Source organism: Pseudomonas sp. ICMP 10191 (assembly GCF_001467335.1).
Classification (GTDB): Bacteria; Pseudomonadota; Gammaproteobacteria; order Pseudomonadales; family Pseudomonadaceae; genus Aquipseudomonas; species Aquipseudomonas cerasi.
Map to the genome: position 1 here is coordinate 57,672 of NZ_LKGW01000046.1, position 56,362 is coordinate 114,033.

Consider the following 56,362-nt stretch of genomic DNA (forward strand, 5'->3'; position numbering starts at 1 on the left):
CCGGTGCCGGACGTCTATCTGGATCGCTCAATGGCGGCAGATCGCTTTCAGGTCGAGCTGGAGGACGTACCGGTCTGCGAAGGTGAATTCAGTGCCACGTCGCTGCTGCTACAGGATGATCCGCTGCATGCACAACTTATCTCCGTGGAGCCCTTCGAAGCCCCTTCGCCGATCAGTTCGCGTCCCGGTCGTTGGGTAGATCGCGAGCATGCCGATCAGTTGCAGGAGGCGGGCATCGGCTTTCTGTTCGCCGACGAAATCCTGCGCGCCACGCTGGAGCGCACCTTGCGTCGCTATGCTGCAGATTTCCTGGGTATTCAGGAAACCCGCGTGATGCTGGAGCAGCTTGAAGGCAAGTACGCAGAACTGGTCAAGGAGGCGTTACGCATCCTGCCGCTGCAACGTATTGCCGAAGTATTGCGGTTGCTGGTTGCCGAAGGTGTGTCAATACGCAACCGCCGTGGATTGCTGGAGGCGATGGTGGAGTGGGGCGGTCGCGAAGCCGATGCCGGGCGTCTGACTGAACATCTGCGCGCAGCGCTGGCGCGTCAGGTCAGCCACCAGTATGCCGATCGCAACCGGGTGATCAGCGCATTTGTGCTGGCCCCTGCCCTCGAAGAAAAATTGCGTACCGCGTTGGGCCGCCAGGACAGAAATCGTGACGCGCTGCCCGATGACATTGGACGGACCGTGCTTGGACAATTGCGGCGCCTGTGCGCTGTGCTGCCCGAAGATGAGTCGACGGTATTGCTGGTACACCCCGAGCTGCGTCGCGGCCTGCGCCGCATCATCCTGCGTGGCGAGCTGCAGTTGCCTGTGCTGTCGTATCGCGAGCTGGCCAGCGAATACAACCTTCAAGCGGTCGGCACTGTCAGCCTGACCGATATCACTGCGCGCCCGGCCCCCAAGGCTGACGCGGCCACCTCTCTGGCGACTGCCTCATGATCCGTTCCGCTTCTGTAATTCGTCTGTTGTTTCTGGCGCTCAGTGCCTTGCTCATCGCTGGCGGTGCGAACGCCGAAACCATCGCCAAAGGCGCCAAGGGCACCGTTGATCTGGCGATTGGCGAAGGCCGGGTTCTGCATTTCTCGGCACCGGTGGACTCGGTCATGGTCGCAGAGCCAGGCATTGCCGACCTGCAGGTGGTATCGCCCGGTGTGATTTACGTGTTCGGCAAAACAGCCGGGCAGACCAGCCTGATCGCGCTGGACAGCGAGGGTCGGGAAACCGCGACCCTGAGCCTCGCCGTGAGCAGCGGCACGGCAGCGGTGAGCCGCCCGCTTAAGGCGCTGCACCCGCAGAGTCAGGCGCGCATCAATGCCAGCGGCAGCCGTGTGATCGCCAGCGGCGCCGTCCAGGATGTCGGTGAAGCGACCGACCTGAATGCCTTGCTGAGCACCGAGGGCCAGAACTTTCAGTCGACGGTCAACAGCGCCACTTACGCAGGCTCGGCACAGGTCAACATCCGTGTACGTTTCGCTGAAGTTTCACGCTCCGAACTGCTGCGCTATGGGGTGAACTGGAATGCGCTGTTCAATAACGGCACCTTTTCGTTTGGCCTGCTGACCGGTGGCAGCCTGGCTGCCGATGCCGCAAGCGGCGCGTCAAACGTCATCAGCGCCGGGCTCACCTCGGGTAACGTCAACATCGATGCGATGCTTGAGGCGTTGCAAAACAATGGCGTGCTTGAGGTGCTGGCAGAGCCGAACATCACGGCGATGACCGGGCAGACGGCGAGCTTTCTGGCGGGGGGTGAAGTGGCTGTACCGGTGCCCGTCAACCGTGAGGTGGTCGGTATCGAATACAAGCCTTACGGCGTCTCGCTATTGTTCAGCCCGACGCTGCTGCCCAACGGCCGTATTGCCCTGCAAGTACGTCCTGAAGTCAGCAGCCTGATGAGCACCACCACGCTGGACGTCAATGGCTACCAGGTGCCTTCGTTCCGTGTGCGACGTGCCGACACCCGCGTGGAAGTCGGCAGCGGCCAGACATTCGCCATTGCCGGGCTGTTCCAGCGCGAGAGCAGTCAGGACATGGATAAGGTACCGATGCTTGGCGACATGCCGATTCTTGGCAGTCTGTTTCGCTCCAAACGCTTTCAGCGCAACGAGACCGAACTGGTGATTCTGATCACCCCTTATCTGGTCGAACCGGTCAAGGAGCGTGTGGCCGCCACCCCGTTGGACAAGCAGCGCGCAGCCAGCACCGCAGCGGCCGGACCGCGCAGTGGCGGCGCGTTCGGCTTTTACATGAACTGACAGGAACCGGCCATGAACCTCATTTCAAGCATGCCACGCCTGCCGATTCTGATGACGCTATGCCTGCTGGCAGGCTGCAAGACTCACCTTGACCCGGTCAGCTATTCGCCGGGTTACACGGCGGTGACCCGCGCCGATGGTCGCGTGGAACTGGTGCCGGATGCCTGCATGCAGCCCGCTGCGCAGGACGACATTGGCGTAGGGGAAGATTTTCAGCCGCTGCTGCCGCCGGGCTGCGCCAGCAATCTGATTCTGTTGCAGATGGTCGAGCAGCGCTCGGACGTGGTGCAGGGCCGTAGCACCGGCCCGGTGATGGCAGCCCCGGTGGGGCGGGCCGCGCAGGTGTACATCGATGGCTATGACCGCGAAGAACTGCGCCGCCGTCAGGCGGAGCAGCAGGCCAACACCGACACTCGGGAGGCGCGATGATTTCAGCGAGCGTCGACCAGACCCAATTCGCGTGCCTGTTCGGCACGGTCGGGTATTGCCTTGATACGTCGAGCCTCGGCGATCAGTTTGCTGCGTTCGGCCTTGGGAATGTCGTCGAAGGTCATGCTTTTGAGGTCTTTCTCTTTACCGGCGAGCACCATCACCAGCAATTGATTGCGCTGGTGGCGGGGTTGCGCCAGCGGCGACTGGCTAACGCGGTCAATGGTTTCCAGGGCCTTTTTATTGTCGTCACCCAGCACATAGGCAAGGGCCAGGTTGCAGCGGGTGTCCAGATCGTTCGGTGCCAGACGAAGGCTGGTATTGAAGGCGTTCTGGGACTTGTCGGCCTCACCGCTGAGAATGTAGGCGATGCCCAGTCGGTTCCACGCCTGCGGCTGCTGCAGGGCAGTCGCGGCCTGATTGAGTACGGTGACGGCGCGTTGCAGCTTGCCCTGACGCAACTGCGCGGTGCCCAGGCCCAACAAGGCGTCAGGGTCATCGGCCTTGAGCTCCAGCGCACGTTGATAGGCGCGCTCCGCGCCGCGCGTGTCGTTGCTGGCAAGCAGTGCGGCACCGAGTTTACGCCACGATTCGACGCCGGCTTCAGGCTGTTGCGTGGCGCGCTGGTAGAACGACGCAGCCGTCGTCGAGTCGCCGCGTTTTTCCAGGTCGGCTGCCAGTTGCATGAAGCGCTCGTAACTGGCATCGGTCTTGGGCTGGGTCGTGCACGCCGTCAGGGTCAGGCAGCCGAGCAACAACAACGTGGAGATGGAACGAGGTGGCATGGACAGGGCTCTTGTGAAAGGGGACGGGGCGAGGCAATTCAGCCGTCGACGGCCTTCGCGGGCGAGCGCCAGTTTATAGCCCCGGCGCTGAATTGCGACCGTTTTTTGAGCATGGTTTTTCGCGTCGCTGCGGGCCAGCGTTCGAGGCAGCGCCGCAACCGGCAGGGAGGGCGCCATGCCGTTGTTCAAGGCTGAGTGGCGCATCGCGCTACGGCTGTTGGTGATTCTGCTGTGCTCACTGCCCGGTGCGTTGAACGCGGCGTCGGAGCGCGAACCCGAGTGGTTCGCCGAGCCTTATGCCTATGTGTTGGTCGACCAAGATATTCGCGGTGCACTCACCGAGTTCGCGCAGAACCTCGACCTGATCGTGGTGTTCTCCGACAAGGTGCGCGGCAACGCCCGCGGTACGGTACGCGGCGAAACGGCTGGAGAGTTTCTTGGCCGCCTGTGCGATGCCAATCAGTTGAGCTGGTACTTCGACGGTAACGTTCTGCACATCGCGGGTGCTGATGAGGTCGGTACGCGGGTTTTCGACCTGCAGGGCACCCGGCTGCAAGAGTTGCAGGACTATCTGGCCCGCTTGCAGGTCTCCGGCCAGCCGATGTCCAGTCGCGTCAGCCCGGATAACGACAGTCTGTTCGTGTCCGGACCGCCAGCTTATCTGGCGCAGATTCAGCAGCATGTGGATCGTCAACCTGTCGCCGAGGCCGCACCCGTGGTGCGCGAACGCGGTGTGCGGGTGTTTCGAGGCGGTGTCGTCACTCAAGTCGCCACCGACCGTCAGTAACCCCAAAAGGAGCACTACCCATGTCCGTCAACTCCGTAGATAGCAATGTCGACGTCAATGTTTCCAGTCAGGAATCGCGTTTCAACGCCGCCGTCGAGAACGCCGAACAGGCCTCCAGCGACAGTGAGTTCAACGACGCGCTGATCACTCAGGCCGTCACCATCGGTGGGCAGTTCATCATCATGCCGCGAGCTCAGGAAATGCTGAACGAAGCCCAGTCCGATGACGACTCCGAATAGGGTACGACCATGTCTGTGAATCTAGCTGCGTCACCGGCGGCGGCTGCCTTGCCGTCGCNGCCGCAGGCTTCGCAGAACCTCTTCGAACACATGGCCGAGACGTCCAAAGGGATGCCGCAGGGCGCCAGCCCGCATCAGATCGGCACCAACCTGATGGAGCGGCTGGACGGCTTTATCGACCGCTCTCGGCAGTTCTCCCAGCGTGCCGACGCCTTGACCCAGGGCAGCGCGCCGCAGGCGGCCAGTCAGCCGCCAACAACTGCCGCGAGCGCTGCTCAGACGACCGGCAAAGTCGGTGGGCCGCAGGTCGATCAGATCGTGCAGTCGTTGGGGCGGATGTTCGACTACTCCATCGAAACCCAGATGGTGGTGCGCGGGGCGACCCAGATATCCGGCTCCGCCAACACCCTTCTCAAAGGTCAATGAATCATGTCCAAACGCTGCCGTGTCCTGCGCCTGCTGATCGTGGCCGCGCTTGCCAGCCTGTTGCAGGCCTGCGACATCGATCTCTACACCAACCTTGGCGAGCGAGAAGCCAATGCCATGCTGGCTGTGTTGCTGCGCGACGGCATACCGGCGTCGCGCAAGGTGCAGGACAACGGCCAGCTCAAGGTCATGGTCGACGAAAAGCGCTTCGCCGAGGCCATGGCAGCACTGGACGATGCAGGCTTGCCGGGGCAGAGCTTCTCCAACATGGGCGAGGTGTTCAAGGGCAATGGCCTGGTGTCCTCGCCAGTACAGGAGCGCGCCCAGATGGTCTATGCGCTCAGTGAAGAGTTGTCACACACGGTTTCGCAGATCGACGGCATTCTGTCCGCGCGGGTGCATGTGGTGCTGCCGGACAATGACCTGCTCAAGCGGGTGATTTCACCGTCCTCGGCCTCGGTGCTGGTGCGCTACGACCCGCGCACCGACATCAACGTGCTGATACCGCAGATCAAGACCCTGGTCGCCAATGGTATTTCCGGGCTGGGCTACGACGGTGTGTCGGTGACGGCCATCAAGGCAGCGCTCCCCGACAAGGCCGGCGCGCAGCCGCAACTGGCGAGCTTTTTCGGGCTGTGGATGCTGGAGGATGATGTTCCGGCGGCGCGCTGGCTGTTCGGCAGCCTGTTGCTGATTGCGCTGGTGCTTGCCGGATTGCTGAGTCGTCAGTTCTGGCAACGTCGCCGGGTCGAGGGCACCTATGTCTTGAGCGATGCACCATGAATGCTGCGCTGACCGAGCAGTGGCAGGCACTCGTCGAGCGGCCTTTGACGTTTGTCCGCGAACGCTGGCTGGCCGAATGCCTGCAACGCGATGTCGATCCTGCCACGCTGGCTTCACTGCGCGATTCGTCGCGCTTTGCTACACGCTTCGAGCAGCTGTTGAATGCGCATTTCAAGCTGCAACCACTGCCGCAACTGGAACAGCCAGCGCAGAGTGACCTGGCTGTTCTGTTGTTGACCGACGAAGATTTTGCACGTTTGCCGCGCTTGTGTGGCGCGGTCTGGCATGCCGCCACGCTGAGTCGGGAAATTCGTGGTGACGTGGTCAGCGAGTACCGTCAATTGCTGGGTGACGATGCTTTTTCACTGGCACTCGCTCAGCGCCAACTGGCCGGGGCCGCCAACCTGCTGCGCACACCGGTCGAACTCGTCCAGGCCATCGATCGCGATGGTGCGCGCTGCGTGGCCGCCTGGCTCGAGGCCCAACCCATCGAACTGCAAGCCTGGCTGCGCCTGCGTCTGGACATTGCGCAAAATCAGCCTCAGCCAGGCGATGAACGACAGGTGGCCGTGGTGCGAACCGTTGCCCGCCTGCTGACCGGGAGCGACGACCATGAGTGATCTGCCGACCCGACCCGCTTCACGGATCGTGCGCGCTGCCGAAGCGGCCCGCTGGATCGACGGCTACGCGTTCGTCGAGGCCGCTCATCAGGAGGCGCGGTCGGTTCGCGAAAACAGTGCGCAATGGCTGGAGCAGGCCCGCGCTGAAGGTTTCGAGCGCGCCCGTCAGGACGGCGCCGAGCAGGTCGCGGCGTTGCTGGCAAAGACCAGCGCCGAGGTCGAGCGTTACCTGGCGGGGCTGGAAAGCTCGCTGGCTGAACTGGCGCTGGGGATTGCCCGCCAGGTGCTGGGCGAACTGGATGACCACGAACGCCTGCTGCGCTGCACCGCAGAGGCACTGTCGGCGTTTCGTCAGGATCAGGCGCTGACGCTGTATGTGCCGCGTGCCGACGTCGAAGCGTTGCGTCGACGGCTGGCCCACGAGGCGCCGCCGGCACTGAAGTCGCTGAGTGTCGTCGGTGACGATCAGCTGGCAGCCGGTCAAGCGCGGCTGGGTAGCCCGGCGGGCTCCGTTGAACTCGGGCTGGACGCGCAACTGGACAACCTGCGGCGTGCGCTGTTGCCGTTGGCAGAAGGGGATGCTTCTTGAATGAGGCCCTGATCAGGCTGCTGCCCGGTCTTCAGCGGCGCTTGCAGCTCGCCCAGCCCAGACCGATGCGCGGCACCTTGCGCAGCATTCGCGGCGTGTTGTTGCGCGCCAGTGTGGCCGGGGTACGGATTGGCGAGCTGTGCATGTTGCGCGACCCTGGAAACGGACGAGAGCTGTCGGCCGAAGTGATCGGGTTCGATGAGGATGACGCGATTCTGTCGCCGATCGGCTCCATGGAAGGGTTGTCGACCCGTACCCAGATCATCGCTACCGGCCAGGCGCTGGGCGTGCAGGTCGGCGACGCCTTGCTGGGCCGGGTCATCAGCCCGATGGGCGAGTTTCTCGACGGTCCTGCACCGGTGGTTGCCAGCGGTTTGCAGCGTTACCCCTTGCATGCCGAGCCACCCGCGCCGTTCAGTCGTCAGCGCATCGTCAAGCCACTTTCGCTTGGGGTACGTGCCATCGACAGCCTGTTGACCCTGGCGCAGGGACAACGCATGGGTATTTTTGGCGAGCCAGGGGTGGGCAAGTCCTCACTGCTGGCCAGTATCGTGCGTAACAGCAATGTCGATGTGATTGTCATCGGCCTGATCGGCGAGCGCGGACGTGAAGTGCGTGAACTGTTGGAGGGGCAGCTGGATGCCACGGCGCGGGCGCGCACGGTTGCCGTGGTTGCCACCTCGGATCGGCCTGCCGCCGAGCGGGTCAGGGCGGCCTACGTGGCGACCACCCAGGCTGAATATCATCGTGACCAGGGCCGCAGCGTGCTGCTGCTGATGGACAGCCTGACCCGATTTGCCCGTGCTCAGCGTGAGCTCGGTCTGGCGGTGGGTGAGCCGCCGACCCGGCGCGGTTATCCGCCGTCATTTTTCTCGGCGTTGCCGCGTCTGCTGGAGCGCGCCGGCCCTGGACCATCAGGCAGCATTACGGCGCTGTATACCGTGCTGACCGAAGGTGATGCGAGCATGGACCCGGTGGCTGAGGAAACCCGTTCCATTCTCGACGGCCACATCGTGCTGAGCGCCGATCTGGCACAGCGTGATCATTTTCCGGCAATCGACGTACTGCGCAGTCGAAGCCGCCTGATGGACCACATCGCGACAACAGAACACCGGCAACTGGCATCGCGGATGCGCGAGCTCATCGCCCGGCGCGAGGAGATCGAGCTGTTGATTCAGGTGGGTGAATACGCGGCCGGCAGCGACCCGCTGGCCGATGAGGCGATTGCCCGGCACGCAGACATTGAGGCCTTTCTGCGTCAGCCCGCCACCGAGCATGACAGTCTGGAACTGACCTTGATGCAGATGCGCAAGGTGCTGGCATGAATTGGAACGTTGGTTGCTCACCCCTTGCACATCTCGCTGTGATGACTGATCGCATGCATGTTCTCTTTCGATGCCGAACGGCATTTGCCATGGGAAAGATTTATGAAAACGGCTGACTTGCACAGCTTGCAGGCCCTGCGCGTGCTGCGTGAGCAGCGCGCCACAGCGCGTCTTGCTGCACAACGTGAACGCTGCCGTGAGGCCAACAGCGAGCTCGATCAGGCCCGTGAAGCCTTGCGTCTGCACCGGGAAAAGCTCGTTCGGGAAGCCGAGCAGGCATATGGCCGGTTCAGTGAGGGGCTTTCGGTCAGCGCCTGGCGAGCGACCCAGGAGCGCTTGCAGCAACTGGATGATGAACGTGTGGCGTTGCAGGCCGATGCTGATGCCGTGGCCCTGACGCTTGAGACCGAAGAGCAGGCCCGCGAGCGCCTCAGGCACGTTCACAGGGAGCAGCAACAGAAAACCAAAGCCTGGCAAAGCCTGGTGGAGCAGCGCGTGCGAAGTGATGCACGTCTGGCCGAACAGCGTGACGAAGCCGATCAGCCAGCAGCGCCTGGCAGTGCCGCTGCAACTGCTGTGACATCTGCCCAGATATCAGGAACCGAGCCATGACGATGTATGCCGGCCCGATTGCTGCCGATCCGTCGTGCCGCGAGGTGCTCAAGGCGCGATTGGCGCAGTTCGACAGTGAGGCACTGTACCTGCACAACCGGCTGCACCGCGCCCTGAAGCCTTGGCCGGTGCTGCTGGGCGGGCAAGCGGTGCAGGTGCTTTGGGCCAGCGCGAGTGGCGAGTGCCGGCAGCCGGTGCGTGTGGCCATCGCGCTCGGCGAGCATCGGATCGAACTGATTATCCCGCTGCGGCTGCTTGAGCTCTCGGGGTTGGGCTGGCAGCCCGGTGCAGCAATCGAAACCGACGCTGACGCATTGCTGCTGGAACAGGCCTGGTTGAGATTGATGGAGCCGCTGGAAGGGCTGTTGGGCGAATCTCTGCGCGTAGTGCCATGCACGCCCGACCAACCGCATAAGGGCCTGCAGGTCGCCGTCGAGGTGCGCGCCGGCGATCAGCCGGCTCAGGCGTTGAAAATCCATTTCGACGCCGCCAGCGCCCAGCGGGTGAGCGCGCTGCTTGAGCAGCACTGCGCGGTCACGCGTGACCCGCTGCAAGGCTTGCGTCTGGCGTTGAGCATCGAAGCCGGGCAGGCGCCATTGACTCACGCCGAACTGCGCAGCCTGTTACCGGGCGATGTAGTGATGCTCGACACCCTGGCCGATGCGCAGGTGCTGCTGCGGCTGGGGCGTCACTGCCAGACCGTCGTCAGACGCCAGGGCGACACGCTGGTCTGGCAAGGCGCGTTGCGTCCCGGCAGCCCTGCATTTTCTCCGTATCCCTTTGACAGGAATGACCCGATGAGTGAAATGAGCACCGATGCCGATCTGGATGCCTCGCTGGACGATTTGCCGCTGACCCTGATCTGCCAGTTGGGCAGCATGGAGCTGACCCTTGCGCAGCTGCGCGAAATGGCCCCTGGCAGCGTTCTGCCCTTTACCAGCCAGGCGCATGACGAAGTGGACCTGATGGTCAACGGTCGCCGTATCGGTCGTGGTGAACTGGTGATCATCGGCGACGGTCTGGGCGTGCGCCTGCTTGGCTTCAGCGGCTCATGAACGGTTACCAGCCGAATTTGATCGAGATCATTCTGGTCGTTGCCACCATCGGACTGATTCCCCTGGCCGTGGTGACCCTGACCGGTTTCATGAAAATATCCGTGGTGCTGTTCCTGATCCGCAACGCACTGGGCGTACAGCAGACACCACCGAACCTGGTGCTTTACGGCATCGCGCTGATCCTGTCGGTCTACGTCACCACGCCGCTGATCGGCGACATGTATCGGCAGGTGCAGGGCCGCGATCTGAGTCTGCAGAACGTTCAGCAGCTCGAGGAATTGGGCAGCGCCTTGCGGCCGCCCTTGCAGGCACATCTGTCGAAGTTCGCCAACGAAAGCGAGCGCGGGTTTTTCGTGCAGGCGACCGAAACCATCTGGTCACCCGAGGCACGTGCCGACCTGCGCGATGATGATCTGGTGGTGCTGATCCCGGCATTCGTCAGCTCCGAACTGACTCGGGCCTTTGAAATCGGCTTTTTACTGTACATCCCGTTTCTGGTCGTTGATCTGCTGGTGTCCAACGTCTTGATGGCCATGGGTATGTCGATGGTTTCGCCCACATTGATTTCAATTCCGCTGAAGATATTCCTGTTCGTGGCCCTCAGTGGCTGGTCACGCCTGATGCACGGGCTGATTTTAAGCTACGGGGGCTGAAGTCATGGGCCAGGACGTATTTCTGTCGCTGATGAATCAGGCGCTGATGACTGTGCTGCTGCTGTCCGCACCTGCGCTGATCGTGGCGATTGTGGTGGGGTTGGGCGTGGGACTGCTGCAGGCGCTGACCCAGATTCAGGACCAGACCTTGCCGCAAGTGGTCAAACTGGTAGGCGTGCTGCTGGTCATCGTATTCGTCGGGCCGTTGCTGGCGGGGCAGGTGGCCGAGCTGGGTAATCAGGTGCTGGACAATTTTCCGCTGTGGACGCGTTGAACAGCCATGGGCGCTGATCTGACCAACGCGTTCATCGAAGTTGCCTACCCGGTGATCAGTTCGACATCGCTGGCTGCGTCGCGGGCCATGGGTGTGGTGATCATCACGCCGGCATTCAACCGTTTGGGCCTGACCGGCATGATTCGGGGTTGTGTGGCGGTCGCCATCTCGGTGCCGATGATCCTTCCCGTTTTCTCCGCGTTCACCTCCATGCCCGAGCACAGCGGATTCTTTCTGGCTGGATTGATGATCAAGGAATTGCTGATCGGGTTGCTGATCGGGCTGTTGTTCGGCATCCCGTTCTGGGCCGCCGAAGTGGCAGGTGAGCTGATCGACCTGCAGCGTGGATCGACCATGGAACAACTGGTCGACCCGCTTGGACAGGGGGAGGCGAGCGTGATGGCGACCTTGCTCACCGTTATGCTGATCACGCTGTTTTTCATGTCCGGCGGCTTCATCCTGATGGTGGACGGCTATTACCACAGCTATCAACTCTGGCCGGTGACCGAATTTACACCGCTGTTCAGCAGCGCGGCGTTGACGTCGATTCTGGCGATTCTCGATCAGGTGATGCGCATCGGTGTGTTGATGGTCGCGCCGCTGCTGATCGCCATGCTGATCACGGATCTGATGCTGGCCTATCTGTCACGCATGGCCCCCAGTCTGCATATTTTTGACCTGTCATTACCGGTCAAGAATCTGTTTTTCTCAGTGTTGATGGTGGTCTACATCGGCTTTCTGATCCCGGTGATGATCGATCAACTGGCACAGTTCCGAGGCACCATCGAGGTGCTCAAGGCGCTCGCGGTCGAGGGCGGCTGATGGGCGAATCCAGCGAGGAGAAAAGCCAGCCGGCCACGGACAAGAAGCTGCGCGATGCGCGCAAGAAGGGTCAGGTCGCAAAAAGCCAGGACCTGGTCTCCGGCATGGTCATTCTGTTGTGTACGTTGTGTATTTCGGTGCTGCTGCCCAAGGCGCGTGCGCAGGTCGAGGCCTTGATTGATCTCGCGGCATTGATTTACATCGAGCCCTTCAACGATGTCTGGCCGCGGCTGCTCGATCATGCCGAGCAGATCGTCATCGGCATTACCTTGCCAGTGGTGGCGGTAACGGTCGCGGCGGTGATTCTGACCAACATCGTGACGATGCGTGGGGTGGTGTTTTCGGTGGAGCCCATTCAGCCGGACATCAAACGCATCAACCCTGCCGAGGGATTCAAACGCATTTTTGCGATGCGCAACCTGATTGAGTTTCTCAAGGGGCTGGTCAAGGTGGTACTGCTGGGGCTGGCGTTCTATGTGGTCGGTCGTCAGGCCCTGCAAGCGCTGATGGAGTCGTCGCGCTGTGGTGAGGGCTGCATTGAATCGACGTTTTATCTGGTCCTCAAACCGCTGGTGTTCACCGTGCTGGCGGCGTTTCTGCTGGTTGGTGCAGTGGATGTGCTGATGCAGCGCTGGCTGTTTGGTCGAGAAATGAAAATGAGCCACAGCGAGCAGAAACGCGAACGCAAGGACGTCGACGGCGACCCGATGATCAAACGCGAACGTCAGCGCCAACGGCGCGAAATGCAGGCCCTGGCGACCAAGCTCGGGTTGGCGCGGGCTTCATTGATGATTGGCGATGCTGGCGGCTGGGTGGTGGGCGTGCGTTATGTTCGCGGCGAAACGCCAGTGCCGATAGTGGTCTGTCGCGCCGCACAGCACGAGTCCGCCGCATTGCTGGCCGACGCCGCGCCACTGGGCATTGCTCTGTGGCCCGACGGAAGTCTTGCCGAGTCGATTGCAAAGCGAAGCGTGGCGGGCGACCCGGTGCCGGAAAACACCTTCCAGGCGGTAGCCGATGCATTGGTGGCCCAGCGGCTGATCTGACGTCAGCCACCTCGCACGTGTCTGGCGCGCTGCACGGTGACAGCGCTGTCGCTCCTCACGCCTAGGTGAACATGTTCTGGACATTCTGTGCCCGGCTTGAAACTAAAGGCCAACGCTGACCACCGGGGCAAGCCTTGTGTATTCAGTGCACCATCGGACTGTAGCGGGTTGCCGGTGTGCCGCGCACCACCTTCAGACGGTTGAGGTCGGTGTTGATGCGCCATGCCCAGAAATGCGTACCGTCCTCACGTGCCGTGTCCAGTGCCTGAGCAAGCATCATGCGTACATCCTCAAGCGAGTAGTCATGCGGCTGGTCGAGCATCAGTTGGGCCTTGACCCGCATGATCTCCGGCAAATACCAGCGGTCATGATTTTCTACCGCGCCGATATGAAGCTCATCGAGAATTTCCAGTGCCAGAGGTTCGAGTCTGAGTGCCGCCAGACCTGATGCGTACTCGGTGTGCAGCATCGCATGCAGCGGCGTTTCCACATGGTTGCGCAACTGCTGCAGGGCTTCTCCCAATAGCGGCACACCCGTTGCCGCATCGCCTTCGCGAATCGCCAGAATGCTTTCATAGCAACTGGTCAGCTGGCGCCAGACATGCAGGGGCTGACGTTCGCTGCTCTGCTTGAGCAGCTTGAGGAAATGCCGCGTCTTGTGCAGCGTACCGGCAATCAGCGTCGCCGGGATCGCACTGATCGCCAGGGTGTACCACAAGGTTGCAGGATGACTCAGTGCAATAGCCTGTTGCACATTGGTTTCCAGGGCGACCATCGCCTGGCCGGTATTGCCGATCAGCAACTGAACCTGGGCCCGCAGCGACTGCGCTGCAATACGCTGGTCGAAGTGCATGTCGATAATGTGCGAGGACGGCGAGCGCGGGGCGCCAAGTGCTTCTTCGATGGCCTGACGCGCCGTCTTCATATCGCCCATATAGAACGCGCTGGTGGCGCGCATGCGTCTGCCCAGCAACTGGCAGTCAGCAATGCGGTAATCCTTGCCCAGTGCCAGAAATTGCGAGGCGACCTGCGTACCCTGCAGATGCTTGTTGCTGCAGGTGTGGTCGTTCCACTTGCCCCACAGCGCCCGCAGGCGGTATTCGGAGTCGTCCAGCGCTTCGGCATCTTCACTGACCTGCTGCCAGACTTCGCGCATTTTCTGTCCCGCGCCGTAGGTCAGCATCAGAATGCTGCCGGACATGGTCAGCAGACGCATGCGCTGCCGACGATCCATGTGTGCCTCTTCCACCTGCCGGGGCAGGCCGTGGTTTACCCAGTCCTGATATTCGCGCACCAGCGACAGCCGCAGCCACAATGGCGAACTGCACAGCGTCAGTTCGACCCCCAGCTGGCGGTCGCCCTCGGCCGAGAACGCCCAGGTGAGGGCCGCTCGAATGGTGTCGATCTCTATACCGTAACGCTGGGTCCAGAGCTCCTGGGGCATTTGTTCGAGATCCTGTTTGCCTTGTTCCAGAAGGGTCAGTGCCCATTGAGCGTGAGCGCGGCACAGGCGTGGTACATCATCGAACTGCACCAGTTTTTCGTGGGCGTAGAGACGTGTCGTTTCCAGCAGCCTGAAGCGCTTGCCCTGGCTGTGATCGAAGGCGCCGAGCAGCGATTTTTCCAGCAGGCTTTCGAGCATCGGCAATGTCATCCGCACGTCCGGCAAACCGATGTTGACGATCGCCATGACCCCGTCAATGGTGAATGAACCGTTGAATATCGACAGCTGGCGCAGCAACGCCTGCTCGTGCCCGGTGAGCATTCCGTAGGTCCAGTCCAGCGTGGCACTCAGCGAGCGCTGGCGTGGCAAGGCGGTGCGAAGGCCGGTCATCTGCAGTCGAAAACTGCCGTCCAGCAGGCCGACCAGGTCATGAATACCGAAGGTCCTGGCGCGTGCAGCAGCCAGTTCGATGGCCAGTGGATTACCGTCGAGTTTGCGGCAGATGGCGGCGACCGTTCCGGCGTCACCGTCATTGAAGGCAAACTCGGGGTCCTGCTCTCTGGCACGGGTCACGAAGAGCGCCACCCCGGAATAGCCCATGGCCTGCGCGGCAGTGAGCACTTCGTGCTCATCAGGCACTTGCAGCGGGCCGAGTTCATGCACCCATTCGCCCTGCGCACGCAGCGGTTCGCGACTGGTCACCACGATGCAGCATAGCGGTGCATTGGCCAGCAACGCTTCGACGGCAGCGGCGGTTTCGTCGAGCACATGCTCGCAGTTATCGAGCACCAGCAATTGCGGGCGACCGACCAGCGATGGCGGTATGTCGTGCAGCGGTTGTTCGTTTTCGGCGCTAAGCCCCAGTGCGGAGGCGATTCTGCCCAATATCGGTTGCGTGCCGTTGACCGGCGTCAGGTCGACGAACGCGGTGCTGAGGCCCGATTGCGCGGCCAGACTGTCAGCCAGTGCCTGCGCAACGGTCGTTTTGCCGACGCCGCCCGGACCGCTCAGGGTCAACAGACGCCGGGAGAGTGTCAGTTCCGACAGTTGCTCTATCAGTTCGTCACGCCCAAGCACCTGACGGTTGATTGCCGGCACGCTTACGCTGGCGAGTGTGTCCGCTGGCGCAGGTTCGTGGCGGACCGCCTGCTGCACACTGACCGGCGCGACGAATCGGTAGCCACGGCCCGGCACAGTGACAATGTAATTCTCGTCGGCATCCAGCGCCCTGCGCAGGGCAACGATTTGCGCACGCAGGTTGCATTCTTCGACCACCGCTCTGGGCCATGCCAGTGCCAGCAGTTCGGCTTTCTCCAGCAGTTCGCCTGGCCGAGTGGCAAAAGCGACCAGCAATGCCATTGCGCGGCTGCCCAGTGGCACCGGCTGTGAATCCTTGAGCAGCAAATATTCGCGTGGAAGCAGGGTGAACGGGCCAAAGTGAATGGCCTCGTTGCTGCGCGACGCCTCACCTGTTTCCTGAATGGCCATTTCATTCTGGCCGCTTGCTTCGAAATCCATGCTTAGACCTGTGTCAGAAGTAATAACTGCGCCGCCGCACCGTGCAGGAGCATGAAGGTCCCGATCTGTGTCCGTGTGGTGATGAGTGTTCCATTTATCTGCCAGCGTCCGTTGACCTCCGGCAGATCAGTTGTAACTGAGCGGACACTCCGTGTTACCGGGTGTGCACCAATGCCTGACCGCATGCCTGATTTAACGCGTTGACTGTCCGGAAAGCGGAAAGTCTAGTGACATGAGATGACTGTTATGAGATCGATGCACAAATCGCGCCCACGTTAATTGACATCAGTTAGCCGCCACTCCGTTTACCGTTGGTCGACTTGTAACGATTTTTTGTCAACACGCCATTTGCCCGAACGGTCGTTTAGATGACGGTTGCAGAACTAATGCGACCGGTATGTCCACTTGCAGAGAACCTCATGAATCGAACCGTCAATGCTGCAGAGTTGCATATCGACTTTGACAAGGACCGGGAAAAAGCCTTGTTCAAGTGGCTCATTGCAAGTTTTCTGATGGGCAAGCGAATTCAGTCGGCCATCGCCTGTGAGGCGTACCGGGTCATCATCGAAAAGCATGACCGCGACACGCCACGCAAACTGGGCCAATGCACCCATCGCGAGTTGGTCAGCATGCTCGGCGAAGCGCATTACGTGCGCTATGACGAGTCCACGGCCGATAGACTGCTGGCGCTGTGTGCCGGGCTCAACGCTGACTACGCGGGCACGATCGGCAATCTCCACGAGGCGAGCGAAGACCGCGCAGACTTCGAGAAACGTCTGGCAGCCTTCAACGGCATTGGCCCCAAGACTGTGGAGATATTCATGCGTGAAGCCGGCAAGGTGCTGTATTGAACACCCCGTTATCATTGCGTACAGGCTGTGCGGGCTGGAGTCTGGGGCGCGAGCACTGTGCTGAATTTTCCGCTGCCGGAACTCATTTGCAACGTTATTCGTCACGCTTCAACACCGTTGAAATCAATAGTTCGTTCTACAGGACACACCGTCCGCAGACTTACAGGCGCTGGGCACAGTCGGTGCCTGACGATTTTCGCTTTTCGGTAAAGATCCCCAAACTGATTACTCATGATCAACGGTTGCAGGATACTGAAGTGTTACTGGATGTGTTTCTTTCCCAGTGCAGTGAGCTGGGTGAAAAACTGGGTTGCCTGCTTATTCAACTACCGCCTTCTCTTGACTATATTCCGGATGTCGCAGAACGCTTTTTTAAAGCGCTGCGCAGTCGTTACAGCGGCACACTTGTTCTTGAGCCGCGTCATGAATCCTGGTGCCAGGCCGAGGCACTTCTGGTCGATCAGCGTATTGCACGAGTCGCAGCCGATCCTTCGCCGATCAGCGCGGGCCATGTTCCTGGCGGATGGCCAGGCGCCCGCTACTGGCGGCTGCACGGCTCACCGAAGATTTACCACAGTGCCTACGGCCCTCAACGGCTGGAGTTTCTGGGCCGGCAGGCGCTGGCGTCGGTGGAAGAGGGCGTCGAAACATGGTGCATATTCGATAACACGGCCAGCGGTGCGGCAATCGAAGATGCCCTGTTACTTCAGACGCTGAGCCGCGCACGATAAGTTCGCCTCTTTCCTGCGCCGTATCCGGTCGTCTGGTGTACGGCAAGTTGCGCGGCGATGTCATCCCTTCTTAATGCAAAGTCTTTCTAATCGTAATTGATAGCGGACGCCTGACAGTTATCCAGGCTCCGTGCCTCTGCCTGCAAAGGCCCGTCTCGCACCAGACCAATCCGTAGCGGCGCGCGCTGCCTGCACGAGCGGCGTTGTAACGCCATGGAATGTCGGGTGGCCAATGGAAGGAAATAACAATGACGACTGTTAGCAAGATCAGCACTGAAAAACCCACCGATCCTACCGATGCCAAAGCCTGGGAACAGGCGGTACAGCAATCACGTGAGGTGGGTATCGAGTGGCAACTGCCTGCCGATGACAAACGCTCCGCTCAGCAGATCATCGACGATAGCCCACTGCTGAAAAACCTCGGCGGGCGAGGTGACCGGGGGGAAGCCAGGGAAAACCTGATTGCTCAGGTCGGTGACTACACCAAGGACTCAAGTGCCGCGTTTCGAGCCGTGCAATTGCTCGAACACATTGAAACCTTCGACGCCAACGGTGACCGTCTGGCCGGCAAGGACATTGGTAACAATCGTATCGACGGCTACACCAGCAGCAGCGATGCCCGGCACGGCACGGAGGCCGGTCGTCTGAAGGATTTCGGCAAGGACGGTTTCTCGAGCCTCAAGGGCAAACTGCACGAAATCAGATCGCCAGCCGATGACCCTGCGGTTCGCGAACAGGCTGAGCAGCTCGGGATTCAGTGGGAGCGGCCGAAGGGCGATGAAAGGGACGCCAGAAGTATCGTCGACGGTGACCCTTTGCTCAAAAACCTGGGCAATCAGAGTGACGTCAGGGACATGCTCAAAGAGCAGGTCGGCGACTTCGATACCGACGCAGATGCAGCCTATCGAGCCACTCAGGTGCTGGCCCATATCGAACAGTTCGACAGCAGTGGAGGACGAATTGTCGGCAGTGACGTGGCCAACGGCAGGATCAATGGTTTCACCAAAAGCGGCGAAGCCCGTAACGGCACCGAAGCCGGTCGTCTGCAGGATTTTGGCAAGCACGGTTTCTCCAGCCTCTCGGGTCAATTGAGCAATATTTCGGCGGCTGGCGACAACACCCAGGCCCGCGAACAGGCCGAAAACCTGGGCTTTCTGTGGGAGCTGCCCAAGGACGACACGCGCTCGGCACAAGAGATCATCGACGCCAATCCGTTGCTCAGGGATCTCGGCAATCAGAGCGGCGTCAAGGACATGCTCAAGGAACGCGTCGGAGATTTCGAAAAGGACGCCAATGCTGCCTTTCGCGCGGTCCAAGTGCTCGACCGGGTGACGATGTACAACGAGAAGGGTGAGATTCAGTCTGGGGGCGATGTGTTCAACAGTCGAGTCGACGGCTTCACCAAAGGCGCCGAAGCGAAGCATGACACCGAGGCTGGACGCTTGCAGGACTTCGGCAAACTGGGCTTCGATGCACTGCCGGCGCTGAAAAAGACCGAAGACATCAGCAGTTACAAGGACTTTCTGAAAGCCAGTCCCGATGCTGATGAGGCCTCGAAGCAAATCGCCCGCTACGCGGCAATCCTCGACGAGAACCATGACGCGATCAAGGGCAAGACCGGTTCTGCGGACCTGACCGCCGAGGCGCTGGCGACCTACCGGGACACGCATCCGCAGCTCGGCAAGGAGGTCAGGGAGGCGCTGGACTTCTGGTCGCAACCCGGCGCCTTTGCGCTGCTCGATAATGCCAAAAGCCCGCTCGAGCAAGGCACCGATGGCAAGGCCAGCCGTGGTGACATTCAGGCTTTCCTCAAGAATAGCGCGCCAAAAGACGTCGGTGCCGTGGGCACGCTGCTGGAAGCCGTTGCAGAGGGCAATCTGCTCAACAAGGTCAACACCGACGCGCTCGACAAGGATGTGTTCGAGCATCCGCAGAACTATACCGCAGAGCAGAAGGCCGCAGTCCTGCAGGAACTCAAGGCGGCCCAGAGCCTGATTGTCGAGGGCAGCGGTGCGGGCATGTGGAAGGACGACAAGTCTCAGGTGCAGATTGCCAACAACGTAGGCAGTCATCCCGACCCGCAAAAGCTGCTCGATGACGTCAACGAGCATATCTCGTTGCTCGAAAAGGACCCCGAGGTGGTCACGTTCTACAACGCCAATGCAACCAGCGAATTGAGCAAGGTGCTGGAGGGCAGCGACGCGCTGAAAAGCGCCTTGCAAGGCACTTACGACAATGACATCAAGACCGGCAATGCCCTCGACAAGCTGTGGGACGCCAACACCAAGGACGGCAAGACCGATCAGCAGACGGCTCTGGCCCGGTTCTACAGCTCGGCTCAAAGCGTTCAGGAATCTCTGGGTTTGAGTGATCCGGGTGAAATTCAAAAGGCCGTGCAAAAGTCGGCGCACAATAAGGATTTCGAATCGTTCTACGAGAAAACGCTGGTCTCGGGCGAGCGACTCAACGAGTTGTTGAAGACTGAAAGCTTCGAAGTGGCAACCAGCCAGTTCAGCATGGAAGTGGCGATGTATAACGCTGCGCTGAACCCGGAGTTCACAGGGAAATACGACGACAAGCTGACTGAAAACTACACCGCCATTGCCCAGAACAACGTCTTCAAGGACGCCAGTTTCGAGGATCTGAAGAAGGCTTTTGGCAAGGATGGCGGCGATACACTGGACGAAGCGAAAGTCAGGTCACTGATCGACCAGATCAGTGAAAGCAACCCCGAGTTGCTGACCAATGCCGACGGCAAGCCGGCCACGTCCGACCAGATTCTGGGCGTATTCCGAGGGAATTGGGATCTGTTGCGTCAGGGCACCAAGTCCATTTCCGAACTGGGTTTGTTCAGTGACAACTCTTCGATCAAGGCTGCTTCCGGTGCCGGAGTCCTGCATGGTGTCAGCGGTCTGTTCATGGCCGGCATCACCATCGCCAAGGGGGCAAATGGCGCGGGGGCGCTGACTGATCGGCAGATCGTCGACATCACCACAGGTTCGGTGCAAAGCGCTACCTTGCTGACCGAGGGCGGCGTCAAGAATGTCACCACGATGTTCAAGGACATCAAGGATATGCTCGAGCCGGACATCTACAAGCAAATAACCACTAACCTGTCGAAACTGGAAAACGCTGCCAAAGGGCTGGGTGGCCTGGCCGGAGTGGCCGCAGGGGCCTATGGCATCTTTGACGGTGTGAAATCGATCAGGAGAGGCGAGCTGGTCGCCGGCGGTATGAGCATCACGGCCGGGTCCCTGGGCGCGATGGCCGGTCTGGCATCAGCGGCAGAGGGCGCAGCAGGCGTGCTGCAGTTGACGGGCAGTGTGGTGCGCGCCTTGCCGTTGCTGGCCGGCACTCTGGGACTGGCCGCCGCCGGGGTGGGCGCTGTGGCGCTGCTGATTCCCGGCATGATCGAGGAGGGCAAACAGGAGACCCGTGTCGACCGGTTTTCCGATCACCTCAGGGACTACCTGACCCAGTACGAGATCGATGGAGTCAAGAACGGCACCCTCATGGACGTGCCGGACAGCGAGTGGCCGGGGCCGGAAGAAACCACCATCGCTTCATAATCGGAGTGGTCAGGCCGGAGCGCCCCGGCCTGCTTTCTGACGCCGATCGACGTAGCGAGTCAGGTCTCAAGCAGCTCACTCAAAGCCTGGCTCAGTTGCTCGGCACTGAACGGTTTGGCGACGCATCGCCGGTCGAGCCACGCGTCAGGTATCCCCAGCCGCCCGTACCCCGAGCAAAACATGAAGGGTATGCCGCGATCGGCAATGGCTGCGGCTATCGGGAACGAGTCTCCGCCGATAATGTTGATATCCAGGATGGCCAGGTCGTACTCGCCGTTACGCGCATATTCAATGCCTTCGTTCAGCGTGCTGGCGTGGTAGGCGGTCGCGAAACCCAGGTCATCGAGCATCATCTCCATCAACGTGGCGAGCATGGTCTCGTCTTCTACCAACAGTACTTTGGGGAGCGAGGTCTGGTCTTCCGATTCTGAGCTCATAAGTGGCTTTCCGGTTTGTCTGGCCAGGGAATCAGCATTGACCAGATGATCCCTGTGAGGGCGAGCTGAATGTCGGCCTGGCCTTTGAGTTCTCGCTCGATGTTGCGGCGTATCAAGCGCAGGCCAACTTTTACGGTGGTTGCAACCGCCTGTTTCCTTCCATAGGGTTTTTCAACCGGGAACAGCCAGCCGCTGCTTGATACGAAGTGCAGTCGTTCGAGGCTGAACGCGATTCAGATGTTTTCTGTCGGCCGCAGCGGGAATTTGGGCGGCCAGCGGCCCGGATGGACAGCGCAAGAAAATGCGGGGTTGCCGCGAAAGTGCGGCGTGGAGACCTGGATGACGCGCTCTGCTGATACAAGCCAGAGATGGAAGGAAGTGGGTCACCATAACAGGTGCCCGTTGGACGCGTAGCTTTAACTGACGATGGCGGGGAAATGCCTGCAAGTTGGCAGGTGTGGGCCTTTAAGGCCCTGCCTGCCGTTTTTTAGCGAGTTATCGGCAAATACTGGGTTGCTATAGGCCCGCTTGGGCAATCAGCCCTGGCCATTCAGCTTGCGCTCAAGCTCACGGTTTTTAGCACGAAGCGTTTCGGCATCCTGCTCTTTTTCCTTGATGGAAGTCGGGGTAATGACCTTGTCCACGCCTTCGGTGGCGGGGTTCTCGTGTGCAATGTCCTTGTGCACCACATCGACCGGCTTGCCGGACTGGTCTGTCGTCGGCGCGGACTGTTCAGGCGTGTGGCTGGAAGGCTTGTCGGTATGCGTGCTCATTGCAGTTCCTCGGTGTGTGTCGTTCTGGTTGGAGGAACGAACGACGCGAAGAGTTCGACCTGTTTTCGTGTGGGCAGGGATTGCCCGCGCAACGGCGTGCAAAAAAAAGCCCCGCCAGACAAGGTCTGGCGNTGTGAAAGCCTTAGAGCGCCATGTCACTGGCTGGATTGCTTTTCGCTGGCTGGGCAGCAGGTGCAGGTGTTGGAGTATTACCTGTCTTGTTCACCGGTGGTGGCGGTGTCAGCTGCAGAACTTCGGATGTGTAAGCCCATTCCTCGGCAACACGGTCCGGATTGTTGTTCAGCTTGGTGCCGTAGCTAGGCACGATCTGGTGCAGTTTTGCCTGCCATTCCGGAGTCGCTACCTTGTCCTTGAAGACTTTCTCAAGCACGCCCAGCATGATCGGCGCTGCAGTCGAGGCACCTGGCGAAGCACCCAGCAGGCCGGCAATGCTGCCGTCCTTGGAAGCAACGATTTCGGTACCCAGCTTCAGGACGCCGCCTTTCTCTTCGTCACGCTTGATGATCTGTACGCGCTGACCGGCTTGCATCAGGCGCCAGTCTTCTTTCTTGGCGTTCGGGAAGTACTGCTGCAGGGCAGCGAAGCGATCGTCGTCAGACATCATCACCTGACCAGCGAGGTATTCGATCAGCGGGTACTGTTCGATACCGACGCGAGTCATTGGCCACACGTTATGCGTGGTGGTGCTGGTCAGCAGGTCGAAATAGGAACCGTTTTTCAGGAACTTGGTCGAGAAGGTTGCGAATGGGCCAAACAGGATCACGCGCTTGCCATCCAGAACACGGGTGTCCAGGTGCGGAACCGACATGGGTGGCGCGCCAGTCGACGCGATACCGTAGGCCTTGCCCATATGCTGCATGGCCAGGGTCTGGTTGTCAGTGACAAGCCACGAACCGCCGACCGGGAAGCCGCCGTATTCCTTGGCTTCAGGAATACCGGATTCCTGCAGCAGATGCAGGGCCGCACCGCCGGCACCGATGAACAGGAACTTGGTGTCGGTCTCGGTGACAGTACCGTCTTTCAGGTTCTTGTACTTGACGCGCCAGGTGCCGTCGTCGTTGTGATTGATGTCTTCGACTTCGCTCGACAACTGCAGATTGAAATTCTGCTTGGCTTTCAGATTGGCGACGAACTGGCGGGTGATCTCGCCGAAGTTGACGTCGGTGCCGATCGGGCTCCAGGTCACGGCCAGCTTCTGCGCCGGGTCACGACCTTCCATCATCAACGGGACCCACTTCTTGATCTGCTCGTGGTCTTCGGAGTACTGCATGCCGCTGAACAACGGGCTGGCTTGCAATGCTGCGTAACGCTTGCGCAGGAACTGGATGTTGTTGTCGCCCCACACGAAGCTCATGTGCGGCGTGGAGTTGATGAACGAGCGCGGGTCTTTCAGGACGCCGGTCTTGACCTGCCAGGACCAGAACTGACGGGAGATCTGGAACGCTTCGTTGATCTCGATGGCCTTGGAGATGTCGACGTTGCCGTTCTTGTCTTCAGGGGTGTAGTTCAGTTCGGCGAGAGCCGAGTGACCTGTACCGGCGTTGTTCCAGCCGTTGGAGCTTTCTTCGGCGACGCCGTCGAGACGCTCGACCATTTCCATCGACCAGCTCGGCTCCAGCTCGTTGAGCCAGACGGCGAGGGTGGCACTCATGATGCCGCCGCCGACGAGCAGTACGTCGACTTTCTTGGTTTCAGCCGCCTGCACGGGCATCAGGCCCATGGAAATGGCCAGACCCAGGAGGGCCGTGTTCACTTTTTTAAACATTCTGTCATCCATCTGATAAACGCCATCCGCCGACTACTCCTGGGAAACGGCTCGTCACATGCATTGAAGCCTGCGACAAACACTCGCACCCACAGGGACTAGAGGTGGACATACAAGGCCAATATAATACCGCTCGAGACCTCAATTTATGTCCTGCTGCGCTGACTTCTTATCATCATTGGATTCAGCGTCATGAGTGACATTTGCTCTGTTGGTGCGCTGCGATGCCCGAGGGTCTTGCCCCTGAGCGACTTGCGAAGACACACCTGGTCAGCCTGTTCACGGAGTCTGAGACGCCGCATCGGAGCATAGAGGCACACTCGACGCGCAATTTTATGTACGCGTACTGCGACACACTCTCGGTGGCATACCGGCAAAGACGCGGTATTTTCGCATAATGTGCCCCCCCGTTGCGAGATGCCATCATCAAATTAGCCACGAATGCCTTGATTTAGACACTTCACAGCCTTCCACTGCCTGTCTGTATCGGCTTTTTCGCCCGGGTCTTTAGCCGTCAGGCGGACATGGCCCTCACTCGATCTGAAACTCTCCCCGAAAAGTGCGCTCATGCGGCCGTTGGCATTCATGAGCCAGGCTCATAACGGCGTGTGGATCTGCATGACTAATCAGCGCTTCGACCTCCTGTTAGGGTCCTTATACGGCTGCCATGCCTGTGGTCGCAATGTTCGGATACAGACGTCCGTCAAACAGTTGGAACTTTAGAAGCGCAGACCAGTTAAACACTTATAACGGGTGATAGCGTTTTGGCTTTGATTACCCCCTGAAAATAAAGGCAGCACGTCAGTGAGCAGGAGTACGCCCGGGCCGCTGACCACACCATAACGCCCGGCGCTTTCCAGCAGCGCCGGCTATTACCGAGTGATCCTGATGACCGAACCCAAGAAGCACAAGGAAACTGCTGTCGACAGCAGCGCCGTGCAGCCCTCACGCCGAAACTTTCTGAAGTTCGGTGCCTCCGGCATTGCTGCGGCCACGCTGTCTACCTGGATCCCCTCCGATGGCCTGCTGCAGGCGGCGCCTTTGGCACCTGCGGCCCCCGTGGTCGAAGACAGTGACGCGCCCGCAGCGGGTGAGCAGCGCATCCAGTTGAAGGTCAATGGCCAGGTTCATACCCTGAACGTGCCGGCCAATGCCGTTCTGCTCGATGTGCTGCGTGACCGCCTGCAACTGACCGGCACCAAGAAGGGCTGTGACCACGGCCAGTGCGGCGCCTGCACGCTGCTGGTCAACGGCCTGGCGATCAACTCCTGTCTGTCGATCGCCGTTCAGCATCAGGGCGACAGCATTACCACCATCGAAGGGCTGGCAGAGGACGGCAAGCTGCACCCGGTACAGGAGGCGTTCTGGGAACACGACGCCTATCAGTGTGGTTATTGCACCTCCGGACAGATCATGAGCGCGGTCGCGATTCTCAAGGACCCGAACATTCCGTCCGACGACGCCAGCGTCAGAGAAGCCATGAGCGGCAATATCTGCCGTTGCGGCGCTTACAAGAACATTCTGTCTGCCGTGCAATCCGCGCGCTCGAAAATGGGAGGTGCCGCCTGATGCGAACTTTCGACTACGCTCGTGCCGCTTCGCCCGCGCAGGCTTTCAGCATAGCGTCCGGTGAGGGGCAACGCTTCTATCTGGCTGGTGGCACCACGCTGCTGGATCTGGTCAAGCTCGACGTGATGCAACCGCAGCAGTTGGTGGACATCAATCATCTGGCGTTGAAGCAGGTCGAGTCGCTGCCGGATGGCCGTCTGCGCATCGGCGCGCTGGTCAGCAATACCGACCTGGCGAGCCACCCGCTGGTGCAGCAGCGCTACCCGGTTCTGTCCGAAGCGATCCTTGCCGGTGCGTCGACTCAATTGCGCAACAAGGCGACCACCGCCGGCAATCTCATGCAGCGTGTGCGCTGCCCGTATTTTCGCGATGGTATTTCAGCCTGTAACAAGCGCCAGCCGGGCTCCGGGTGTGCAGCCATCGGCGGGATGAACCGAAGTGTGCACGCAGTGCTGGGCACCAGCGAGCACTGCATTGCCACGCATCCGTCAGACATGTGTGTCGGCATGGCGGCCATCGGCGGGCAGATTACCGTTCAGGGCGCCAATGGCTCGCGGGATATCCCGTTCGCTGACTTTCATTTGCTGCCTGGTGATACGCCAGAGCGCGAACACGCGCTGGCGCCCCATGAGCTCATCACCCATGTGACACTCGACGCCCCGCTGTCAGGCAGCCGCTCGTCTTATCTGAAGCTGCGCGACCGTACTTCGTACCAGTTCGCCCTGGCGTCCAGCGCCGTGATTCTAGTGATGGACGGCAAGCGCATTACCGATGCGCGCATTGCACTGGGCGGCGTGGGCACCAAGCCGTGGCGTGCCCTGGACGCCGAACGTGCGCTGATCGGTCAGCGTGCCGACCTGGATACCTTTGCGCAGGTCGCAGCGGTAGCGATGAAGGGCTCGCGGGGCTATGAACACAACGCCTTCAAGATCCCGCTGGGACAGCAGGTCATCGTCCGCAACCTTCGTGACCTCACGGCCTAGGAATTTCTCATGAGTGAAAACATCATTGGTGTGCCGCAGCGTCGTATCGACGGCGGCAAGAAAGTCAGTGGTCAGGCGCGCTATGCCGCGGACCATCCGATGGGCAAGATGCTTTACGCCTATGGCGTCTACAGCACCATCGCCAACGGGCGCGTGGTGGCGATAAAGGATCAGCAGGCCAAGGCGATGCCTGGCGTGGTCGATATCTTTCACCACGACAACTTCCCCTCGTTGCACCGTACTCCGAACACCAAGCTGAGCTTCGCCAAGATGCTTTCGGCCAGCAAGGCCGACGAGCATCGCCTGCCGTTCGAGGATGACCGGGTCTATTACCCTGGCCAGTTTGTCGCTCTGGTGGTGGCCGAAAGCTTCGAGCAGGCGAGGGCGGCGGCCTATCGCGTGACGGTTGATTATGACGAGCGTCCAGCGGTCAAGGACCTTGACGAAGGTATGCGCGTCAACGGCGCCCGCGATGGTGGCGCAGGGCACAATCGGGGCAACCCGGACAGCGCCTTCGACGGTGCAAAAGTGAAAGTCGATCAGACCTACACCACGCCGGTCGAAGTGCACAACCCGATGGAAATGCACGCCAGCACCGCGTGGTGGCAGGACGGCAAGCTGTTTGTCTATGAAAGCACCCAGGGCGTGGTCAACCACCGCAACCTGCTGGCCAACGTCTTTGACCTTTCCCCCGACCGGGTGGAAGTACGCGCGCCCTTCATAGGCTCGGGCTTTGGCGGCAAGCTGTGGCCGTGGCCGCATTCGGTCGCAGCGTGCGCCGCTGCGAAAGTCACCGGGCGACCGGTGCAGCTAGTGCTGCCGCGTGCGCAGATGTTCACCACGGTGGGGCACCGTCCGGAAACTCGCCAGCGCCTGCGTCTGGCCACCGATGCGAGCGGCAAGCTGGTATCGATTCGTCACGAGTCGTTCAACAACACCTCGATGCTCGATGACTACACCGAAAACTGCGGTGGCGTGACCAAAAGCCTGTATGCCTGCGATAACGTGCTGGTCAGCCACAAGATCAGCCCCATCAACCGCGGCACGCCTACCTCCATGCGCGCGCCGGGCGCGGCCCCGGGCCTGTTCGCACTGGAGTCGGCCATTGATGAAATGGCCCTGGCCAGTGGCATGGACCCTCTGGCATTCCGCAAGCTGAACCTCTCTGACAAGGATCAGAGCGCGGGCCTGCCGTGGTCCAGTAATCACTTGCCTGAAGCCATTGACAAGGCCGCCGAACGGTTTGGCTGGCACGCGCGCAAGGCTGAAGTCGGTTCGATGCGCGAAGGCGATGAAATCATTGGTTACGGCATGGGCGCCTGCAATTGGGAAGCCTATCAGGTGCCTACCGATGCGCGGGTCATTCTGCGTTCCGATGGCACGGCCCTGGCTCAGTGCGGCTTGCAGGACATCGGTACCGGCACTTACACCATCGTCGCGCAGACCGTCAGCCAGTTGACCGGCATTCCCATGGAGCGCGTCGAGGTGGAACTGGGCAGCTCGTCGTTCCCGGCAGGCCCGGTATCCGGCGGCTCTTGGGTCACCGCCAGCGTCATGCCGGCGATCGCCGGTGCCACCCGCGAAGCGTTGCAGAAGCTGCGCCAGTACGCCGTCAGCAAGGATGCAGTGTTCGCCGGACAGGACGCCGAATCGATCAAGGTCGAGAACGGTCAACTGGTCATGGGTGAGCAGCGTGCGAGCTTCGTCGATGTGCTGAACGGTCAGCGCCTGTCGCGTGCCGAGGGCACTTTCCAGAGCGGCATGCCTGAAGCGGGCAAGTACTCGTTCCGCTCGTTCGGTGTGCATTTTGTCGAGGTGCGCTGGGATCCGGGCATTTCCAGCCTGCGCGTCTCGCGGGTGGTCAGTGCCATTGACGTGGGCAAAGTGGTCAACCCGCTGGCAGCACGCAATCAGGTGGAAGGCGCAATTGTGATGGGCATCGGTATGGCCTTGTTCGAGGCCGGTGAATACGATCCGCGCAGCGGCATGCCGGTCAATAACAACTATGCCGAGTACGTGGTGCCGGTGCATGCGGATCAGCCGGACATCGACGTCCTGCTGCTCGATTATCCGGATTACAACCTGGGTGAATTCGGCGCACGTGGTATCGGCGAGATTGGTGTGACCGGGCTGGCGGCGGCAGTGGCCAATGCGGTGTATCACGCGACGGGCAAACGGGTACGCAGCCTGCCGATCAGCAAGGAAAAACTGATGGCAGGGTTGTAGTCATGAAACAGCTTGATTTGCAGGTTGTACAACAGGCGCGCGACTGGCTGGCCGGCGGCAAGGCCGTCTGGCTGTGTACGGTTCTTTCCACATTCGGCTCGGCCCCGCGCGGGCCGGGGGCGATGCTGGTGGCGCTGGGCAGCGGCGAGCATCGCGGCTCTCTGTCAGGTGGCTGCGTGGAAGAGGATTTTCTCGAGCGCGTTGCTGCCAGCCAGTTCGAGCCGGTCAATCAGGTGGTTCGTTACGGCGACGGCGGCTTCGCGCCGACGCGGGCCTTGCCGTGCGGTGGTGTGCTGGATGTGTTGATCGAGTTCATTGCCCCAGGCCCTGAAGCCGATGCTCATCTGGCGGCCATCGAGCAGGCGCTGGCCGGTCGCGAGCTGGTCAGCAGGCAGGTGCAACTGGGCGGCGTGCAGAGGGAGATCGGGCCTGCGACGATGGGCGAGTCACGCGTACAGGTCGACGGTGAGCGGATCAGCATCCGCATGGGTGCGGTGTACCGCGTGCTGCTCGCCGGACTGTCGCCGGTGGCCGAGTTCTGCGCCAGTTTTGCCGTTGCGATGGGGTATGAGGTGATCGTTTGTGACCCTCGTGTCGAGGTCACTTCCGGGTTCTCGATGCCGGGTGTCGAGGTGCGTGGCGTGCTGCCTGCGGTGTTCATTGCCGAGGGCGGCTGCCACAGTTCGACGGCCGTTCTTGCTCTGACGCATGATCCGAAGCTGGACGATCTGAGCATGCTCGAGGCGGTCCGTACCGAGGCGTTTTACATAGGCGCGATGGGTTCGATGCGCACCAGCAGCAAACGTCTGGAGCGTCTGGGGCGGATTGGCGGGCTGAACTCTCAGGTCCTGGACCGGATTCACGCGCCCATCGGCCTGAACCTGGGCAGCAAGACCCCTTCCGAGATCGCCATTGCGGTAATGGCCGATATCCTGCGGGTGGCCAACGGTGTCAGTCGTGCCGAGGTGTAAGGTGTTGCCGGCAGGCTTCTGCCAGCGCTGACGGGGTGTCGGCGTCACGCAGGATGCCAGGGTCATCGCAGTGCAGTACGTCACATGCCTCGGGGTTATCGATGATCAGGGCTTTCGCGCCCTGATCGCCTTCCAGCTTGAGCAGCGCTGGCCAGAACCGGCGGCCAATAATCACCGGGTGGCCGCGCTGGCCCTTGTGCATGGGCAGGACAATGCGCTGGGAATCGGCCATTCTGGCCAGATCATGCAGGGTCTGCGGCTGTATCCAGGGCATGTCCGCGAGAACAATGGCAACCGCATCGGCAAAGGAGTCCATCACTGCCGCAACGGCGCTCGCCAGGCTGTGGCCCATTCCCAGTTCGGCCTGTTCGCTGCGGATGATCGTGACGTTCGAGGCAATCCCCAGCGCATCCGCTTGGTCATCAGGGCGCACTACCACCGCCGTTTTGCCGAATGCGTTTTGCGCGTTTTCCAGGCTTGCCGTGAGCAGGGTCCGCCCGCAAGGCAGAAGCGCCTGCCGTTTGTCACCGGCAAAGCGTCTGCTGCGCCCCGCTGCAAGGACCAGGGCGAACACTTCTGGGATCTGGCTGTCTATCCTGCTCAATCCGAAACCTTATGAGTGGGTGAAAGGAGAGGGCGCACGCGGCTTGCCCGTCGCACCCTGCAGTTCTGCTGATGCACGCACAATGCCTTATTTCGCTGCCTTGCCGGTAGCGGCACGAATCATGTTTTCGAGGGTTTCAAGTGGACAATCATATTCGTCCTGTCGATCTGGAAAAAGCCTACCGTTTGCTCAACCACGGCCCGACCGTGCTGGTCTCATCCAGCCACGAGGGCACGCATAACGTCATGGCTGCGGCCTGGGCCTGTGCACTGGACTTTTCGCCGCCGAAAGTGACGCTGGTCATCGACAAGATGACCAAGACCCGCGAGCTGGTTGAGAAGAGTGGCTACTTTGCCCTGCAGGTGCCCAATCTGGATCAATTGCAGATGACCTTCGACGTCGGCACCCAGAGCAAGGTCTTTACCCCGGACAAGCTGGACAAGGCCAATGTGGACCTGTTCCGCATCGACGGCCACGACTCGCCGCTGGTCGCAGGCTGCTCGGCGTGGCTGATCTGCAAGGTCATTCCCGAGCCGCACAATCAGCAGACCTATGACCTGTTCATTGGTGAAGTGGTGGGTGCCTGGGCCGATACCCGTGTGTTCAACGACGGACACTGGGAATTCGAAAAGGCCGATCCGAAATGGCGCAGCCTGCATTACGTCGCGGGCGGGCATTTCTATACGATTGGTGAGCCTGCGGTGGTGGAAACGGGCGAGGAATGATCGCGATGTCTGGCCCTGACGATCTCCACTGGCCGTAAAGGCCTCTTCGTGAGCAAGCTCACTCCCACACAATCACACTTATCGTTCCCGTGGGAGCAAGCTTGCTCGCGAAAGCGGACTGACTGCTCCGCAAGTAGTCAGCGGCTGCACCAGCCTTTTCATGAGCAAGCACACACTGCCTCCGTGGGAGCGAGCTTGCTCGCGAAGGCGGACTGACTGATCAGCAGACATTCAGCGGCCTTCGCGAGCAACGCGGATCGCCGCCCCGGTCACTCCGGTAACAGCTGTGTACCTGCTGAACCCTCAGTGACGATCCCGCCACACGGTCTGCGCATTGCAGAATTCGCGTACACCGAAGTGCGACAGCTCACGGCCAAAACCGCTTTTCTTCACGCCGCCGAAGGTCACGCGCGGGTCTGAAGCGCTGTAGCCGTTGATGAACACACCGCCGGTTTCCAGTTCCTCGGTCATGCGCTCGGCCAGCTGCAGGTCGCGGGTATAAACCGTCGCGGTCAGGCCGAAGTCGCTGTCATTGGCCAGCTCCAGGGCATGCTGCGCGTCTCTGGCGGTGATGATCGACGCTACCGGGCCGAACAGCTCCTGCCGGAACGAAGTCATCTTATCGGTGACGTTACCGAGCACGGTCGGCTGATAATAATTGCCCTGGCCTTCAGCCTTTTTGCCGCCCAGCAACAGCGTGGCGCCTTCGGCGAGCGTGTCCTGCACCTGGGTATCCAGCTCGTCGCGCAGATCGAAGCGCGCCATGGGGCCGATGTAGGTTTCGCTGGAGAGGGGATCGCCTGTCACCAGTTGACGCGTTTGCTCGACGAATCTGCGGGTGAACTCCTCGACCACGCCTTGCTCGATGATCAGGCGCTTGGCCGCTGCACAGACCTGCCCGGTGTTCTGGAAGCGGCCAATCACCGCCGCCTTCACCGCCTGATCCAGGTCCGCGTCGTTGAGCACGATGAACGGGTCGGAACCGCCCAGTTCCAGCACGCACTTCTTCAGTGCCGCACCGGCCTGGGCACCGATGGCCTGGCCAGCACGCACGCTGCCGGTCAGGGTGACGGCTGCGATGCGCGGGTCGGCAATGGCGCTTGAAACGCCTTCCGGGGTCACGTTGATGACCTCGAACACACCCTCCGGAAAACCGGCACGCTTGAACGCGTCGAGCATCAGGTAAGCGCAGCCCATTACGTTGGGCGCGTGCTTGAGCACGTAAGTATTGCCGGCCAGCAGGGTCGGAATCGCGCCGCGCAGCACTTGCCAGATCGGGAAATTCCATGGCATCACTGCGAGAATCGGGCCCAGCGGACGATACTCGATCCGCGCCTTGTCATTCTCGACCTGAGTTGCTTCGGCCACCAGCATCGCCGGGCCTTGTGCCGCGTACCAGTCGCACAGCTGCGCGCATTTTTCGACCTCGCCTCGGGCCTGAGCGACGGGCTTGCCCATTTCCTGACTGATCATGCGTGCAATGTTGTCGACGTCATCACGCAGGGCCTGACCCATGGCGATGATCAGTTGCGCACGTTGCTGAACCGGCGTGCGCTTCCAGCCGGCAAAACCGGCCGCCGCGCGCGACAGGCTTTGATCCAGCGCAACGGCTGATTCGAAGGCATAGTGGCCGATCTGCTCGCCGGTGGCAGGGTTGATCGAGATTGCATGGGTGTTGCTGGTGACAGTAGTCATTGCGCCATCCTGTTGAGGTGGAAGTGGGACCAGCATATAGGCGTGCAATGCTTTGTAAAACTGAATAATAATGATCGTAACGTTCATGTTTGGAGAATGATATGGATCTGGTTCAGTTGGAGATCTTCAAGGCGGTGGCTGAACACGGCAGCATCAGCGCCGCCGCGCAGCACATCCACCGGGTGCCCTCGAACCTGACCACGCGCATCAAGCAACTGGAGCAGGATCTGGGCGTCGACCTGTTCATTCGCGAGAAGCACCGCTTGCGTCTGTCTCCCGCAGGCTGGAATTTTCTCGACTACACGCGACGCATCCTGGATCTGGTGCAGGAAGCGCGTTCCGCCGTTTCCGGTGAGGAGCCACAGGGGCCTTTTGCACTGGGCTCGCTGGAAAGCACGGCTGCGGTCAGGATTCCTGCGCTGCTGGCCGCCTACAACCAGCAGAACGCCAAGGTCGAGCTGGACCTGTCCACAGGCCCGTCCGGAACCATGATCGACGGCGTGCTGGCCGGTCGACTGGTCGCTGCGTTCGTTGACGGGCCAGTGCAGCATCCATCGCTTGACGGCGTGCCGGTCTTCGAAGAGGAAATGGTCATCATTGCGCCGCTCAATCATGCGCCGGTCAAGCGCGGGCGGGATGTCAGCGGAGAGAGTATCTATGCGTTTCGTGCCAACTGCTCGTACCGCCATCACTTTGAACGCTGGTTTACCGATGACGCGGCAGTGCCGGGCAAGATCCATGAAATGGAGTCCTACCACGGCATGCTCGCCTGCGTCAGCGCCGGTGCCGGGCTGGCGCTGATGCCGCGCAGCATGCTGGAAAGCATGCCCGGCTGCGCCACGGTCAGTATCTGGCCGCTGTCCGAGAAGTTTCGCTACCTGCAGACCTGGCTGATCTGGCGCCGCGGCACGGTGTCACGCAGCCTGACTCGCTTCGTCGAGTTACTGGAACAGCGCAACGAGCCAGCGAGCGTTTAACGGCCTGCACAAACCCGCTCGGCAATCGCCGCACCGACTTGTTGAGTCGAAAGCGTGCCGCCCAGATCCGGCGTGACGTCGCCGTTGGCGATCACTTGCTCGATGGCGGTGATGATTTCGTCATGGGCCGCGGTGAAGCGCTGATCGCCCTGGCCGAGGAATTCGAGCATGAGCGCACCCGACCAGATCATGGCGATCGGGTTGGCGATGTTCTGGCCGAAGATATCCGGGGCCGAGCCGTGAACCGGTTCGAACAGCGACGGGAAGTGACGCTCGGGGTTGAGATTGGCTGAAGGCGCGATGCCGATGGTGCCTGCGCAGGCCGGGCCGAGGTCGCTGAGGATGTCGCCGAACAGATTGGACGCCACTACCACGTCGAAGCGCTCGGGTTGCAGCACGAAACGTGCGCAGAGAATGTCGATGTGTTGCTTGTCCCAACTGATGCCGGGGTACTGGCTGGCCATCGTTTCGGTGCGCTTGTCCCAATACGGCATGCTGATGGCCATGCCGTTGGATTTGGTCGCCGAGGTAACGTGCTTGCGCTCGCGTTTGCTGGCCATCTCGAAGGCGAATTTGAGAATGCGGTCGACGCCGCGACGGGTGAACACCGATTCCTGCAACACGAATTCGTTGTCGGTATTTTCGAACATGATCCCGCCCAGCGACGAGTATTCACCTTCGGTGTTTTCCCGGACCACGACAAAGTCGATGTCGCCCGGTTTACGATGGGCCAGCGGGCAGGGGACGCCGGGAAACAGCCGCACCGGACGGATATTCGCGTACTGATCGAATTCGCGACGAAACTTGAGCAGCGAGCCCCACAGTGAGATGTGATCCGGCACCTTTTCCGGCCAGCCGACGGCGCCGAAGAAGATCGAGTCAAAGCCTTTGAGCTGTTCGAACCAGTCGTCCGGCATCATCTTGCCGTGCTTCAGGTAGTAATCGCAGCTGGCCCATTCGAAGTATTCGAACTCCAGGTCCAGCCCGTGCCGTGCCGTGCGGCAGCGGCCTGCACCACACGTACTCCTTCGGGCAGCACTTCCAGGCCGATGCCGTCACCGGCGATGGCAGCGATACGCAGTTTCTTGTTGTTCATGGTGGCGCTCTCTCTGAATCGATCCATTACGGGTGTGCGATGAATGAGTTGCACAGGCCATTCATGCTATAAGCGCACGATACAAAGATAATCAGCCGATTAATGGACTGAGAAAACACGAATCGTGAATAAATACCCCAGTCTCGATGATTTGAATGTGTTCGTTCATGTGGCCCGGCGCTCAAGCTTCGTCGGGGCTGCGGATGAGCTGGGCATGTCCGCTGCCTACGTCAGCAAGCGCATTCGTTTGCTGGAGCAGGGCATGGGCGTGGTGTTGCTGCACCGCTCGACCCGGCAGGTGTCGATTACCGAAGATGGCGAGCGCGTCTACGAGTGGGCCAGGGGTATGCTCGACTCAGTGCAGCAGATGGGCGACCAAGTGGCGGCACTGCATGGCGAACCGAGTGGCTTGTTGCGCGTGGTCAGCAGCCAGGGCTTTGGCCGTCGTTTCGTCGCGCCGGCGTTGTCGGAACTGGCCGCGCGTTATCCGAAGCTGGATATCCGTCTGGACATTCAGGACCGGCTGGTCGATCTGATCGAGGAGGGCGTCGATCTGGATATCCGCGTCGGCAACGAAATCGCTCCGCACTTGCGCGCCAGGCATCTGGCCAGCAACTGGCGGGTTCTGTGCGCGAGCCCCGGCTACCTCAACCTTCATGGCACGCCGCTCAATCTTGGCGAACTGGCCAATCACGATTGCCTGGTGATCAAGGAGCGCGACCGGCCGTTCGGCATCTGGCACCTCAACGGGCCGCAGGGTGCCGAAACCGTCAAGGTGACCGGCAGCCTGTCCACCAACCACGGCGAAATCGCCCGCCAGTGGTGCCTGGACGGACGCGGGGTATTGCTGCGTTCGCTGTGGGATGTGCGCACTGACCTGGCCGAGGGCCGGCTGGTTCAGGTGTTGCCGGATTACCGTCAGGATGCAGACATCTGGGCGGTGCATACCTCGCCGCTGATGAGTTCGGCCAAGGTCCGCGTCACGGTGGAGTTTCTGCGCGACTACCTTGCCCTGCATCCTTCGCCGGTCAACCACTGAAGCACAGCACACACTGTCAGTGGGTGCCGGCTGCCTTGTTCAGGTCGCTGTCTGTCCATTCGGTGTAGATGCATGCGTCTGCGGCGGCCCAGCGCACGTGCACGGGGTCGCCGGCCTTGAGCGACATGCCGTTCGCGGAAAGCGCCTTGACCGTCATGGCAGTACCTCCGGCAGTGACTACCGAGCACGTCTGGCTCTCGCCAAGGAACAGCACTTCATGGACCGTGGCGCTCACCTCGTTCCAGCCTGCTTCGAGTGGCATGGCCACAGCCTGGGACACGCTCAGCGCCTGGGCTTTCTCCGGGCGCACCATCAGCAGCACGTCCTGATCGGTCTTCAGCCCTGCGGTCAGGCGAATCGCCAGTGTGCTGCCCTCGAACGTCGCCACGGCATTGCCCTGAGCCTTGAGCCTGAGGAAGTTCGAGTTGCCGAGAAACGAGGCGACGAAGGCATTCGGTGGATCCTGGTACAGGTCATAGCCCGAGCCCAGACCGACGATCTTGCCATGGCTGAAAATGGCGATGCGCTGTGACAGGCGCATGGCTTCTTCCTGGTCATGGGTCACGTAAACGATGGTGAGGTCCAGCCGGCGATGCAACTGACGCAGTTCGTCCTGCAAGTCTTCACGCAGCTTCTTGTCCAGTGCGCCTAGAGGCTCGTCCATCAGCAGGATGCGCGGCTCGTAAACCAGCGCCCTGGCGATGGCGACCCGTTGCTGCTGGCCGCCTGACAGTTGCGACGGGCGACGATGAGCGAAGGCTTCCAGCTGAACCAGCTTGAGCATCGCATCGACTTTCTTCTCGCGTTCGGCCGCAGGCAACTTGCGGATCGTCAGCGGAAAGGCAATGTTGTCGCGGACCGACAGGTGCGGGAAGAGCGAGTAGCGCTGAAATACCATACCGATGTCGCGTTTGTGCGGCGGCACATTCACCAGCGATTTGCCGCCCACCAGAATCTCGCCCGAGCTGGGCGTTTCGAAGCCGGCGAGCATCGACAGCGTGGTGCTTTTTCCCGAGCCGCTGGAGCCCAGGAAGGTCAGGAATTCGCCGTCCTGGATGTCCAGGGAAATGTCGTCGACGGCGGCGAAACTTCCATAGTGCTTGTTCAGATTACACAGGCTGACGAGTGTGTTCTGTCGCTGATGGGCGGGGTCTTTGATCACGGCACTCATGAAGTACTCCTGGCTTCGTTGCGGCGACGCAGGGTCGCGGCGATGAACATGATCAGCACCGACAGGGCGATCAGCAGCGTTGAGGCGACGGCGATGACTGGCGTCAGGTCCTGACGCAGGGTGGTCCACATTTTCACGGGAAGGGTTTGCAGGGTAGGGCTGGCCATCATCACGCTCAAGACCACCTCGTCCCACGACACCAGGAACGCGAACAGCGCACCGGCCATCATGCCCGGCCGGATGCCGGGAAAGGTCACCTTGTAGATGGCCTGCAAGCGTGAGGCACCGCAGATGACTGCGGCATCCTCGATGGACTGGTCGAACAGCTTCAACGAATTGATGATCGAGATGATGGTGAACGGCAAGGCAACGATCACATGGCTGACGACGAAGGAAAACAGTGTGCCGGTGTAGCCGAGCTTGAGAAACAGCGCGTAGACCGCGACGGCGATAATCACCAGCGGCACGATCATCGGCAGTGTGAAGATGCCGTACAGCAGGTCACGCCCCGGAAACCGGCCACGCACCAGTGCGAATGCAGTGGGCAGGCCCAGTGCCACCGAGGCGAGGGTGGTCAGGATCGCGACCTTGAAGCTGGACATGGCCGCGGCCATCCAGTCCGGATTGGAAAAAAACTGCTGATACCACTTCAGCGTCCAGCCGGGCGGCGGAAACACCAGCCACTGCGACGAACCGAACGACAGCAGGACGATGAACAGGATCGGCAGCAACAGGAACAGCGCGATCAGGGCGGTGGTCAGGTACAGGCCCGTACGCAAGCCGGGGCTCATGGCATTGGGTGTCAGGAGCATGGCGGTTTACCTCGCATTGCTGGCGCCGACCGGTGATTCCGGCTGGAGCTTCAGGTAGAAGTAGAACAGCACCAGCGTGATCAGCACCAGCAACGCAGCGGCGGCACTGGCCAGCCCCCAGTTGAGGAACGACTGCACCTGCTGGACGATGAATTCGGGCAGCATCATGTTCTGCGCGCCGCCGAGCAGCGCCGGGGTGACGTAATAACCGAGCGACATGACAAACACCATCAGGCCTCCGGAAAACAGCCCCGGACGGCACAGTGGCAGGAACACTCTGAAGAAATTGCTCCACGGGCTGGCGCCGCAGATCGAACCCGCCTGCAGTACCATGGGATCGATGGCCTGCATGGTCGCCTGCAGCGGCAGGACGATGAACGGAATCATGATGTAGCTCATGCCGATCACCACACCGGTCAGGTTGTGCACCATTTCCAGCGGTTGATCGATGATGCCCATGGCCATCAAGGCCTTGTTGACGACCCCTGAGGCCTGCAACAGCACCAGCCACGAATAGGTACGGGCCAGCAGGCTGGTCCACATCGACAACAGCACGATATTCAGAATCCAGCGTCCCCAGCCGCGCGGCACCAGGGTGATCACCCAGGCGAGCGGGAAGCCCAGCAGCAGGCTGAACAGCGTCACCAGACCGGCTACGGAAAAGGTATTGAGCAGCACCCGCGAGTAGGCCGAGTTGGCAAACAGTTGCTCATAGTTGCCAAGGCCCGGCACCGGTTCCAGCACGCCCCGCAGCAGCAGGGCAATCAGCGGCGCGAAGAAGAACAGTCCGAGGAAGATCAGCGCCGGAAGCAGATTGCGGCTGCCACGCCAGCGCTGTGCGAGGGAAGGGGATGCCTGCATGCCCGGCGCCTTCTGGCTGGCCGTGCCAGCGGTGCTGGAAGCACCCCCGGCCGGCATGGATTGACGAGGAGCAACCGCTGTCATTTTTACTTGACCAGCCATTCGTTCCACCGTGTCGCAATATCAGCGCCGTTCTTGGCCCAGTATGCGAAGTCGAGAGTGATTTGATCGGCAACGTGCGCGGTCGGCAGGTTAGGTGCCAGCGTAGAGTCCAGGCGCGCAACGCTCTGGGTATTGACCGGGGCATAGGCACTGAGATTGGAGAAGTCCGCCTGGCCTTTGGCACTGGTTGCATTGGCGATGAATTTCATCGCAGCGTCCTTGTTCTTTGCGCCCTTGGGTACGACCAGAAAGTCAGCCATGACCAGATTCTGTTTCCAGCTCACACCCACCGGCGCGCCATCCTGCTGCAGGGCGTAGACCCGGCCGTTCCACATCTGCCCCATCGACACTTCGCCGGAAGCCAGCAGTTGCTGGGACTGCGCACCGCCGCCCCACCAGACGATGTCCTTCTTGATGGTGTCGAGTTTCTTGAAGGCGCGGTCGAGGTCCAGCGGGTAAAGCTTGTCAGGCGCTACACCATCGGCCAACAGAGCCAGTTCCAGCACGCCGGGGCTTGGCCACTTGTACAGCGCGCGCTTGCCAGGGTAGGTCTTGGTGTCGAACATCGCGGCCCAGTCACCCGGCGCCTTACCGCCGACTTTGCTTTCGTTGTAGCCGAGCACGAAGGAGAAGAAGAACGAACCGGCGCCGTGGTCAGTCACGAAACGTTTGTCGATCTCGTCGCGTTTGATGGCGGTGAAGTCCAGAGGCTCCAGCAGGCCTTCACTGGCGGCGCGCAGGGCGAAGTCGGCTTCGACATCGACAACGTCCCACTGCACGTTACCGCTTTCGACCATGGCCTTGAGTTTGCCGTAGTCGGTAGGACCGTCCTGCACGACGGTGATGCCGCTGGCCTTGCTGAACGGTGCCGCCCAGGCCTCCTTCTGAAAGTCCTGCGTGGAGCCGCCCCAACTCACGAAGTTGACGCTCTCGGCGGCAGTAGCGGCGACACTTGAGAAAGCCAGCACGCCAGCGGCCAGGACTGCTGTTGCACGTTTGTTCAACACCATTTTTACGCCCTCATTTGTTGTGTTTTGAGCGGGCTTTTCTTGCCCGCGTAATCGGGAGCAGTAGGTCCAATGGGCCTTGAAACCTTGTACAGGTCAGGTGCTGTTATTAGTGCTGTCCCTCGCCGGGCGCGTCTGACCAGATCTTGTATTTATGGAATGTCATATTATGGTATTCCAAACTTTCTGCAAGCGTTTTGCCCTGTCAAAACGCCTTCACGGTGGCTTTTTTGGTCAGCGCCTTCGGTTAAAGGCAGTGGATTATCAGGCTCGCGCGCCAAGCGTTTGCCTGTTCAGCCGGGAAACGGAATATTTTCAATCACTTCCAGATCGTAGCCAGTCAACCCTGCGTATTTCAGTGGCGGCCCGAGGTGGCGCAGCTTGCCGACGCCCAGATCCTGCAAGATCTGTGCGCCCGTACCGACCTCGGAATAAATACGTGATTGCGAACGCGTGTATTGGCGTGGCGGCTGGGTGAGCTGTGGAATGCGCTCCAGCAGCGCTTGGGAAGATTCGTGGTTGGCGAGCACCACCACCACGCCGTGACCTTCTTCAGCGATACGTTGCAGGGCGGCCCAAAGCGTCCAGTTGGCGGGGCCGTTGTATTCGGCACCGACCAGGTCGCGCAGCGGGTCGACAACATGCACGCGCACCAGCGTGGCGGCGTCACGGCGGATGTCGCCCATCACCATGGCCATGTGCACGCCACCTTCGATGCGGTCTTCGTAGCTGAACAGACGGAAGGTGCCGTGCACGGTCGGCAGTTCGCGCTCGCCAATCCTGACGATGGTGTGTTCGGTGCTCAGGCGGTAATGGATCAGGTCGGCGATGGTGCCGATGCGGATGCCGTGCTTTTTGGCAAACACTTCCAGGTCAGGTCTTCTGGCCATGCTGCCGTCATCATTCATGACTTCAACGATGACCGACGCTGGCGTGAAACCGGCCAGCCGGGCCAGGTCGCAGCCCGCTTCGGTATGCCCGGCACGGGTCAGGACGCCGCCGTCACGCGCGCGCAATGGAAAGATATGGCCCGGCTGCACCAGGTCTTCCGGTACTGCGTGCGGGTTGACGGCAGCCTGAACGGTACGCGCACGATCTGCCGCGCTGATGCCGGTGGTCACACCTGTGGTCGCTTCGATGGACACCGTGAACGCGGTGGCGAATACGCTGCCGTTGCTGGGTACCATCTGTTCCAGGCCCAGACGCTGGCAGTGTTCGTCGGTCAGCGTCAGGCAGATCAGACCGCGCGCTTCGCGGGCCATGAAGCTGATGGCCTGTGGCGAACAGCAATCGGCAGCCAATAGCAGATCGCCTTCGTTTTCCCGGTCTTCGTCGTCGACCAGCAACACCATCTTGCCTTGGCGGTAGTCTTCGATGATGTCTTCGATGCGATCGAACGCCATAGTCAGTTTCCCGGTTTTATGGGTGGATGAATCGTGGTATACCATAAGACAGAATATTTCACAGATTGCCTATCAATGAAACAGTGAGACCGCGATGAAAGCCTATTGGATTGCACACGTTGATGTGACCGACCCTCAGCAGTACAGCGAATACACCCAGCGCGCCCCCGCGGCTTTCGAGCTGTTTGGTGGCAGGTTCCTCGCGCGCGGCGGACGTTCCGAGGCGCTCGAAGGGCGTGATACGCCGCAGCGCACGGTGATTATCGAATTTGAATCCTACGAGAAGGCGCTGGCCTGTTATCGGTCGCCCGAGTACCAGCATGCGATGAGCCACAGGCAGGGTGCTTCGAAGGCCGAGATCGTGATCGTCGAGGGGCAGTTTTAAGCGTTCAGTTGCGAGCTGAAAGCTTCAGGCATTCACCGGATAAAGTGCACCTTGCCGGTGTCGTCGTTACCGATATAAATACCGTAGACACCCGCCTGACGTTCTTCGATATAGCGTTCCAGTATCTGGCGGATGGCGGGGTAATAGATGCTGTCCCACGGGATGTCTTCGGGGGCGAAGAATCTGTAATCCAGGGTTTCCGGGCCGAACTGGCCGGTCACCTCCAGCGCGATGGCGCGGAACACAATGTAGACTTCGCTGATGCGCGGCACGCTGAAGATAGAGTAGGGCGAAAGGATCTCGGCGCGCACACCGGTTTCTTCCCAGACTTCACGCAGCGCCGCCTGCTCGGTGGTTTCGCCGCTTTCCATGAAACCGGCAGGCAGTGTCCAGGTGCCCGGGCGCGGCGGGATGGCGCGCTGGCAAAGCAGGTACTTGCCTTCCTGCTCGATGATGCAACCCGCGATGATCTTCGGGTTGATGTAGTGAATATACTGACAGCCGCCACAGACCAGCCGCACGTGCGTATCGCCAGACGGGACACGCTGAGCCAGATCAGCGCTACCGCATTGAGGACAGAAGCGCGGTGTGGCCATTTCAGCGACCTATGCGAGGTTCTTTCAGCGCAACGGGGGCGATGATGTCACGGACTTTGCTGTCTTCGTCCTGCTTGGATTTGAGGTATTCCAGCGCCACACGTGCGGCGTTGCGTACGTGATCGACCGACGCCTGGTGCGCGGCCAGCGGGTCGCCGCTCTTGATCGCTTCGACCATGAGCTCCATTTCCTTGTTGCTGGCACCGCGGCGATTTTCCTGGGATACCGAGGTGGCGCGCAGGTAGCTGATGCGCGCCTGCAACTGGCGTAGCTGGGTCGCGGCCACATGGTTGCCCGAGCCTTCCAGCAATACATCGTAGAAACCCTGGACCGAGTCGATCACCTGCTGCAGTTCGCCTTCCTTGAGCGCCTGACGATTTTCCTCCAGGGCTTTTTCCAGAGCGCGAATGTCCTTGGGCTTGGCCCGCAGGGTAAACAGCTGAACGATCAGGCCTTCCAGCACGCAGCGTAGTTCGTAGATATCGCAGGCATCAGCCAGCGTGATGATTGCAACACGCGGGCCCTTGGCATCGGCGAACTCCACCAGGCCTTCGGATTCCAGGTGGCGCAGTGCTTCGCGAACCGACGTGCGGCTTACCCCGAGGCGGTCACACAGATCACGCTCGACCAGACGATCGCCCGGCAGCAGTTGAAAGTTCATGATTGCGCTGCGCAGCTTGTCCAGCACGATCTCGCGCAGTGTGACGGGGTTGCGGTTGACCTTGAAGGTGTCGTCGAGAGGCAGGCGTTTCATCGGGTGTGCTCGGAATGGGGCTGTCAAAGTAAAAACGTGACTGGAAATAACGTCTCGCTCATGTCGGCAACCCGCAAACCGCGCGGGCTGCTGCATGGCCCGGATGGATGAACCCGGGTCGCGGCCGAGTTTATCACGCCCGTGCCTGCAACCACCAAGACTGCCCTGAGCTACCTCAGACGATGGCTGGCAGTGCACCCATCTTGCCCCGGTGATAGACCATCGGTGTGACCGGTGTCGCGGGCAGGATCAGGTTTTTCACCTCGCCGACAATGATCGCGTGATCGCCGCCGTCGTATTCCCGCCACAGCTCACACTCGATGATCGCCGTGGCCTTGCTCAGCAGCGGATTGCCCAGCTCGCTCAACTGCCACTCGATGCCCTTGGTCTTGTCCTTGCCCTTACTGGCGAAGGCATAGGCTTCTATCTGCTGGTCGGCAGACAGCAGGTGAATCGCGAATTTTTTGCTGTCACGCAACACCGGGTAAGTGTCCGACTCATAGTTAGGGCAGAACAGCACCAGGGCCGGGTCGATGGACAGCGCACTGAATGCGCTGGCAGTAATACCGAACAGGTTGCCCTCAGGGTCGAGGGTGGTGACGATGGTCACGCCCGAAGGGAATGACGCCATGACTTCTTTGTAAATACCGGGTTCTATCATCGCAGCGGCCTCGTTAACGCATGACAAATGGATCAGGCATGGGCGCCTGCGAAAGGTTGATCCACACCGTTTTCAGTTCGGTGTAGGCCAGCACGGAGTCTATCCCGCTCTCACGACCGTAGCCGCTATTTTTGAAACCGCCGATGGGCGCCATGGCCGACACGGCTCGATACGTATTGACCCAGATGATACCTGAGCGAATATCCCGCGCCAGACGGTGTGCCCGGCCAAGGTCGCGGGTCCATATTCCGGCGGCGAGACCAAACTGGGAGTCGTTGGCGATGGCCAGCGCTTCGGCTTCGTCCTTGAAACGAATCACCGATGCCACCGGGCCGAATACTTCTTCCTGCATGATCTTCATCGAATTGTGATCGCACTCGAACAGCGTAGGTTCATAGAACCAGCCTTTGCTGTCCAGCGTCGGTCGCTTGCCGCCCAGACGCAGGCGTGCACCTTCGGCCAGCGCGTCGGCCACCAGGCCTTCTACCACGGCCAGTTGCTGAGCGGTGGCCATCGGACCCATTTCGGTGCCTTCATCCTGCGGATTGCCGATGCGGATACGACTGGCGCGCTCTGCCAGGCGTTCGACGAACTCGTCGTAGATTTCGTCCTGCACCAGCAATCGCGAGCCGGAAACACAGCTTTGCCCGGACGCCGCATAGATGCCGGCGACGGCGCCATTGATGGCGCTGTCCAGATCGGCGTCGGCGAAGATGATGTTGGGTGATTTTCCGCCCAGTTCCAGCGACAGTTTGGCGAAGTTCTCCGCGCTGCTGCGCACCACATGACGCGCCGTAGCCGCGCCACCGGTGAAGGCTATCTTGCGCACCAGCGGGTGCCGGGTGAGGGCCGCGCCAGTGGTCGGGCCGTAACCGGTGATGACGTTGACCACGCCCGGTGGAATGCCGGCTTCAAGTGCCAGACGCGCCAGCTCGAGCACGGTGGCCGAGGCGTGTTCCGAGGGTTTGAGGACAATGGTGTTGCCTGCCGCCAGTGCCGGGGCCAGCTTGATGGCGGTCAGGTACAGCGGGCTGTTCCAAGGTATGATCCCGGCCACTACGCCCATCGGTTCGTGCACGGTGTAGGCGAACAGGTCGGGCTTGTCGAGGGGCAAAGTGCCGCCTTCGAGTTTGTCAGCCAGCCCTGCGGTGTAATGAAAGAATTCGGGCAGATAGCCGACCTGCCCGCGGGTTTCGCGAATCAGTTTGCCGTTGTCGCGGCTTTCCAGCTGTGCCAGTTGCTCCTTGTTTTCGGCAATCAGGTCGCCCAGCTTACGCAGCAGCTTGCCGCGTGCCGTGGCCGTCAGGCCGCGCCAGGCCTGACCCTCGAAGGCTTTCTGGGCGGCCTGAACGGCCCGCTCGACGTCAGCTTCGTCAGCATCCGGCAGTTGCGCCCAGGGTTCGGCCCGCGCCGGATCGAGGCTGTCGAAGGTCTTGCCGGACAACGCATCGACCCATTGACCGTCGATGCACATCTGAAAGCGGGTAAGGCTCATGCAACAATCCCCTTGATCGAATGGTGAGCGGACGCCGGTTTGTCGAGGCCGATCTTTTCGAAGAAACCGAGCAATACCTGGTTGACCAGGCGTGGCGATTCAACCGGCATCATATGACGCTGATCGGGCAATATCGCGACATCGGCACCAGGGATACGCGCGGCCAGTTCGCGGGCCATTTCGGGCGTCGATCCCGGGTCAAGTTCGCCCGTGGCGATCAACGTCGGTGCGCGAATATCGCCCAGATCCTCGGCGCGGTACATATCCTGAGTGGCGAACAGCTTGTACGTGGTCAGGTAACCCTGCGGATCGTTGCTGGCCAGGTTGTGCCGAATGGCCGCAATCTGGGCCGGGCTGGCCGCCTGATACTCGCGGCTGAACCAGCGTGACAGCGCTTCGCCCGCATTGGCGTCCGGGCCATGCTCGGCAGCCTGACTGGTGCGCGCAATGACGCTGGCACGCTGTTCCGCGCTGCGATTGAAGACGCTGTTGAGCACCACCAGCCCCGACAGGTGCTGGGAAAACTCCAGCGCAAACGCACGCGCCACCAGTCCGCCCATCGAGAAACCGACGACCGCCGCCTGCGGCAGTTGCAAGTGCGTCAGCAGCTCGTGCAGTTGTTCGGCATAGCCTGGCAGACCCGTATCCGGGTGGGGGCGAGGGCTGGCACCGTGGCCCAGCATGTCGTAGGCGATGACCTGATATTGCGTGGCCAGCCCGACGATCTGGCCGCCCCACATTTCCTTGTTAAGGCCCACCCCGTGAATCAACACCACGGGGTGACCTTGGCCGGTAGCCAGATAGCTGGTACCCGCCGGGGTGTGTTCAGCGGTGAGCTGAATCATGGATCGCTCCTGCGCAGATGACAAAGGTGATCGGGCGACGAGCCCTTCATGAGTTACTGGGCTTTTTCGGCCGCCAGCTCTTCCAGGTCTATATAGCGATTGCCGATTCGTGGGTGCAGGCGTCCACCGTTGGCGGCACCAAGGACTACGATGATTTCGTCGGCACGCGGCGAATCTTCGATGTGCATTTCCAGGGTGATGTAGTGCGAGCGCAGCCCTTCATCGTCCTTGTGCATCATCGGAATCTGGATCGACGTACCTGGGCCGCCGCGTTTGTTGGTGAAGCTCAGGTAGCTCTTGGCCTTGACGGCCTCACGGTAATGATTGCCAAAGCGCAGGGTATGGATCACGGCCGAAGCGTGTTCGATTTCGCCTTCCGCCCCGACCACTGCAGCCTTGCCGTAGGCCTCGATGTTCTGCGCGCCGCCAATCGCATCGGTGAGGCGCTTGACCATCAACTCGCCCAGTGTGGAGCAGTTGGCGCGAATCTCCGGTTTCAGGTCTTCGACGAAACCACGGCCCAGCCAAGGGTTCTTGATCACGGCCGCCAGCCCGATCATGGTGACCGGCTTGTCGGCGGCCTTGCCGCCCTCGATAAAGGTTTCTTCGGTGTACGTGACGATCTTGCGAATTTCAAAACTCATGAACGACTCCCGGAGCGAGCTTTTGTATTTCGTCTGATGGTATACCATAAGATCGTGCGTGCAAATGCTTTCTTTGCAGTGAATACAGGGGCCGGGACTCGCCTCATTTGCCCGAATCACTGCGGGCGCGCAGCGCTGGCACGCGTTCATCAATGACCATTCGTCAGGTACGAAGGCAATCGCTTTGAACAGGCGTCTTCTGGTCGTGACAGATATTCGGTGGGCCATAAAAGGCCCTGTCGAATTTTTCACCCAAGGAGACTCAGAACATGAAAGCTATCGTCTATGGCGGTCCGCGTGACGTCAGTGTCAAAAACGTACCGGATGCGAAGATCCAGAAGCCAACAGATGCTCTTGTCCGAGTGACCTCCACCAATATCTGTGGCTCGGACCTGCACATGTACGAAGGCCGCACGTCTTTCGAGACCGGGCGCATTTTCGGCCATGAGAACCTCGGCCAGGTGATCGAAGTCGGCGCCGGGGTCGACCGTATCAAAGTGGGCGACTGGGTGTGCCTGCCGTTCAATATTGGCTGCGGCTTTTGCGAAAACTGTGAGAAGGGCCTGACCGGTTATTGCCTGACCGCCAACCCGGGCAGCGCGGGTGCGGCTTACGGCTTTGCTGACATGGGCGATCATGAAGGTGGCCAGGCCGAGCTGTTGCGTGTGCCGTATGCCGACTTCAACTGCCTGCTGTTGCCCGAAGATGCCGCCGAGCGTGAAGAGGATTACGTCATGCTCTCGGACATCTTTCCTACCGGTTGGCATGCCACCGAACTGGCCGGGCTGCTGCCTGGCGAAAGCGTTGCCATCTATGGTGCCGGTCCGGTCGGCCTGATGGCTGCCCACTCGGCGATGATCAAGGGCGCGTCGCAGGTGTTCGTGGTCGACAACCATCCAGATCGTCTGGCACTCGCGGCGAAGATGGGCGCGACGCCGATCAACTCGCTGGAGCAGGGCGCAGTGGATCAGATCCTCAATCTGACCGATGGCAAAGGCACCGACCGTGGCTGTGAGTGCGTTGGTTATCAGTGCTGCGACCGTCATGGTCACGAGGCCAACCACGTCACCATGAACAATCTCGTTGCCTCGACCAAGGCGACAGGTGGAATCGGCGTCGTGGGCGTTTTCGTGCCGCAGGATCCGGGCGCCAAAAGCGACCTCGCGAGGGAAGGCAAGATGGCCTTCGACTTCGGTTCGTTCTGGTTCAAGGGCCAGCAGATCCGCACCGGCCAAGCCAACGTCAAGGCTTACAACCGTCGCCTTGCCGAGCTGATCCACCACGATCGCGCCAAGCCGTCGCAGATCATTTCCCATCGCCTGAAACTTGAAGAAGGCCCTGACGCCTACAAGCACTTCGATGCGCGTGATGAAGGCTGGACCAAGGTCGTGCTCAAGCCAGGTGCGTGATAAGCGCAGTTGACCAGGCCTTGCCTGAGAGCCCTTGTCGTATCTGCCACAGGCGATCGACAAGGGCGTCAGCGTTTCAGTCAGAACATTTTATTCGACGAGATTTATTCAGATGAACGAAGAATACCCAAAGCCGCCATTTGCCAGCCAGCCACAAGATGTTCCAGGCATGCAGGGCAAGATGGACCCCTATCCCGATTGCGGTGAAAAAAGCTACAAGGGCTCCGGACGTCTGCAGGGCAAGATCGCGCTGATCACCGGCGCTGACAGCGGCATCGGCCGCGCAGTCGCGATCGCCTTCGCACGTGAAGGCGCACAGGTCGCGATCTCCTACTTGAACGAGCATGAAGACGCGCAAGAAACCAAGCGCTGGGTCGAAGAGGCGGGCCGTAAATGCCTGGTGTTGCCGGGCGACCTGGCACAGAAGCAGCAATGCGAAGACATCGTGAGCAAGACCGTTGCAGAGTTTGGTCGCATCGATGTGCTGGTCAACAACGCTGCGTTCCAGATGACGCATGAAACGCTGGACGAAATCTCCGACGAAGAATGGGTCAAAACCTTCGATATCAACATCACGGCGATGTTTCGCATCTGCAAGGCTGCGGTTCCGCATATGCCGCGGGGTGGTTCGATCATCAATACCAGTTCGGTCAATTCGGACATGCCCAAGCCGACGTTGCTGGCCTACGCAACCACCAAGGGCGCAATCGCCAACTTCACCGGTGGTCTGGCGCAGTTGCTGGGCGAGAAGGGCATCCGCGTGAACAGCGTTGCTCCAGGTCCGATCTGGACCCCGTTGATCCCGGCGACCATGACCGACGAAGATGTGAAAAGCTTCGGTAGCGAGACACCGCTGGGGCGCCCGGGGCAGCCGGTGGAAGTTTCGCCGATCTATGTGCTGCTGGCCTCTGACGAAGCCAGTTACATTTCCGGCTCGCGCTATGCAGTGACGGGCGGCAAGCCGGTTCTGTAATTACCCCGACAACGCCTTTTTTGTTGAAACGGTGCTCAAACAGGCACCGTTTTTTCAGGCGTCAATGACACTCTGTATTTGCTCAAGCGGGTACTGCCATTGATTGTCTAATTTCCAGACTGATTCATCCGTGTCTGCGCATATCGGGCAGGCTGTCCGGTCGCCATGACAAGCGACGAAAGCGTGTCGGCATTCATCAGCAATAATGAAGTTCGGGTCGTTGTGTTGCTCAAGAATTCTTGTTTTCGCTCTGCTCGGGTGTGCGCATTCTCGGTCAACGCCTGCATGGCGAATATATAGTTGGCTGGATCGAATCGGTTTTCCCTGGGGCCATGCGTCGAGATTTTTCTTAACGACTTTCGGAACTCGCCTGACCACGTCTTAACCTGTGTGGCATCCGCTCCATTAACAAGGCGCTTACTGGCATCCGTCAGATAATAAAACACATCCACTGTATTCAGGCGGACATGGGAGGTCTCGTGAATAAGGGATCGTGCAACTTCCAGCACATCGTAGTTGGCAAGAAGAGAGGTTGACACCCCAATCCGTTCGACCGATTCCTGAAACTCGCCTTGAAAATCAGTCGATGCGAGAATGTCCTCGGGTCCGTTAAAAAGAAACAGCGTTAGATCAGAGTCTGGACTGCCGATGGACTCAATGAGCTCCTGCATCTGCCGTAACGAATCTTCCACGTCGATGCTCGTAGCGGCGCGAGCGCTCGGATCCAGCGCGCCAAAGGTTGCGTCGAAAGCCTTGTTTACGTCTCGCCTCGGTGATGCTTTTAGCAGCTCGGAACGCGTGAACTCCAATAACGAAACGGCAACATCCCTAACGTCATACATTTTGGATAGCTGCTCAGGCGCGAACTCGGAAAGGTCCTTTGCAACGACAACGGTAATGGGCACGTCGTAGGGAGCAGCCCCCTGTTGATCAGCAAACCGCAAAGGCGAATTCCTGACAAAACGATACAGATTCATCCCGTCCACTGTGCCCGCCGGGTCCGGATTGATCCATCGCTGCAACCATGGCGCGTAATAGCGCAGGCCGTAGTAGTACAGCCCCGTCGCGTCGCGTTCCTTGCCGGAATAACGAATGGTTTTATAGCTGGCTTCAACCGTACTGCGCCCTGCCCACCACGAGGTACCACCAAACGGGTAGTAACTTTCCTGGCTGATGATGCGCGCGTTGTTATCCAGCTCCAGGGTGCCGGACCCCAGATGATCGGCGAAGCTGTAGCGAACCTGATCGTTTTCAAGTCCTTCGGGTTGACCCGCCTGCCAGTGCAATACCCGAACCTCGTTGCGCCCGGCCTGGGTGACGATAACGTGCAAAGTCTCGGCTGTGGCGCTGTTGCTGTGCACCTCCAGGCCTGGTAAGTAGCGCACTTCGGCACTGTGGACAACGGCTTTCGCCTTGGTCGTATGGATTTTGCGCAGGCGTTGCCCACTGGCGTCGTAGATGTAGCGCTCTTTGTCGTCGTCACCCGCTGCCCGAACCACCGGCCGCACTTGCTGCAACTGATTACGCCAGTCCCAGCTCATCGCTTGCCCGGCTTGCAACTCATTCAGATTGCCATTGGCGTCGAACGCGGCAGCGATGGCCGCTTCATCCGGCGGTCGATCGTTGATAACCGGCAGGCTGCGATTGCTGGTTTGCGAAGTGATCAGGGTGCGCGAGTGGGACTGGGTGCCCGTGTGGGTCAGTTGCAACAGATTGCCGCTCGCATCATAGCGGTAGGTTTGCGTGTAATTGGCCAGCTGCGTCAGGTCGAGCGGACACTGGAAGGATGGAAAAACAGGGCCTTGATTGAGTTTCGCAGACTCCGTGCCCGTAGCCTGGATCAACTGATACAGCGTGTCGTATTGATACGTCGACACCGGCTCAATGCGCTGACCGGCATAACACCGTGTCGGCTGGGTGCGATCCTCGATACGCAGGACATTGCCCACCGGGTCGTAGTCATACAGCAGATGTTGCAGCAGTTGACCATCTGCCCGTGTGCCTTTGAGTTCAATCAGACGGCCATCTGCGGCGTCGTGCACCGCCTTGGTCACAACGCCGTTGCCAGCCGTTTCCGAGGTTACGTGGCCTTGAGCGTCGTAATCGATACTGTGAACCAGAACTCGCTCTGTCTGCCCGGAGAGGCTGAGTGAAATGGCCTCAATATGACCTGCCACAGTATGGGCAAAGGTCTGGACGTTACGCTGGGCGTCCGTTTGCGAGATGACATCGCCAAGCGGACTGTGTGCCCAGCGCGTAGTCGCGCCTGGACCAGATTCGAGCAAGGCGTCACGTTCTGCCAGCGGTTCTGGCCAGTCGACATTTTCAGGATTGAAGAGAAAATGCCGCGTCTGTTCAAGCACGCCACCCGCCAAGGCGAACTCGTTATCCATTCGCGAACCAGCCGGGTCATCATGGCGTATACATTGGCCGCACTGATTATGGCCCTTGGTATCCGGCCCGCCGTATTGCCGCCGCTCGACGCAGCGTCCGTTTTCAATGATGGCAACGGGTCTGAGTAGGGCGTCATACTGCACGCTCCGCTCAGTCCCACGGCCATCCCATCCAGCCACGACCGCGCCGCTGTCACCGGCCAACATCAGCCGCCAACCGGCATCGACACTGTCGCTGAAAAGCGCCTGACCACTCAGGGAAAACACAGTAGCAAGATTGACGGCAGCCTGGCTTTCCCAGAGCCTTGCATCCCAGCAGTTGACCGGATGCCCGGCAGCATCATGAGCCACGCGGTTTATAAGAACTGCCGGCGTGTCCGTGGCCTGGTTGCGCCAAAAATCAATCGCGCGAATCTCCAGGCCGCGTGGCTCAATGACACTCAGGCGGGGCGTATGATGATGCAATGCGGCAGACTGTACGTTCATGATCACGTCATCCCTGACTGGTGACTTGAGTCCAGGCTATGTAAGTAAAGTATCGTCGTAAGTGCAGCATAGCGCAGGCCTATGAGACCACCGGCGTCAAACGTTTTGTGAGCCTGTCGACGCGCGTCATGACGCGTCGCAAAATCGACGAGCCCTAGCGCTTGGCATTTTTGCCGATGGCCGGTGCTGATCAGCGAGTCTGATCCGTCGGTCACACCGTTCCTTTCAGCGACTTATGGAGAAATTGTTCATGTATCCAGACGTACAGCTTTATATCGATGGTCAATGGCGCGCAAGCCGCGACAATCGCACGTTGTCAGTCATCAACCCGGCGACGGGCGAGGCGCTGGGCACTGTGGCGCATGCCGGTATCGCCGACCTTGACGAAGCTCTGGCGGCGGCCGAGCGTGGCTTTGCCACCTGGCGCGCGACCTCGGCTTATGATCGCTACAAGCTGATGCAGAAAGCGGCGAACCTGATTCGCGAGCGTGCAGACAGCATCGCCCGAATCATGACGCAGGAGCAGGGCAAGCCCTTGGCCGAAGCGCGCATGGAAACCCTGTCGGCGGCTGACATCATCGACTGGCTGGCCGAAGAAGGGCGTCGCAGTTACGGTCGTCTCGTGCCGTCGCGGGGCGTGTCCATCGAACAGAAAGTCATCAAGGAGCCGGTCGGCCCGGTCGCTGCGTTCACGCCCTGGAATTTCCCGATCAACCAGGTGGTGCGCAAGTTGTCCTCGGCACTGGCTGCGGGCTGCTCGATCATCGTCAAGGCCCCGGAAGAAACGCCAGCGTCGCCTGCCGAGCTGATTCGCGCTTTCGCCGATGCCGGTGTGCCGGCTGGCGTCATCGGTCTGGTCTACGGTGATCCGGCAGAAATTTCCGGCTACCTGATCCCGCATCCGGTCATTCGCAAGGTCACGTTCACTGGCTCTACGCCGGTCGGCAAGCAACTGGCCGCATTGGCTGGCAAGCACATGAAGCGGGCAACCATGGAACTGGGTGGTCATGCACCGGCGCTGGTGTTCGATGATGCGGATATCGACCTCGCTGCTCGCGTGCTGGCCACCGCCAAGTTCCGTAACGCCGGGCAGGTCTGCGTGTCGCCGACCAGGATTCTGGTGCAGCGCAAGGTACTCGACGCGTTCACCGAGAAATTCGTTGGCCTGACTCGCGAAATCAAGGTGGGTAACGGTCTGGAGGCGGGCACCACTATGGGTCCTGTGGCCAATGATCGACGTATTCCTGCGCTGGTCGATCTGATCGATGACGCGGTGCGTGGTGGCGCGACGCTGTCTGCCGGTGGCAAGGCTGTCGAGAGGGCGGGCTATTTCTTCGAGCCGACCGTGTTGAGTGGCCTGAAGCCGCAGATGCGCATCATGAATGAGGAGCCTTTCGGCCCTGTCGCGTTGCTGGTGCCTTTCGACACGCTAGAGGAGGCGATTGCCGAGTCAAACCGCGTGCCGTTCGGGCTGGCATCCTATGCCTTCACCACGTCGATGAAGACTGCGCAAGCGCTGAGTACCTTTATCGAAGCGGGGATGCTGTCGATCAATCATCAGGGCATCGGCTTGCCGGAAGTACCGTTCGGCGGGATCAAGGATTCCGGTTACGGTTCCGAAGGCGGCACCGAGGCCATTGAGGCCTACCTGAATACCAAGCTGGTCACTCAATACAACTGAGTGTCGCTCGGGGAAATAAAAAACGGTCGCGATGTGCAAGCATCGCGACCGTTTTTCGTTGCCAGCGTGACTCAGTCTCTGGCTTGAATACCGGTCTGTCTCATGACCAGATTCTTTTCCTTCTTGTACTGCAGGGCCACTTCGGGCGCTGGGCCGCTCTGACCGGTTTCCATCCACTTGCGTATGCGGCTGGCGTCGGCAAAGTGCGTGTACTTGCCGAACGCATCGAGAATCACCACTGAAACCGGGCGGTTGGCCATGCTGGTCAGCAGCACCAGGCAGTGACCGGCCTGGTTGGTAAAGCCGGTCTTGGTCAGCTTGATGTCCCAGTTATCCTTGCGCACCAGATGATCGGTGTTGCTGAAACCGAGGGTGTAGGTCGGTTTGCGGAAGGTCACGGTCTTCTGCTCGGTGGTGCTCAGTTCACTGAGCAGCGGGTATTTGCGCGCCGCCATCACCAGCTTGGTGAGGTCGCGCGCGGTCGACACGTTGTACACCGACAGACCGGTGGGTTCGACGTAGGCCGTGTGCTTCATGCCCAGCGCCTTGGCCTTTGCGTTCATCGCCAGAATGAACGCCGGATAGCCGCCCGGATAGCTGTGCGCCAGGCTGGCCGCCGCGCGGTTTTCCGAGGACATCAGGGTGATCAGCAACATGTCCCGACGGTTCATTTCACTGCCGAGCTTGACTCTGGAGAAGACGCCTTTCATTTCCGGTGTCTGGGAAATGTTCACCGGAATGACTTCGTCCATCGGCTGCTTGGCATCCAGCACGACCATCGCGGTCATCAGCTTGGTGACCGAGGCAATCGGCACGATCACATCCGGGTTGCTGGAATACAGCACCTTGTCGGTCTGCAGGTCGATGACCATTGCGCTGCCCGAGGCAAGGTGCAGGTTGGAAGGATCACGGTTCAGAACGGCGGGTTCATTTGCCAGCGTAGGGGTAGAAAGCACCGGGCCGGTAAGTACAAATAATAGGCCCAAAAGAGACAGACGGATTTTCAAGAGCAAGGCTCACTCGATAAAAGGTGGTAAATGGAAGGGATCGCGTCAAAACGCTGCATTTTATGAGCAGACTTTGCTGTATGTCGATGGGCTGGGGTGGGCGTTTGCGCAATAAATGACGCAATCGGTCATTCATTAAGTTGCTGTTAAGTCGCTTTCTGCTCTGGAACCTGCCAAAAACCACATCTGAATTGAATATTCGTGGTGCGCAAGGCCCGCACCGATTAGCATTCCATGCCATTCAGGTCACCGATTCAGGAGTCATGCAATGCTCAAGGGGTTTGTCAGCAAGGATTACGCAGTACTGGTGATCATCGCTTCATTGATCGTCATTCTGCTGCTGGGTGTCGGCTTTACCTCACGTCCGAGTGACTGGGCTGGCTGGATGCAGGCGATCGGTCTGATCGTCGGGCTGATGGCCGCCGTGGCAGTACCGGCCATCCAGCGCAAGCAGGAAGCGGAACTGGCGCACAAGCAGATACGTGACCGGGAAGTGGGTTACGCGCGGCGCATGCAGTACCTGTGCGGCGAGCTGAGCGAACTGCAGGGCCGTATCAGCCTCAACCTGACCCATCTGCGCGCCAGTGACCGGCATAGCCTGAAATACACATTGCAGGATTACTTGCATCGCCTGTTCGAGTCGCATAAACAGGACCTCAACGATGACCGCGTGGTGCTGGCTTACGAATTGCGTCAGGTCGCCAATGACCTGATCGATGAGCTCGACAGTGGCCGTACCGATCGTGTGGTGTTCATGGCGCTGGAGAAACGCCTGCAGAAACTGGCCCATCGCTGTCAGGTCAACGCGGCCATGGCCGAGCGCGGCTGAGTCTGGTCACCGGCTTTTTCCATGGCAAAAAAAAGCCCGCCATCGAAGAGGCGGGCAAGGGATGTGCGGAGCAACGCACGAGGTTTGCAGAAGAAGTCAGCTGTTGAGGGGTTGACACTGCAGTTGCCGCGACAGGGCCTCTGCAACAGGCAATGACGCGAGCGGGCCGCTGACGGGTTCGCCATCCTGAATCAGGTACCAGCAGGCCAACAGGCCGCGCTCTCTGAGCGGGGCTGGAACTGCGCTACCGACGACGGACATGATGTGTACCTTGGCCATAAGTGCCTCCTCAATCCATGGCGCTACTGTAGAGGGCAGGCGGGCAAGTCAGAAATCGACGCTCTCAATAGTGGTCATTGATAACAACGAGGGTTTGGCGCATTGCATTGGCAGCCAATTATGTGAGCACAGCAACGAAAAACCCGCCTTAAAAGGCGGGTTTTTTGTTCTGTTACCAACGGCCGCGTGGCGGACCGTAGTAATAGCCGGGGCCTGGCGGTGGCCCGTAACGGTGGTAGTAGCCTGGCGGTGGAGGCGGTGGGTAGCGCTCCACAACCTGATAGACCGGGGCCGGCTGGTAATAGACCGGTGGCGGCGCGTAGTAGACCGGCTGCTGTTGCACGTATACCGGCTCGCGCTCGACGTACACCGTTCTGTCGCGACCTGAAGATACCGCCGCCCCGACAACGGCAGCGCCAACGATAGCACCTACCACGGCAGGGCCACCCCAGCCACGGTCAGCATTCGCCTGGCCAGCAAGGGCCAAGGCACCTACAAACAAGGCGATCTTGGGGATTTGACGAATCATGACTGTTCCTCGCTCTCAACCCGTTGTCGCGCGCCTGCATCACTCTCAAGCACTGCCACGGGATAACACTATGACACCGAAATTGTAAGAATCTGCGAAAGTGCTGAGTAAATTTTATGTAAGGTGTGCCGCGTATGTCCTCGCGCTCGCTGGTGCGTAGCATACGCTTCTATCGAAGATTCAAGCCATTACCGTCTGGAGGAAACACCCGATGTCCGTCACTGCTAACAGGGAGACATTATTGTGCATGTCCATGGCCGCCCGTCCCGGCAACTTTGGTGTGCGTTTCCATAATCATCTTTATCAGCAGTTGGGCTTGAACTTCTATTACAAGACTTTCGCC

54 protein-coding genes and 1 pseudogene (2 of these 55 only partly in view) are annotated in these 56,362 nt (G+C 60.3%); 32 read left to right on the plus strand and 23 right to left on the minus strand.

Annotated elements, in window-relative coordinates; all coding sequences use genetic code 11:
* The 3 genes in view from sctV to AO388_RS05250 are tightly spaced (at most 12 nt apart) and all read left to right on the plus strand, a layout consistent with a single transcriptional unit that may run on beyond the window.
* Window positions 1–945 carry the end of a type III secretion system export apparatus subunit SctV gene (gene sctV / locus AO388_RS05240; protein WP_058416149.1) on the plus strand. The gene continues 1,203 nt to the left of window position 1, outside the view, so the window shows 945 of its 2,148 coding nt (coding positions 1,204–2,148); its start codon lies beyond the left edge, outside the window; it ends in the stop codon at window positions 943–945.
* On the plus strand, window positions 942–2,258 hold the full coding sequence (locus tag AO388_RS05245) for a type II and III secretion system protein family protein (protein ID WP_003369185.1): 1,317 nt from the start codon (window positions 942–944) through the stop codon (window positions 2,256–2,258). The genes sctV and AO388_RS05245 overlap by 4 nt, the downstream gene beginning before the upstream one ends.
* 12 nt (window positions 2,259–2,270) lie before the next feature.
* A complete protein-coding gene (locus AO388_RS05250) occupies window positions 2,271–2,687 on the plus strand; it encodes a hypothetical protein (protein ID WP_003369187.1) in 417 nt (138 codons plus the stop codon).
* Between the two features lie 2 nt (window positions 2,688–2,689).
* Here AO388_RS05250 and AO388_RS05255 read toward each other — a convergent pair whose 3' ends face one another.
* A complete protein-coding gene (locus AO388_RS05255) occupies window positions 2,690–3,472 on the minus strand; it encodes a tetratricopeptide repeat protein (protein WP_042930740.1) in 783 nt (260 codons plus the stop codon).
* Between the two features lie 175 nt (window positions 3,473–3,647).
* On the opposite strand from AO388_RS05255, the gene AO388_RS05260 reads away from it, so the two are divergent.
* From AO388_RS05260 to AO388_RS05320, 13 genes are all read left to right on the plus strand, one after another.
* The gene (locus tag AO388_RS05260) at window positions 3,648–4,259 is read left to right on the plus strand and encodes a hypothetical protein (RefSeq protein WP_003369189.1); all 612 of its coding nucleotides are present in this window, start codon (window positions 3,648–3,650) and stop codon (window positions 4,257–4,259) included.
* Window positions 4,260–4,279: 20 nt separating this feature from the next.
* The gene (locus AO388_RS05265; protein WP_003369190.1) at window positions 4,280–4,498 is read left to right on the plus strand and encodes a hypothetical protein; all 219 of its coding nucleotides are present in this window, start codon (window positions 4,280–4,282) and stop codon (window positions 4,496–4,498) included.
* Window positions 4,499–4,507: 9 nt separating this feature from the next.
* Window positions 4,508–4,924, plus strand: a complete 417-nt coding sequence (locus AO388_RS05270; RefSeq protein WP_058416150.1) for a hypothetical protein — start codon at window positions 4,508–4,510, stop codon at window positions 4,922–4,924.
* A gap of 3 nt (window positions 4,925–4,927) precedes the next feature.
* Window positions 4,928–5,707 (plus strand): type III secretion system inner membrane ring lipoprotein SctJ, encoded by a 780-nt coding sequence (sctJ, locus tag AO388_RS05275; RefSeq protein WP_058416151.1) that lies wholly within the window; start codon window positions 4,928–4,930, stop codon window positions 5,705–5,707.
* On the plus strand, window positions 5,704–6,327 hold the full coding sequence (locus AO388_RS05280; protein ID WP_003369197.1) for a hypothetical protein: 624 nt from the start codon (window positions 5,704–5,706) through the stop codon (window positions 6,325–6,327). Before sctJ ends, AO388_RS05280 begins: the two co-directional genes overlap by 4 nt.
* Window positions 6,320–6,916, plus strand: coding sequence for a FliH/SctL family protein (locus AO388_RS05285; RefSeq protein WP_003369199.1), 597 nt, complete (start codon window positions 6,320–6,322; stop codon window positions 6,914–6,916). Before AO388_RS05280 ends, AO388_RS05285 begins: the two co-directional genes overlap by 8 nt.
* On the plus strand, window positions 6,913–8,241 hold the full coding sequence (locus AO388_RS05290; protein WP_003369201.1) for a FliI/YscN family ATPase: 1,329 nt from the start codon (window positions 6,913–6,915) through the stop codon (window positions 8,239–8,241). The genes AO388_RS05285 and AO388_RS05290 overlap by 4 nt, the downstream gene beginning before the upstream one ends.
* 102 nt (window positions 8,242–8,343) lie before the next feature.
* A complete protein-coding gene (locus AO388_RS05295; protein ID WP_003369203.1) occupies window positions 8,344–8,853 on the plus strand; it encodes a hypothetical protein in 510 nt (169 codons plus the stop codon).
* Window positions 8,850–9,908 (plus strand): type III secretion system cytoplasmic ring protein SctQ, encoded by a 1,059-nt coding sequence (sctQ, locus tag AO388_RS05300; RefSeq protein ID WP_058416152.1) that lies wholly within the window; start codon window positions 8,850–8,852, stop codon window positions 9,906–9,908. The genes AO388_RS05295 and sctQ overlap by 4 nt, the downstream gene beginning before the upstream one ends.
* Window positions 9,905–10,561: a type III secretion system export apparatus subunit SctR gene (sctR, locus tag AO388_RS05305; RefSeq protein ID WP_003369210.1), complete on the plus strand. Its 657-nt coding sequence runs from the start codon at window positions 9,905–9,907 to the stop codon at window positions 10,559–10,561. The genes sctQ and sctR overlap by 4 nt, the downstream gene beginning before the upstream one ends.
* A gap of 4 nt (window positions 10,562–10,565) precedes the next feature.
* Window positions 10,566–10,835: an EscS/YscS/HrcS family type III secretion system export apparatus protein gene (locus AO388_RS05310; RefSeq protein WP_003369212.1), complete on the plus strand. Its 270-nt coding sequence runs from the start codon at window positions 10,566–10,568 to the stop codon at window positions 10,833–10,835.
* A gap of 6 nt (window positions 10,836–10,841) precedes the next feature.
* Entirely contained in the window at window positions 10,842–11,657 is an 816-nt protein-coding gene (gene sctT, locus AO388_RS05315; protein WP_003369214.1) for a type III secretion system export apparatus subunit SctT, read from the plus strand.
* The gene (locus AO388_RS05320; RefSeq protein WP_058416153.1) at window positions 11,657–12,703 is read left to right on the plus strand and encodes an EscU/YscU/HrcU family type III secretion system export apparatus switch protein; all 1,047 of its coding nucleotides are present in this window, start codon (window positions 11,657–11,659) and stop codon (window positions 12,701–12,703) included. The genes sctT and AO388_RS05320 overlap by 1 nt, the downstream gene beginning before the upstream one ends.
* Before the next feature lie 142 nt (window positions 12,704–12,845).
* Here the strand turns inward: AO388_RS05320 and AO388_RS05325 are convergent, their stop codons facing one another.
* The gene (locus AO388_RS05325; protein WP_058416154.1) at window positions 12,846–15,665 is read right to left on the minus strand and encodes an ATP-binding protein; all 2,820 of its coding nucleotides are present in this window, start codon (window positions 15,663–15,665) and stop codon (window positions 12,846–12,848) included.
* Window positions 15,666–16,084: 419 nt separating this feature from the next.
* On the opposite strand from AO388_RS05325, the gene AO388_RS05330 reads away from it, so the two are divergent.
* The 3 genes from AO388_RS05330 to AO388_RS05340 all read left to right on the plus strand — a co-directional run bounded on the left by AO388_RS05330 (window position 16,085) and on the right by AO388_RS05340 (window position 20,816).
* Window positions 16,085–16,516: a hypothetical protein gene (locus AO388_RS05330; protein WP_058416155.1), complete on the plus strand. Its 432-nt coding sequence runs from the start codon at window positions 16,085–16,087 to the stop codon at window positions 16,514–16,516.
* Complete coding sequence (locus AO388_RS05335; protein WP_058416156.1) at window positions 16,513–17,247, plus strand: DUF72 domain-containing protein; 735 nt, start codon at window positions 16,513–16,515, stop codon at window positions 17,245–17,247. Before AO388_RS05330 ends, AO388_RS05335 begins: the two co-directional genes overlap by 4 nt.
* A 248-nt stretch (window positions 17,248–17,495) precedes the next feature.
* Window positions 17,496–20,816, plus strand: a complete 3,321-nt coding sequence (locus tag AO388_RS05340) for a type III effector HrpK domain-containing protein (protein WP_058416157.1) — start codon at window positions 17,496–17,498, stop codon at window positions 20,814–20,816.
* A 59-nt stretch (window positions 20,817–20,875) separates the two neighbouring features.
* On the opposite strand, the gene AO388_RS05345 is transcribed toward AO388_RS05340, so the two are convergent.
* The 3 genes from AO388_RS05345 to mqo form a co-directional block, all read right to left on the minus strand.
* On the minus strand, window positions 20,876–21,253 hold the full coding sequence (locus AO388_RS05345; RefSeq protein ID WP_003434210.1) for a response regulator: 378 nt from the start codon (window positions 21,251–21,253) through the stop codon (window positions 20,876–20,878).
* Window positions 21,254–21,789: 536 nt separating this feature from the next.
* Complete coding sequence (locus tag AO388_RS05350) at window positions 21,790–22,026, minus strand: hypothetical protein (RefSeq protein WP_003369228.1); 237 nt, start codon at window positions 22,024–22,026, stop codon at window positions 21,790–21,792.
* Between the two features lie 142 nt (window positions 22,027–22,168).
* The gene (mqo, locus tag AO388_RS05355) at window positions 22,169–23,812 is read right to left on the minus strand and encodes a malate dehydrogenase (quinone) (protein WP_003369230.1); all 1,644 of its coding nucleotides are present in this window, start codon (window positions 23,810–23,812) and stop codon (window positions 22,169–22,171) included.
* 888 nt (window positions 23,813–24,700) lie between these two features.
* Here mqo and AO388_RS05360 point away from each other — a divergent pair.
* Genes AO388_RS05360 through AO388_RS05375 form a run of 4 tightly spaced genes read left to right on the plus strand, consistent with a single transcriptional unit; the run spans window position 24,701 to window position 29,561 of the window.
* The gene (locus AO388_RS05360; protein ID WP_003369233.1) at window positions 24,701–25,381 is read left to right on the plus strand and encodes a (2Fe-2S)-binding protein; all 681 of its coding nucleotides are present in this window, start codon (window positions 24,701–24,703) and stop codon (window positions 25,379–25,381) included.
* Window positions 25,381–26,364 carry an FAD binding domain-containing protein gene (locus AO388_RS05365; RefSeq protein ID WP_058416158.1) on the plus strand — a complete coding sequence of 328 codons (984 nt, stop codon included), beginning with the start codon at window positions 25,381–25,383 and terminating at the stop codon, window positions 26,362–26,364. Before AO388_RS05360 ends, AO388_RS05365 begins: the two co-directional genes overlap by 1 nt.
* Before the next feature lie 9 nt (window positions 26,365–26,373).
* On the plus strand, window positions 26,374–28,590 hold the full coding sequence (locus tag AO388_RS05370) for a xanthine dehydrogenase family protein molybdopterin-binding subunit (protein WP_003434203.1): 2,217 nt from the start codon (window positions 26,374–26,376) through the stop codon (window positions 28,588–28,590).
* A gap of 2 nt (window positions 28,591–28,592) precedes the next feature.
* Window positions 28,593–29,561 carry an XdhC family protein gene (locus AO388_RS05375; RefSeq protein ID WP_042930742.1) on the plus strand — a complete coding sequence of 323 codons (969 nt, stop codon included), beginning with the start codon at window positions 28,593–28,595 and terminating at the stop codon, window positions 29,559–29,561.
* Here AO388_RS05375 and AO388_RS05380 read toward each other — a convergent pair.
* The gene (locus AO388_RS05380) at window positions 29,542–30,165 is read right to left on the minus strand and encodes a nucleotidyltransferase family protein (protein WP_042930710.1); all 624 of its coding nucleotides are present in this window, start codon (window positions 30,163–30,165) and stop codon (window positions 29,542–29,544) included. The two genes, AO388_RS05375 and AO388_RS05380, sit on opposite strands and share 20 nt — an antisense overlap.
* A gap of 140 nt (window positions 30,166–30,305) precedes the next feature.
* On the opposite strand from AO388_RS05380, the gene AO388_RS05385 reads away from it, so the two are divergent.
* Entirely contained in the window at window positions 30,306–30,890 is a 585-nt protein-coding gene (locus AO388_RS05385; RefSeq protein WP_003369242.1) for a flavin reductase family protein, read from the plus strand.
* Window positions 30,891–31,193: 303 nt separating this feature from the next.
* On the opposite strand, the gene AO388_RS05390 is transcribed toward AO388_RS05385, so the two are convergent.
* Window positions 31,194–32,585 (minus strand): aldehyde dehydrogenase family protein, encoded by a 1,392-nt coding sequence (locus AO388_RS05390; RefSeq protein ID WP_058416159.1) that lies wholly within the window; start codon window positions 32,583–32,585, stop codon window positions 31,194–31,196.
* Between the two features lie 101 nt (window positions 32,586–32,686).
* Here AO388_RS05390 and ptrR point away from each other — a divergent pair, with 101 nt between their 5' ends.
* Complete coding sequence (gene ptrR, locus AO388_RS05395; RefSeq protein ID WP_058416160.1) at window positions 32,687–33,562, plus strand: putrescine utilization regulator PtrR; 876 nt, start codon at window positions 32,687–32,689, stop codon at window positions 33,560–33,562.
* Here the strand turns inward: ptrR and AO388_RS05400 are convergent.
* Window positions 33,559–34,658: pseudogene (locus tag AO388_RS05400) on the minus strand (tartrate dehydrogenase). The gene ptrR and the pseudogene AO388_RS05400 sit on opposite strands and share 4 nt — an antisense overlap.
* A gap of 124 nt (window positions 34,659–34,782) precedes the next feature.
* Here AO388_RS05400 and AO388_RS05405 point away from each other — a divergent pair.
* Complete coding sequence (locus tag AO388_RS05405) at window positions 34,783–35,697, plus strand: LysR substrate-binding domain-containing protein (protein WP_032609599.1); 915 nt, start codon at window positions 34,783–34,785, stop codon at window positions 35,695–35,697.
* 16 nt (window positions 35,698–35,713) lie between these two features.
* On the opposite strand, the gene AO388_RS05410 is transcribed toward AO388_RS05405, so the two are convergent.
* The 5 genes from AO388_RS05410 to ribBA form a co-directional block, all read right to left on the minus strand.
* Window positions 35,714–36,868: an ABC transporter ATP-binding protein gene (locus AO388_RS05410; RefSeq protein ID WP_058416161.1), complete on the minus strand. Its 1,155-nt coding sequence runs from the start codon at window positions 36,866–36,868 to the stop codon at window positions 35,714–35,716.
* Entirely contained in the window at window positions 36,865–37,680 is an 816-nt protein-coding gene (locus AO388_RS05415; protein WP_003369256.1) for an ABC transporter permease, read from the minus strand. The genes AO388_RS05410 and AO388_RS05415 overlap by 4 nt, the downstream gene beginning before the upstream one ends.
* A gap of 6 nt (window positions 37,681–37,686) precedes the next feature.
* Complete coding sequence (locus tag AO388_RS05420) at window positions 37,687–38,643, minus strand: ABC transporter permease (RefSeq protein WP_072366517.1); 957 nt, start codon at window positions 38,641–38,643, stop codon at window positions 37,687–37,689.
* Entirely contained in the window at window positions 38,628–39,653 is a 1,026-nt protein-coding gene (locus AO388_RS05425; RefSeq protein WP_058416162.1) for an ABC transporter substrate-binding protein, read from the minus strand. Before AO388_RS05425 ends, AO388_RS05420 begins: the two co-directional genes overlap by 16 nt.
* A 290-nt stretch (window positions 39,654–39,943) precedes the next feature.
* Window positions 39,944–41,053, minus strand: coding sequence for a bifunctional 3,4-dihydroxy-2-butanone-4-phosphate synthase/GTP cyclohydrolase II (gene ribBA, locus AO388_RS05430; RefSeq protein WP_058416163.1), 1,110 nt, complete (start codon window positions 41,051–41,053; stop codon window positions 39,944–39,946).
* Window positions 41,054–41,147: 94 nt separating this feature from the next.
* On the opposite strand from ribBA, the gene AO388_RS05435 reads away from it, so the two are divergent.
* Entirely contained in the window at window positions 41,148–41,438 is a 291-nt protein-coding gene (locus AO388_RS05435; protein WP_003434186.1) for a DUF1330 domain-containing protein, read from the plus strand.
* A gap of 32 nt (window positions 41,439–41,470) precedes the next feature.
* On the opposite strand, the gene AO388_RS05440 is transcribed toward AO388_RS05435, so the two are convergent.
* From AO388_RS05440 to AO388_RS05465, 6 genes are all read right to left on the minus strand, one after another.
* Window positions 41,471–42,034: an NUDIX hydrolase gene (locus AO388_RS05440; RefSeq protein WP_003369265.1), complete on the minus strand. Its 564-nt coding sequence runs from the start codon at window positions 42,032–42,034 to the stop codon at window positions 41,471–41,473.
* A 1-nt stretch (window position 42,035) separates the two neighbouring features.
* The gene (locus AO388_RS05445) at window positions 42,036–42,788 is read right to left on the minus strand and encodes a GntR family transcriptional regulator (protein ID WP_003369267.1); all 753 of its coding nucleotides are present in this window, start codon (window positions 42,786–42,788) and stop codon (window positions 42,036–42,038) included.
* A gap of 175 nt (window positions 42,789–42,963) precedes the next feature.
* Window positions 42,964–43,449: a flavin reductase family protein gene (locus AO388_RS05450; protein WP_003434184.1), complete on the minus strand. Its 486-nt coding sequence runs from the start codon at window positions 43,447–43,449 to the stop codon at window positions 42,964–42,966.
* Window positions 43,450–43,462: 13 nt separating this feature from the next.
* Window positions 43,463–44,944, minus strand: a complete 1,482-nt coding sequence (locus AO388_RS05455; RefSeq protein WP_003434183.1) for an aldehyde dehydrogenase — start codon at window positions 44,942–44,944, stop codon at window positions 43,463–43,465.
* The gene (locus AO388_RS05460; RefSeq protein WP_003434182.1) at window positions 44,941–45,789 is read right to left on the minus strand and encodes an alpha/beta fold hydrolase; all 849 of its coding nucleotides are present in this window, start codon (window positions 45,787–45,789) and stop codon (window positions 44,941–44,943) included. Before AO388_RS05460 ends, AO388_RS05455 begins: the two co-directional genes overlap by 4 nt.
* A gap of 53 nt (window positions 45,790–45,842) precedes the next feature.
* Window positions 45,843–46,433 (minus strand): amino acid synthesis family protein, encoded by a 591-nt coding sequence (locus tag AO388_RS05465; protein ID WP_003369275.1) that lies wholly within the window; start codon window positions 46,431–46,433, stop codon window positions 45,843–45,845.
* Between the two features lie 269 nt (window positions 46,434–46,702).
* Between AO388_RS05465 and AO388_RS05470 the strand changes: the two genes are divergently transcribed.
* Both AO388_RS05470 and AO388_RS05475 read left to right on the plus strand, forming a co-directional pair.
* The gene (locus AO388_RS05470; protein WP_003434181.1) at window positions 46,703–47,842 is read left to right on the plus strand and encodes a glutathione-independent formaldehyde dehydrogenase; all 1,140 of its coding nucleotides are present in this window, start codon (window positions 46,703–46,705) and stop codon (window positions 47,840–47,842) included.
* A gap of 112 nt (window positions 47,843–47,954) precedes the next feature.
* A complete protein-coding gene (locus AO388_RS05475) occupies window positions 47,955–48,815 on the plus strand; it encodes a glucose 1-dehydrogenase (protein WP_003369279.1) in 861 nt (286 codons plus the stop codon).
* A 107-nt stretch (window positions 48,816–48,922) separates the two neighbouring features.
* Here the strand turns inward: AO388_RS05475 and AO388_RS05480 are convergent, their stop codons facing one another.
* Window positions 48,923–51,694, minus strand: coding sequence for an RHS repeat domain-containing protein (locus AO388_RS05480; RefSeq protein ID WP_058416164.1), 2,772 nt, complete (start codon window positions 51,692–51,694; stop codon window positions 48,923–48,925).
* A gap of 250 nt (window positions 51,695–51,944) precedes the next feature.
* Between AO388_RS05480 and AO388_RS05485 the strand changes: the two genes are divergently transcribed.
* The gene (locus AO388_RS05485) at window positions 51,945–53,375 is read left to right on the plus strand and encodes an NAD-dependent succinate-semialdehyde dehydrogenase (protein ID WP_003434178.1); all 1,431 of its coding nucleotides are present in this window, start codon (window positions 51,945–51,947) and stop codon (window positions 53,373–53,375) included.
* 71 nt (window positions 53,376–53,446) lie between these two features.
* Here the strand turns inward: AO388_RS05485 and pbpG are convergent, their stop codons facing one another.
* A complete protein-coding gene (pbpG, locus tag AO388_RS05490) occupies window positions 53,447–54,382 on the minus strand; it encodes a D-alanyl-D-alanine endopeptidase (RefSeq protein ID WP_032609595.1) in 936 nt (311 codons plus the stop codon).
* Between the two features lie 268 nt (window positions 54,383–54,650).
* On the opposite strand from pbpG, the gene AO388_RS05495 reads away from it, so the two are divergent.
* Complete coding sequence (locus tag AO388_RS05495) at window positions 54,651–55,211, plus strand: hypothetical protein (protein WP_058396988.1); 561 nt, start codon at window positions 54,651–54,653, stop codon at window positions 55,209–55,211.
* Between the two features lie 96 nt (window positions 55,212–55,307).
* Here the strand turns inward: AO388_RS05495 and AO388_RS05500 are convergent, their stop codons facing one another.
* Both AO388_RS05500 and AO388_RS05505 read right to left on the minus strand, forming a co-directional pair.
* Window positions 55,308–55,490: a hypothetical protein gene (locus tag AO388_RS05500; protein ID WP_003434175.1), complete on the minus strand. Its 183-nt coding sequence runs from the start codon at window positions 55,488–55,490 to the stop codon at window positions 55,308–55,310.
* Between the two features lie 172 nt (window positions 55,491–55,662).
* Window positions 55,663–56,019 (minus strand): hypothetical protein, encoded by a 357-nt coding sequence (locus AO388_RS05505; RefSeq protein ID WP_003410180.1) that lies wholly within the window; start codon window positions 56,017–56,019, stop codon window positions 55,663–55,665.
* Window positions 56,020–56,230: 211 nt separating this feature from the next.
* Here AO388_RS05505 and AO388_RS05510 point away from each other — a divergent pair, with 211 nt between their 5' ends.
* Window positions 56,231–56,362, plus strand: partial view of a shikimate 5-dehydrogenase gene (locus AO388_RS05510; protein ID WP_054081494.1) — the 5' portion only. It continues 684 nt past the right edge of the window; 132 of the gene's 816 nt are visible here — the first part of the coding sequence; it begins with the start codon at window positions 56,231–56,233; its stop codon lies off the right edge, out of view.

Bases quoted from the DNA above. Each gene is read 5' to 3' on its own strand.
- AO388_RS05325 (WP_058416154.1), bottom strand. From the start codon at position 15,665: ATGGATTTCGAAGCAAGCGGCCAGAATGAAATGGCCATTCAGGAAACA.
- AO388_RS05455 (WP_003434183.1), bottom strand. From the start codon at position 44,944: ATGAGCCTTACCCGCTTTCAGATGTGCATCGACGGTCAATGGGTCGAT.
- AO388_RS05460 (WP_003434182.1), bottom strand. From the start codon at position 45,789: ATGATTCAGCTCACCGCTGAACACACCCCGGCGGGTACCAGCTATCTG.
- AO388_RS05445 (WP_003369267.1), bottom strand. From the start codon at position 42,788: ATGAAACGCCTGCCTCTCGACGACACCTTCAAGGTCAACCGCAACCCC.
- AO388_RS05345 (WP_003434210.1), bottom strand. From the start codon at position 21,253: ATGAGCTCAGAATCGGAAGACCAGACCTCGCTCCCCAAAGTACTGTTG.
- AO388_RS05485 (WP_003434178.1), top strand. From the start codon at position 51,945: ATGTATCCAGACGTACAGCTTTATATCGATGGTCAATGGCGCGCAAGC.
- AO388_RS05495 (WP_058396988.1), top strand. From the start codon at position 54,651: ATGCTCAAGGGGTTTGTCAGCAAGGATTACGCAGTACTGGTGATCATC.
- AO388_RS05365 (WP_058416158.1), top strand. From the start codon at position 25,381: ATGCGAACTTTCGACTACGCTCGTGCCGCTTCGCCCGCGCAGGCTTTC.
- AO388_RS05320 (WP_058416153.1), top strand. From the start codon at position 11,657: ATGGGCGAATCCAGCGAGGAGAAAAGCCAGCCGGCCACGGACAAGAAG.
- AO388_RS05475 (WP_003369279.1), top strand. From the start codon at position 47,955: ATGAACGAAGAATACCCAAAGCCGCCATTTGCCAGCCAGCCACAAGAT.
- AO388_RS05265 (WP_003369190.1), top strand. From the start codon at position 4,280: ATGTCCGTCAACTCCGTAGATAGCAATGTCGACGTCAATGTTTCCAGT.
- AO388_RS05435 (WP_003434186.1), top strand. From the start codon at position 41,148: ATGAAAGCCTATTGGATTGCACACGTTGATGTGACCGACCCTCAGCAG.
- ptrR (WP_058416160.1), top strand. From the start codon at position 32,687: ATGGATCTGGTTCAGTTGGAGATCTTCAAGGCGGTGGCTGAACACGGC.
- sctT (WP_003369214.1), top strand. From the start codon at position 10,842: ATGGGCGCTGATCTGACCAACGCGTTCATCGAAGTTGCCTACCCGGTG.
- AO388_RS05375 (WP_042930742.1), top strand. From the start codon at position 28,593: ATGAAACAGCTTGATTTGCAGGTTGTACAACAGGCGCGCGACTGGCTG.
- AO388_RS05280 (WP_003369197.1), top strand. From the start codon at position 5,704: ATGAATGCTGCGCTGACCGAGCAGTGGCAGGCACTCGTCGAGCGGCCT.
- AO388_RS05415 (WP_003369256.1), bottom strand. From the start codon at position 37,680: ATGCTCCTGACACCCAATGCCATGAGCCCCGGCTTGCGTACGGGCCTG.
- AO388_RS05450 (WP_003434184.1), bottom strand. From the start codon at position 43,449: ATGATAGAACCCGGTATTTACAAAGAAGTCATGGCGTCATTCCCTTCG.
- AO388_RS05285 (WP_003369199.1), top strand. From the start codon at position 6,320: ATGAGTGATCTGCCGACCCGACCCGCTTCACGGATCGTGCGCGCTGCC.
- AO388_RS05250 (WP_003369187.1), top strand. From the start codon at position 2,271: ATGAACCTCATTTCAAGCATGCCACGCCTGCCGATTCTGATGACGCTA.
- AO388_RS05295 (WP_003369203.1), top strand. From the start codon at position 8,344: ATGAAAACGGCTGACTTGCACAGCTTGCAGGCCCTGCGCGTGCTGCGT.
- AO388_RS05330 (WP_058416155.1), top strand. From the start codon at position 16,085: ATGAATCGAACCGTCAATGCTGCAGAGTTGCATATCGACTTTGACAAG.
- AO388_RS05420 (WP_072366517.1), bottom strand. From the start codon at position 38,643: ATGGCTGGTCAAGTAAAAATGACAGCGGTTGCTCCTCGTCAATCCATG.
- AO388_RS05245 (WP_003369185.1), top strand. From the start codon at position 942: ATGATCCGTTCCGCTTCTGTAATTCGTCTGTTGTTTCTGGCGCTCAGT.
- sctR (WP_003369210.1), top strand. From the start codon at position 9,905: ATGAACGGTTACCAGCCGAATTTGATCGAGATCATTCTGGTCGTTGCC.
- AO388_RS05260 (WP_003369189.1), top strand. From the start codon at position 3,648: ATGCCGTTGTTCAAGGCTGAGTGGCGCATCGCGCTACGGCTGTTGGTG.
- mqo (WP_003369230.1), bottom strand. From the start codon at position 23,812: ATGTTTAAAAAAGTGAACACGGCCCTCCTGGGTCTGGCCATTTCCATG.
- AO388_RS05425 (WP_058416162.1), bottom strand. From the start codon at position 39,653: ATGGTGTTGAACAAACGTGCAACAGCAGTCCTGGCCGCTGGCGTGCTG.
- AO388_RS05440 (WP_003369265.1), bottom strand. From the start codon at position 42,034: ATGGCCACACCGCGCTTCTGTCCTCAATGCGGTAGCGCTGATCTGGCT.
- AO388_RS05255 (WP_042930740.1), bottom strand. From the start codon at position 3,472: ATGCCACCTCGTTCCATCTCCACGTTGTTGTTGCTCGGCTGCCTGACC.
- AO388_RS05360 (WP_003369233.1), top strand. From the start codon at position 24,701: ATGACCGAACCCAAGAAGCACAAGGAAACTGCTGTCGACAGCAGCGCC.
- AO388_RS05410 (WP_058416161.1), bottom strand. From the start codon at position 36,868: ATGAGTGCCGTGATCAAAGACCCCGCCCATCAGCGACAGAACACACTC.
- sctQ (WP_058416152.1), top strand. From the start codon at position 8,850: ATGACGATGTATGCCGGCCCGATTGCTGCCGATCCGTCGTGCCGCGAG.
- AO388_RS05390 (WP_058416159.1), bottom strand. From the start codon at position 32,585: ATGACTACTGTCACCAGCAACACCCATGCAATCTCGATCAACCCTGCC.
- ribBA (WP_058416163.1), bottom strand. From the start codon at position 41,053: ATGGCGTTCGATCGCATCGAAGACATCATCGAAGACTACCGCCAAGGC.
- AO388_RS05310 (WP_003369212.1), top strand. From the start codon at position 10,566: ATGGGCCAGGACGTATTTCTGTCGCTGATGAATCAGGCGCTGATGACT.
- AO388_RS05350 (WP_003369228.1), bottom strand. From the start codon at position 22,026: ATGAGCACGCATACCGACAAGCCTTCCAGCCACACGCCTGAACAGTCC.
- sctJ (WP_058416151.1), top strand. From the start codon at position 4,928: ATGTCCAAACGCTGCCGTGTCCTGCGCCTGCTGATCGTGGCCGCGCTT.
- AO388_RS05470 (WP_003434181.1), top strand. From the start codon at position 46,703: ATGAAAGCTATCGTCTATGGCGGTCCGCGTGACGTCAGTGTCAAAAAC.
- AO388_RS05370 (WP_003434203.1), top strand. From the start codon at position 26,374: ATGAGTGAAAACATCATTGGTGTGCCGCAGCGTCGTATCGACGGCGGC.
- AO388_RS05500 (WP_003434175.1), bottom strand. From the start codon at position 55,490: ATGGCCAAGGTACACATCATGTCCGTCGTCGGTAGCGCAGTTCCAGCC.
- AO388_RS05505 (WP_003410180.1), bottom strand. From the start codon at position 56,019: ATGATTCGTCAAATCCCCAAGATCGCCTTGTTTGTAGGTGCCTTGGCC.
- AO388_RS05465 (WP_003369275.1), bottom strand. From the start codon at position 46,433: ATGAGTTTTGAAATTCGCAAGATCGTCACGTACACCGAAGAAACCTTT.
- AO388_RS05340 (WP_058416157.1), top strand. From the start codon at position 17,496: ATGACGACTGTTAGCAAGATCAGCACTGAAAAACCCACCGATCCTACC.
- AO388_RS05480 (WP_058416164.1), bottom strand. From the start codon at position 51,694: ATGAACGTACAGTCTGCCGCATTGCATCATCATACGCCCCGCCTGAGT.